This window comes from Burkholderia sp. BCC1998 (genome assembly GCF_905339875.1).
GTDB lineage: Bacteria > Pseudomonadota > Gammaproteobacteria > Burkholderiales > Burkholderiaceae > Burkholderia.
In genome coordinates this window covers 1-55,910 of the sequence record NZ_CAJPHE010000020.1, presented here as the reverse complement: position 1 = coordinate 55,910, position 55,910 = coordinate 1, and the positions used below count along the sequence as shown (strand labels likewise).

Genomic DNA, 55,910 nt, shown 5'->3' with positions numbered 1-55,910 from the left:
CGCATCGGGCGCGTCGGGCGCGGACAACAGCCGCTTGTCGCGCGCGCTCGCGAACGGTGCCGACGATGCATCGGGCGCGGCCACGGCGGGCGCCGTCGCCGCGACGGCTGCCGCAGCAGCGGCGACGACGAAATCCGCGAAGGCCGACGCCGCGAAGAGCGACAAGGTCGCCGCCCGCAGCAAGGCCGATGCGAAGGCCGATGCGAAGGCGGAGGCTCGCAAGCATCACAAGGAACAGCAGGCGGAGCTCGCGCAGGCGAAGAAGCGTCGCGAAGCGGCGACCCGTACCGCGAGCGCGAAGGCGTCCGGGAAGGACGACCCGGATGCGGACCTGCTCGCCGCGCTCGTCGCCCGTACGAAGCCGGCCGACAAGAAGGTCGCCGCGCAGAAGGGGCAGGTCGTGCCGACCAAGACGGCCGCCGCGACGGGCGGTTCGCTCGCATCGCGCGTGAAGGATTGCGCGGAGCGCGGCTTCTTCGAGGATCAGCTGTGCCGCTGGCGCGTCTGCGACGGCCACTGGGGCAAGGATCCGGCCTGCCCGACCGCCGCGCAGTCGGAGACGCGGCAGTAACCGGCATCACACCAGCCTGCACATCGCACCTGCGCCGCCCACCGGGCGGCGCGTTGTTTTTGGGACGTCTTACGCCGGACGGCAGGATGTGACAATGTCACGAAAATGCCGCATGCATCGGGCATACGTTTCCTTCCATTTCCCGGCGTGGCGCCGCAATGCGCGATGCGCGGCGCGGCGAGCGCCGCACGACCTTCGACACGATGGACCTGATCGTACAGACTTACGGCGCCGATACGTCCGGCATGGTGTGCGGATTCCGCTTCGTCCCGGGCGGATCGGGCGCGATGCTCGATGCCGATGCGGCCGCCGCATGGCTGCGCGCGTGCCGCGAGCGCGATGCGGCCGCATCGGACGATTTCGTCTGGCTGCACTTCAATCTCGCGCACGGCGCGAGCGAGCGCTGGATGCGCACGCACCTCGGATTGCCCGACAGCTTCTTCGAATTCCTCCACGAAGGGTCGCGCTCGACGCGCATCGAGCAGGAGGACGGCGCGCTGCGCGCGATCGTCAACGACGTGATGTTCAACCTCGAGCTGACGCCGTCGGAAATCGCGACGCTGTTCGTCCACGTCGAGCGGCGCATCATGGTCACCGCGCGGCTCAAGCCGCTGCGTTCGGTCGATACGCTGCGCGCCTGCGTGCGCGACGGCGAGCGGTTCCGGTCGCCGGCCGAACTGCTCGTGCACCTGCTGCGCGACCAGGCCGACCTGCTGATCCAGATCATGCGGCGCACGAGCATCGACGTCGATCGCATCGAGGATCGCTTCCTGTCGCAACGGCTCACGTCGAACCGCATCGAGCTCGGCGCGATGCGCCGCACGCTGACGCGGCTGCAGCGCATGCTGGCGCCCGAGCCCGGCTCGATTTTCCGGCTGCTCGCGAAACCGCCCGCGTGGCTGCACGCCGAAGACGTGCAGGAGCTGCGCGAATCGACCGAAGAGTTCTCGCTGGTGCTCGCCGATCTGTCGGGGCTCAACGAGCGGATCAAGCTGTTGCAGGAAGAGATCGGTTCGCGGCTCGACGAGCAGAACAACCGGACGCTGTTCACGCTGACGCTCGTGACCGTGATCGCGCTGCCGATCAACATCGTCGCGGGCTTCTTCGGGATGAACGTCGGCGGCGTGCCGTTCTCGGAGAACAAGCACGGGTTCTGGCTGATGGTGCTGCTGGTCGCGGGCTTTACCGCGCTCGCCGCTTGGTGGGCGTTTCGCCGGCGCGACGATCGCTAGGGCCCGTTATCGGCGTGAACAGGCGCCAGGCCGGCATTGGCGCGGCGCCGCACGCGGCGGCAACAAAAAACAGGCCCCGCATCCGGGGCCTGCGATAGGAGGTGAAGGGACGTGAAGGGACATGAAGCGTCGAACGCCGGCCGGCGCCGCGTATCGCGCGGCACCGGCCGGCCGGATCACGTTACTGAACCAGCGTCTTGCGCGGCTTGAACATGCCCTGGTAGCGCAGCGACGGACGTTCCTTCACCGTCGGCGCGATGCCGCCGAAGCTCGGCGTCTGGCGCAGCTTCATTGCGGCCGGCGAAGCGACCGAGCCGATCGACGTCGAGCGCGAAGCCGGCGCGAGGTTGTTCGCGACGAGCAGCGCGGCCTCGCTCTTCAGGTTCGCGAGCAGCACCGGATCGACCGAGCTGTTGACCTGCGTGAGCAGGCCGCTCCACGCGGCGTCGCTGTAGTTCACGACGTAGTAGTCGAGACCGCTCGGATCCGCGACCACGCCCGTGCAGCCGTCGATCCGCGTCTGCGTCTGCGTATCCTTCAGCGCGAGCGTCGTGCGTTTCGCGAGACCCTGGCCGTACGCGAGCGTGATCGGTACCGTCCACTGCAGGCCCGGATACGCGTTCTTGTTCGGGAACGGCTGCTGTTTCAGCGTGACGACCGTCTGGTTCTTCGTCATGTCGCACTGCGTGTCGAGCGAGATCAGCGGCACGCCCGTCTGGCGCACGTAGCTGTCGCCGATCGGGCCGACCGCCTGGCCGCTTTCCTTCGACAGCGCATCCCACAGGCGCTTCGGCGTGCCGTTGCCGAACGAGTAGTCGACCAGGTACTGCTGCAGGCCGCGGCGCAATGTCTGCTCGCCGAGATAGTTCTCGAGCGTCTTCAGCACATGGCCGCCCTTGTCGTACGTGAACGCGCTCGCGCTCAGCACGAAGTCGTTCGATGCCCAGTCGTTGAAGTTCGGCGCGACCGGGAACGCGTTCGGGCCGATGTCGCGATTGATCACGCGGTACTTGTTCTTCACCTGGTCGAGCCAGCTGAACTCGTCGGGGAAGAACTGGATCGTCGTCTTCGTCTCGAAGAACGTCGCGAACGACTCGTTGAGCCAGACGTTGTCCCACCAGTCGGCCGTGACGAGATCGCCGAACCACTGGTGCGCGACTTCGTGCGTCAGCACCTCGTTACCGTAGCGCGACATCGGCTGGCCCGGTTGCGGCAGGATGTCGTCGGCGAACTCGAGGATCGACCCCCAGTTCTCCATCCCGCCGAAGTTCAGGTCCTTCTGCTCCTTGAACGCGTCGTTCGCGGCGACCGTATCGAACTTCGTCAGCGGCAGCGGGATACCCGTGTAGCGGTAGTAGAAATCGAGCGCCTGCTTGGTGCGGTCCATCGCCGGCTTGGCCCAGTCGCTCATGCCCGGCGGCGTGAACACGCGCAGGTGCAGGCCGCCCTTGCCGCCCGGCAGCGGGCTCGAGAAGTCGTCCTCGTAGGTATCGAACAGGCCACCGCCGAAGAACAGCAGGTACGACGGCATCGGCGGCGTCTTCTCGAACTGCACGAGCTTGTAGCCGCCGCCGACGTTGGTCGACGGCTTCTCGGCCGCGTTCGACACGACGCGCCAGTTCTGCGGCACTTCGGCCGTCACTTCATAGGTCGGCCGGAAGGCCGGCTCGTCCCAGCCCGGGAACCACTGGCGCGACAGGTTGGTTTCGCCCTGCGTGAGGATCGCGCCGCTCGTCTTGCCGTCGGTGCCCTTCAGGTCGACGCGGAACACGCCTTCGGCGGCCGAGCAGCCCGGATACGGATCGTCGCCGCAGCTGCCGCCCGTCTGCGTGGCCGGATCGTCGTACGACTTGAAGTTGATGATGCCCGACCACTCCATGTGCAGCGAATAGTTGCCCGGCGCGATCGTGCCGGCGACGGGGCGCAGCTGGTAGAAGTCGCCCTTGTCCTGCGGCGTCGCGATCAGCTGGATGTTGCCCGGCTGCAGCGTGATGCGGCCGTTCGTGAACTTGATCCGGTGGCCGGCGATCACGATGTTGTTGACCGGCTTCAGCACCTTGATCTCGACGTCGGCGCGCCCGTCGAACGCGTTCAGCGCATCGTTCGGGCGGAACCACAGCCGGTAGTTGACCGGTACCACGGTGTCCGGCAGCTCGACGGGCGACACGCTCTTGTCGACGTTGGAGGCTGACGGCGGCGTGTTGGCGGCGGGCGACGAGCTCGAGTGCGGCGCGCCGGCGGCGCTGAGTGCGGAAGCCGAGCCGACGCCGCTGTCGTCGCCGCCGCACCCGGCGAGCGCGAGTGCGGCAACCAGCGGCAGGTAACGCATCTTGTGAATGTTGATCGACATGACTGAAACCTCGATTGTTGAAAGAATCGTTCAGTGCTGCGAAAACGCCGGCAAAAGAAATCCCTCGCCGTTAATCAACAGCGACGAGAAATGCCAATGACGGATTATTCGAAAAGACGGCCGGCCGACTACGTGAAGGTAATCATGGTTTACTGCCCCCTCTGTGTTTCCGGATGTCGGTTAACTGGCCGGTTCAAAATGGCCGGGCGCGGGTTGTACTGAATTGATTTCGCGCGCACGACACAGGGCCGCCCGCCCTGTGCGGGCGTGCATTCCCTTTGAACCGACGACCCACGGGGCTGGCCGTACCAGGCCGCAGGACGGAAGGACGGCGTGTCGCCGTTCCGTAAAATCGCCGTCATACGGCTTGAAGGTTTGTCGGCCTGCTCGAAGGATGCGTAAATATACTTGATGGTTTTGGGTAAAGGAAACGAAAAAATTAGAAAGTGCTTCTCTTGAATTTTTCGCGCGCCATTGAATGCTGGGAAGCATTAATTCGCTTTCTGTTTAGCCATTCGTTTCCGTAGTTTTAATCTATTAACGATCTCGGCGGCGCGCGAAAACTACGAATCAGGGCGTGGCGCGGCGCGCTCGGTACAATGCGGCGACGACCCGCCGATCGATTGCCGCAAGGAGGCCAGCCCATGCCACGAGCCCTGTTCCGTATCGCGCCGCTGCGCGCCATGCTGCTGCTGTTCGCCGCCGTCTTCGTGCTCGGCGGTTGCGCGGGCCTGACGCGCGAGCCCGTGAGCGTGACCGTCGCCGGGCTCGACCCGCTGGCCGGACAGGGCCTCGAGATGCGCTTCAGCCTGAAGCTGCGCGTGCAGAACCCGAATGACACGCCGATCGAATACGACGGCATTTCGGTCGCGCTCGACCTGAACGGCACGCCTTTCGCGAGCGGGGTCAGCGATCGCTCGGGCGTCGTGCCGCGCTTCGGCGAGGCCGTGATCGACGTGCCCGTTTCGGTGTCGGCGTTCGCCGCCGCGCGGCAGGCGTGGAACCTGCCCGGCGCGGCAGCCAGCGGCGAGTTGCCGTACGCGCTGCGCGGCCGGCTCGCCGGCGGCGTGCTCGGCACCGTGCGTTTCAGCGATGCGGGCACGTTGCGCATGCCGGCGACGCCGGGGTGGGGCGGCTAGACGATGCCTGCGCGACGCCCCGGATGCCGGACCGGACGAAGCGGCGTGATTGCAGCGCCGTCTGACGATTCCTGACGATCGTGTTTCGTGCGCCTTACGTTTTGCGCTGCAATCGCGTTTAGACTGCCTCGGTCCGGAGGGCCGGACGACTTTTTGGAGAGGGCACCATGGCAGCGAAATTCGTCATCAAGAAAGCGAACGACGGGCAGTTCCTGTTCCACCTGAAGGCCGCCAACGGCGAGATCATTCTGCGCAGCGAGCTGTACAAGACCAAGGCGTCGGCGGAAAACGGCGTCGCGTCCGTGCGCAAGAACGCGCCGGACGACGCGCGCTACGAGCGCAAGACCGCGAGCAACGGCCAGTTCATGTTCAACCTGAAGGCTGGCAATCACGAGATCATCGGCACGAGCGAGCTGTACAAGGCTGAAGCCGGCCGCGAGAACGGCATCGCGTCGGTGAAGCAGAACGCGCCGGACGCGGCGCTCGACGACCAGAGCTGACACGCCGCGAGCATCGCGCGGGTGGCGGCCAGGGCGGTCGCCCGCGCTTTGCCGCGCGGGCAAAGCGCGGTATGGTGTGGTCCGCGCGGCGCACTCCGGTAGTCCGGTAGCGCCGCCTGTCTGAAGCCAACCGTAGCCGAGCTCGCGTGACCGATTTCCCCGTTTTCCACTGGACCGACGCCGACGGCGCCGAACATGCCGTGCGCTGGCGTTCCGAAGCCGGCGTGCAGCCGCCGAAGCGCGCCGTGCCCGCCGACGACCGCGTCACCGCCGACGCGGCGTACCGCCTCGCGTGCGAGGGCACCGCACTCGTCTGGCAGGGCGATTTCCAGAATGCGCGCCAGCTCGTGCAGGCGATGGCGCGCCGCGTCGAACGCAAGCCGAAGAAGGCGAAGGCCGCGGTCGGCGTCGACGCGTTCAACCTGCACCGGCTCGCGCAATCGCAGCGCGCCCGCACGCTCGGGATGCTGCTGATCCCGCTCGACGCCGACTACACGATCCCGCTGCGCCGCGCGCCCGACGTGCGCGCCGCATGCGAGGAAGCATACGGCCCGGGCGGCGCGCCGTCGGTCGTGTCGCTGCGCGAATTGCTCGGCCTCGTCGGCGCGCACGAATGGCGCAAGAAGGGCGTGCCGATCCCGGCGCTCGGCGGCGCGCCGATCCATCCGCATTACGGCGTGTTCTCGCCGGTGCGCGGCGAATACGTCGAACTCGTCGCGCGCACGCCGCTGCCCGCGACCTCGCTCGCGTTCGACATCGGCACGGGCACCGGCGTGCTCGCGGCCGTGCTCGCGTCGCGCGGCGTCGAGCGCATCGTCGCGACCGACCAGGATCCGCGCGCGCTCGCATGCGCCCGCGAGAACGTCGCGCGGCTCGGTCATGCCGGGCGCGTCGACGTCGTCGAAGCCGACCTGTTTCCGGCCGGCCGCGCGCCGCTCGTCGTCTGCAACCCGCCGTGGGTGCCGGCCCGTCCGAGCGCGCCGATCGAATACGCGGTCTACGATCCCGACAGCCGCATGCTGCGCGGTTTCCTCGCGGGGCTTGCCGACCATCTCGAACCGGGCGGCGAGGGCTGGCTGATCCTGTCCGATTTTGCCGAGCATCTCGGCCTGCGGCCGCGCGACACGCTGCTGCAATGGATCGACGAAGCGGGCCTCGTCGTGCTCGGCCGCGAAGACATCCGCCCCGCGCACCCGAAGTCGTCCGACGCGGACGACCCGCTGCACGCCGCGCGCCGCGCCGAGGTCACGTCGCTCTGGCGGCTCGGCGCGCGAGCCTGATCGCGTATTTTCGGTAAACTGTCGCCATTCCTCACGAATTCCCGCCGCCGGGCCGTGGTCGACCGACCGTGGCCCGGCGCCGTTTCACGATGTCGAACAAGACCTACGAAATCCGTCCGGAGCAGTCCGTCGAGCTGCTGAAGGAACTGCACATCCTGACCCGCGACGGCAAGCTGAACCAGGACAGCCGCCGCAAGCTGAAGCAGGTCTATCACCTGTTCCAGTTCATCGAGCCGCTGCTCGCGAGCGTGCAGGCCGACAAGGGCGGCGTGACGCTCGTCGATCACGGCGCCGGCAAGTCGTATCTCGGCTTCATCCTGTACGACCTGTTCTTCAAGCAGCAGCCGGGGCACGGCACGCCGGCGTTCGCGTCGCACGTGTACGGGATCGAGACGCGCGAGGAACTCGTCACGCGCTCCACCGAACTCGCCGCGCGGCTCGGATTCGGCGGGATGTCGTTCCTGAACCTGTCGGTCGCCGATTCGATCACGTCGCCGAAGCTGCCCGAAACGGTCGACGTCGTCACCGCGCTGCATGCGTGCGACACGGCGACCGACGACGCGATCCGGTTCGCGCTCGCGAAGCGCGCGCAGCACATCGTGCTGGTGCCGTGCTGCCAGGCGGAGGTCGCGGGCGTGCTGCGCAAGAACAAGGGCAAGTCGCTCGCGAACGCGCTGACGGAAGTGTGGCGGCATCCGCTGCATACGCGCGAATTCGGCAGCCAGATCACCAACGTGCTGCGCTGCCTGCAGCTCGAGGCGCACGGCTACCAGGTGAGCGTGACCGAGCTGGTCGGCTGGGAGCATTCGATGAAGAACGAGCTGATCATCGCGCAGTACAAGAACCTGCCGCGCCGCAAGCCCGGCGAGCGGCTGAACGAGATCCTCGGCATGTTCGGGCTCGCCGAACTGAACGAGCGCTTCTTCGCGCCGGCGCCCGCGGCGGCGGCCGGCGAGGCCGTCGAGCAGTCCGCGGACTGAGGCGGACTGAGGCGGACTGAAGCGGACCGAGGCGGACCGAGGCGGATCGAGGCGGACTGAAGCGGACCGACGTCCGGCCCGGCTGCCGCGCGCCAGCCACCCGCCGTGCGACGCGTCAGACGTCGTCGCCCGGCCGGCGCATCCATTCACGCCAGCCGTCGTGGCCGAGGCGGCGCAGCGTTTCCTGGTTTTTCTCGTAGATCGCGGATGCGTCCGGGAACGCATCGACCGCGCGCGCGATGCTGTCCTCGCGCAGCAGGTGCAGGATCGGATACGGCGCGCGGTTCGTGTAGTTCTCGATGTCGTCGGCTTCGCTGCCTTCGAACCGGTACTCGGGATGGAAGCTCGCGATCTGCAGCACGCCGTCGAGTCGCAGTTGCCGCACGAGCCGCTCGGCGAAGAACAGCGCATCGTTGTAGTCGACGAAATCCGCGAACGCGCGCGGATAGATCACGAGCGTCGTGTCGACCTGCTGCGGATCCGCTGCTTCGAGCGCGCGCAGCTCGGTTTCGAGATCGGCGAGTGCGTCCTCGAGCGTCGTCGCTTCGCTGATCGCGTAGCGTACCTGGTCCTTCACATAGACGCTCTTCGCGAACGGGCACAGATTGAGCCCGATCACCGCGCGCGCGAGCCAGTGCCGCGTGGCGGCGAGAATGTCGTCGTGCGAGTCGGGGCGGGTATCGGTCATGGCGGAGGCGGTCGGGCGAAGCGGCAGCGAGGGCCGCATTGTAGCCGGAGCGGGCACGCCGGGGCGGGGCGTGCGCCGCCCGTCACGCGCAGGCGGCTTCGATCAGCTGCGTGGCCAGCGCGGGCGCGGTGCCGATCGGCGTTTCGCCGTGCCGGTAGGTCTGGCTGGCCGCGTAGATGCCTTCGACGATGAGCGCGAGCGCATCGGCGAGCGCTTTCGGCTGCCGGGCGCCCGCGCCTTCGCACAACTCGACGAGCCGCTTCATCAGCTGTTCCTTGTTCTGCGCGACGCGCTCGCGCGCCGGATGCGACGTATCCGGGAATTCGGCCGCGACGTTGACGAACGGACAGCCGCGATAGTCCTTCTGCGTCGCGCGTTCGGCCAGATCGACGAAATACTGGATCAATTGCGCCTTCGGCTGGCCCGGATGCTTCGCGACGCTCGAATCGAGACGCTCGAAGAAGCACGCATCCATCCGTTCCAGGTACGCGAGGATCAGCTCGTCCTTCGACGAGAACTGGCGGTACAGGCTCATCTTGTTGACGCCCGCGCGCTCCACGACCGCCTCGACGCCGACCGCGCGCACCCCTTCCTTGTAAAACAGTTCCTCCGCGGCGCGCAGCAGGTGTTCCTGCGCGGCGGCCGCGGCGATCGGCTGGCGCGTGCGGCGTGCCGGCGGCTTGTTGGCGGCCTCGATGCCCGACATGATGACCCTCGACTGCGTGGTGAATTGCTTGACATGTTACCGACTGGTCACTACGATCGCAACACACTTGTGACCGAGCGGTAACAATGCCGCCCGGATCGACAGACAAATGCCACGTATCGGCCCGGGTCAGCCGATGCAGCGTGCGGCGGAGGTGGCCCGGAGGTGAGGCGGGGCAGGCGCGCGAGCGCGGGCCCGCCAACTGGAGAGCGACAACATGAACTGGGCAGTGACACGAATCGGCGGGCGCTTCCACTACGGATGGCTCGCGGCGGCGGTGGTTTTCCTGATCCTGCTGGCGGCGGCCGGCACGCGTGCGACGCCGAGCGTGCTGATGGTGCCGCTCGAGCGCGAACTCGGCTGGAGCCGCGCGGCGATTTCGCTGGCGATTTCGGTGAACATCGCGCTGTACGGCCTGACGGGGCCGTTCGCGGCCGCGGCGATGCAGCGTTTCGGGCTGAGGCCGACGATCCTGACCGCGCTCGTGACGATGAGCGCGGGCGTCGCGCTGTCGTCGATGATGACGCAGAGCTGGCAGATGGTCGTGATCTGGGGGCTGATGGTCGGCTGCTCGACCGGCGTCGTCGCGCTGACGCTGTCCGCGACTTTCGTCACACGCTGGTTCCATGCGCGGCGCGGCCTCGTGATGGGCATCCTGACCGCGAGCACGGCCACCGGCCAGCTCGTGTTCCTGCCGATGCTCGCGGCGATCGCGCAGCGCCACGGCTGGCGGCCGGTCGTGCTGGTCGTCGCGGTGGCGGCCGCGATCGTGATTCCGCTGGTCGCGTTCCTGTTGCCCGAGCGGCCGGCCGACGTGCAGCTGCGTCCGTACGGCGAGCCGGCCGACGCGCCGGCGGCGCCCGACGCGACGAAGGAGAACCCGCTCGCGGTCGCGTTCCGCACGCTGCTGACGGCGAGCCGCTCGCGCGACTTCTGGCTGCTGTTCTTCAGCTTCTTCATCTGCGGCGCGAGCACCAACGGCTACGTCGGCACGCACCTGATCGCGATGTGCAGCGACTACGGGATGTCCGAAGTGCAGGGCGCGTCGCTGCTCGCCGCGATGGGCGTGTTCGACCTGTTCGGCACGACGCTGTCGGGCTGGCTGTCCGACCGCTACGACAACCGCGTGCTGCTGTTCTGGTACTACGGGCTGCGCGGGCTGTCGTTGATCTACCTGCCGCATGCGTTCGGCATCGACTTCTTCGGTCTGCCGCTGTTCGCGATGTTCTACGGGCTCGACTGGATCGCGACCGTGCCGCCGACCGTGCGGCTGGCCACCGACGTGTTCGGCAAGGCCGCGGCGCCGGTGGTGTTCGGCTGGATCGTCGCCGGCCACCAACTGGGCGCGGCGTTCGCGGCGCTCGGCGCGGGGCTGCTGCGCGCGAGCCTCGGCACCTATACGATCGCGTCGATGATCTCGGGCGCGCTCTGCATCGTCGGTGCGCTGATCGTGCTGCGGATCAATCGCGGCCCGTCCCGCGCGGCCGCGCAGGCCGCCTGAGCGCGGTGCGCCGGCCGGCCCGTGCGCGGGTGCGGCCGGTCAATGCAGGATCGGTGATTTGCATTGCGCGGGATGACCGGGCGCGCGACGGCTCAAGCGGTTATGCTTGCGGTTCGCCGGGCGTTCGCGCCCTTCATCGATGTCAGCGAGGAACCGCATGTCCGTCAAACCTGCTCCCACCACTGTTTCGATTCACGACCTGATCGCCGGCCGCTGGAGCCCGCGCGCGTATTCGGACGAGCCGATCAGCGCCGCCGATCTGCACGCTGTGCTCGAAGCGGCGCGCTGGGCGCCGTCCGCCTACAACGCGCAACCGTGGCGCTTCATCGTGTTCGATCGCACGCAGGACGAAGCGGCGTTCAAGCACGCATTCGCGACGCTGGTGCCGTTCAACCAGGGCTGGAACGCGCCGGCGCCGGTGCTGATCGCCGTGACCGCGCATACGCTCACGCCGAAGGGCGAGCCGGCGCCGACCGCGCTGTACGATGCGGGCGCGGCCGCGATGTCGCTGGTGCTACAGGCGCACGCGCTGGGTCTCGCCGCGCACCAGATGAGCGGCTTCGATGCGAAGGCGTTCCGCGATGCGTTCGAGATTCCGGCCGACGTCGCGATTCCGGCGATCATCTCGCTCGGCCACTACGGCAACGTCGACAAGCTCGACCCGGTGTTGCGCGAACGCGAAAAGGCGCCGCGCACGCGCCATGCGATCGGCGAGGTCGTGTATGCGGGCGCATGGAAGAAGGGTTTCGACGCCGCGGCCTGATCGCGCAAGCGGGCAGGCGTGCGTCGAGCACCTTGTCCGCACCGGTTGCCGGTGCGCCGCAAGCGGGCAGCGGGGCGCGTCGGGCACCCCGTCTGCGCCTGTCGCCGGTGTGCCGCAAGCGGGTGCCGGGGCGCGTCGAGCACTCTGTCCGAACCTGTCGGCGGTGCGCTGCAAGCGGGCGGCGGGGCGCCTCGGGCACCCCGTCCGCCCCTGTCGCCGGCATGCCGCAGGCGCGCCTGATCTCCGCCCCGGGCCGGTTGCACCGCACCGGCGGCCGCCCCCGGTTGTGATCCGGCGGGCTTCATGTTAAAAAGCCCGTCCTTTCCGTTTTCGCGCCGGCCATGCTGCGGCACCTTCCCATGACTTACTGCGCGATCGATTTCGGCACGTCCAATTCCGCCGTGGCCCTGCCCGACGGCGACGCCATGCGCCTCGCGCCCGTCGAGGGCGACCACCTGACGCTGCCCACCGCGATCTTCTTCAACAACGACGAGCAGACGGTCGAATACGGCCGGGCGGCGCTCGCGTCCTATATCGACGGTTTCGAAGGCCGCCTGATGCGCTCGATGAAGAGCATCCTCGGCTCGCCGCTCGCGGAAACGACGACGGATCTCGGCGACGGTAGTGCAATGGCGTACACGGAGATCATCGCGCGCTTCCTGACGCACCTGAAACGCAAGGCCGAAGCGCGCGCCGGCGCGCCGATCGGCCGCGCGGTGCTCGGCCGGCCGGTGTTCTTCGTCGACGACGATCCGCGCGCCGACCGTCTCGCGCAGGACCAGCTCGAAGCGGCCGCGCAGTCGGTCGGGTTCGCGGACGTGCATTTCCAGTACGAACCGATCGCGGCCGCGTTCGACTACGAGTCGCGCCAGCAGGCCGAGCGGCTCGTGCTGGTCGCCGACATCGGCGGCGGTACGTCGGACTTCTCGCTGGTGCGCGTCGGGCCGGAGCGGATGGCGCGCCTCGAGCGCAAGGACGACGTGCTCGCGCACCACGGCGTGCACGTCGCGGGCACCGACTACGACCGGCGCGTCGAGCTGGCGGCGATCCTGCCGGCGTTCGGCTACCGCGCGCTCGATCCCGAGGGACGCGAGCTGCCGAACCGGATCTACTTCGACCTGGCGACCTGGCACCTGATCAACACGGTCTACACGCCGAAGCGGCTGGGCGAGCTGAAGCTGATGAAGCACCTGTACCAGGACGTGCGGCAGTACGACCGGCTCACGCGCGTGGTCGAGCAGCGGCTCGGGCATGCGCTGATGGCGCGCGCGGAAGAAGCGAAGATCGGCGTGGCGGCGGGCGGGGAGACGATGATCGACCTGAACGACGTGGAAGAGGATCTGCAGATCGCGTTCGACGCCGAACGCCTGGTCGACGCGAGCGTCGACGACACCGCGCGCATCGTCGATGCCGCGCGCGAAACGGTGCGGCTGGCGGGCGTCGCGCCGCGCGATGTCGGCGCGCTGTATTTCACCGGCGGCTCGACCGGGCTCGCGTTCCTGTCGGGTGCGCTCGCCGGCGCATTCCCGGACGCGCAGCCGGTGTTCGGCGATCGCCTCGCGAGCGTCGCGACCGGGCTCGGCATTCACGCGCAGCGGCTGTTCGGCTGACCGGAGGCCATTCTCGATCGGCGGCGGCCGCATGGCTGCCCGCGCCGGAAAACAAAAAGCCCCGCCGAAGCGGGGCTTTTTTACACGAATTATCGCGCCGAACTTAGACCGGACGGATGTTCGCAGCTTGCAGACCCTTCGGGCCCGTCTTCACTTCGAATTCAACCTTCTGGTTTTCTTGCAGCGTCTTGAAGCCTTCGACGCGGATTTCCGAGAAGTGCGCGAACAGATCGTCGCCGCCGCCTTCCGGGGTGATGAAGCCGAAGCCCTTTGCGTCATTGAACCACTTGACGGTACCGGTTGCCATGTTACTTGTTCCTAAAAAGATAAAACGGGGCCGAGGCCCATGGGGTGCGGAAAATCAAGGAAGGGGGTAATGGGACCAACCGGAGTACCGTTGATGGGCGAACTACGAAAGAACCAATTCACTCGCCGCTTGAAATCCTGCAACGTTGTTTATACGGGTAATCGGTCGCGCGGTCAACCGGATTTCCATGCACTCAGGGTTATTGCGGAGTTAAGGTTTACAAACCTTGCAAACGATGCGACTTTTTTGTAGGGGCCGAACGATTTTGGCGCCAACTTGGAGGTGCAACCGTTAAACTACGCGCCGCGTGGACGGGTTGCCCCGATCGGGTGATCCTTCCCCCCAAAATTGCATGCGCGCTGCTGTCCGAGCCGATCCCGGACCGCGGGCCGACCATGCTTTTTGAGACATAGGAGAGGATGTGAAGAGTTCTATTCAACGGAACATCGGCCCGTTTGCACTGATGCTGACGGGGCTGGGTTCGATTATCGGTTCGGGCTGGCTGTTCGGCGCCTGGAAGGCTGCGAAGATTGCCGGTCCGGCGGCGATTTGCGCATGGATCATCGGCGCGGTCGTGATTCTCGCGATTGCGCTGACGTACGCTGAACTCGGTGCGATGTTCCCCGAGTCGGGCGGCATGGTGCGCTACGCGCGCTACTCGCACGGGTCGCTGGTGGGCTTCATCAGCGCGTGGGCGAACTGGATCGCGATCGTATCGGTGATCCCGATCGAGGCGGAAGCGTCGATCCAGTACATGAGCACGTGGCAGTATCCGTGGGCGCATGCGCTGTTCGTGAACGGCGAGCTGACGACACCCGGCCTGCTGCTGTCGGCCGTGCTGGTCGTCATCTACTTCTTGCTGAACTACTGGGGCGTCAAGGCCTTCGCACGTGCGAACACCGCGATCACGATCTTCAAGTTCCTGATCCCCGGCCTCACGATCCTCGGCCTGATGCTGTCGAGCTTCCACTCGGAAAACCTCGGCACTGCATCGAATGCAAGCTTCGCGCCGTACGGCTGGTCGGCCGTGCTGACCGCGGTCGCGACGAGCGGTATCGTGTTCGCGTTCAACGGCTTCCAGAGCCCGGTGAACCTGGCCGGCGAAGCGCGCAATCCGTCGCGCAGCGTGCCGTTCGCGGTGATCACGTCGATCCTGATCGCACTCGTGATCTACGTGCTGCTGCAGATGGCGTACATCGGTTCGGTGAATCCGGCCGACGTCGCGAAGGGCTGGTCGCAGTTCAACTTCTCGTCGCCGTTCGCCGAACTCGCGATCGCGCTGAACCTGAACTGGCTCGCGATCCTGCTGTACGTCGACGCGTTCATCAGCCCGAGCGGCACCGGTACGACCTACATGGCGACGACCACGCGCATGATCTACGCGATGGAGCGCAACAACACGATGCCGAAGATGTTCGGCAACGTGCACCCGATCTACGGTGTGCCGCGCCAGGCGATGTGGTTCAACCTGCTCGTGTCGTTCATCTTCCTGTTCTTCTTCCGCGGCTGGAGCTCGCTCGCGGCAGTGATCTCGGTCGCAACGGTGATCTCGTACCTGACCGGCCCGATCAGCCTGATGGCGCTGCGTCGCGCGGCGACCGACATCGAGCGTCCGCTGTCGATCCCGCTGATGAAGCTGATCGCACCGTTCGCGTTCGTCTGCGCGTCGCTGATCCTGTACTGGGCGAAGTGGCCGCTGACGGGCGAAATCATCCTGCTGATGATCGTCGCGCTGCCGGTGTATTTCTACTTCCAGGCGAAGTCGGGCTGGACCGGCTGGGGCGCCGACCTGAAGGCCGCATGGTGGCTGGTCGCCTACCTGCCGACGATGGCCGTGCTGTCGCTGGTCGGCAGCAAGGAGTTCGGCGGTTACGGCGTGCTGCCGTACGGCTGGGACATGCTGATCGTCGCGGCAATCTCGCTGGTGTTCTACTTCTGGGGCGTGAATACCGGTTACCGGACCCAGTATCTCGACGAGCGCGAGGCGCACGACGAGATCCTTGAAGGGGTCGGTGCCTGACGCCTGACCTGCCACCGGAATCGGCGGTGGCGGAAAGCGCAAAAAAGCCCGTCCGAGCGATGCTCGGGCGGGCTTTTTATTTGTGCTCGGCGCTTGTGTCGCCGTGTCGCGCGATTCAGGCGGCCGCGCTTGCGAACACGTAGTTCGTCATCGCGAGCACGCGTTGATACGTGCCGAGCGACTGGATGCCGAGCTGGTAGTCGTCGTCGGCTGCGCCGAGCGCGGTGAACACCGGCAGCAGGTGCTCGTCGGTCGGATGCATCAGCGCCGCGTGCGGCGCCTGCCGGCGATAGTCGAGCAGCGCGTCGACGTCGCGCGCGGCGAGCTTCGCCTCGAACCAGTCGGTGAATTCCGCGACGCGCGGGTCCGCATCCTCGGGCGCCGCGCTGAAATCGGCCGCGCGCAGGTTGTGCGTGATCTGGCCCGAGCCGATCACCATCACGCCTTCGTCGCGCAGCGGCCGCAGCGCGCGGCCGAGTGCGAAGTGATGGGCCGCGTCCGCACGCGGCTGGATCGACAGCTGCGCGACGGGCACGTCGGCTTCCGGGAACATCAGCAGCATCGGCACCCACGCGCCGTGGTCGAGGCCGTGCTCGGTCGTCGCGGTCGCGATGCCGGCCGCGTTCAGCAGCGCGGCCGCCCGCTCGGCGACCTCGGGCGCGCCCGGTGCCGGGTAGCGGATCTCGTACAGTGCGCGCGGGAAGCCGTAGAAGTCATGGATCGTTTCCGGGTGCGCGGCCACGCTCGCGACCGGCTGCTGCGTGCCCCAGTGCGCGGACAGCATCAGCACCGCGCGGGGGCGCGGCAATTCGGCGCCGAGGTGCGTGAATGCGCCGGACGGCAGCGTCGGGTCGATCGGCAGCGTCGGGGCGCCGTGTGACAGGTAAAGCGAAGGCAAGCGGTTCATGGTGGGGAGCCTGCAATAGTGGGTTGCCTGTGACTATAGGCGCGCACCGGACATTGATAAATCGGCTTGCCGGAATTTGATTGAATCGCGATGGTTGATAATTCGGCCGATTCGGGTGCGCGGGAGCAGGCGCGGGGAGGCTGGGCGCGGCTGGATCGAACCGGAAGGCGGCCGAATCGACGAAGATGCGTGGAGAACGGCGCCGAAGCGCCGCGTCGAGCGGCTTACCGTGCGGGCCGCATGCCGGCCCACGGCGTCGTCATCGGTGCGCTGAGCGCGAACAGGTCGAGCACGCGCGTGACGGTCTGGTCGACGAGTTCCTCGATCGTCTTCGGCATCGCGTAGAACGCGGGCAGCGGCGGAAACACGATGCCGCCCATTTCGGTCACGGCGGTCATGTTGCGCAGATGCGCGAGGTTGAACGGCGTTTCGCGCACCATCAGCACGAGACGGCGGCGTTCCTTCAGCGTGACGTCGGCCGCGCGCGTGATCAGGTTGTCCGACAGGCCGTGCGCGACGCTCGCGAGCGTCTTCATCGAGCACGGGGCGATCACCATCCCGTCGGTTGCGAACGAACCGGACGCGATCGTCGCGCCGACATCGCGTACCGAATGCACGACATCCGCCCGGCTTTCGACTTCGGCCTTCGACAGCTGCAATTCATGCTGGATATTGAGCCAGCCGGCGTTCGAAACCAGTAGATGCGTTTCCACGCCGCCGGCGGCGCGCAGCAATTCGAGCAGCCGCACGCCGTAGACCGCGCCGGTGGCGCCGGTGATCGCGACGATCAGCCGGCGTGGCGGCGCGCTGGGAGATGCCATCGGGAACGGGGCGTTACGCGGCGGCGAACAGTTGCTGCAGTTCGCCCGACTGGTACATCTCCATCATGATGTCCGAGCCGCCGATGAATTCGCCCTTCACGTACAGCTGCGGGATGGTCGGCCAGTTCGAGAATTCCTTGATGCCCTGGCGGATTTCGTCGTCCTCGAGCACGTTGACCGTCTTGAACTGGTCGACGCCGCAGGCTTTCAGCACCTGCACGGCGCGGCCCGAAAAGCCGCACATCGGGAATTGCGCGTTGCCCTTCATGAAGAGCACGACCTGGTTTTCGTCGACGATTTGCTTGATACGTTGTTGGGTGTCCATGACTGACCTTGCGTTGGCGGGGCGTTAGAACGAAATGATAGCGGATTTCAACCGGGCGGGCCGGCCGTCACGGGCCGGCGGCCGCCCGTGGTGCGTTCGATCGCGGCGAGATCGGCGAGCGATTCGACCGCGACGAAGCCGCGTGACACGAGCAAGGCACGCACGGCTTCGGCCTGGTCGTAGCCGTGCTCGATCCAGAGCGTGCCGCCCGGTTTCAGGTACGCGCCGGCGCCGGCGACGATCGTGCGGATCGCGCTGAGGCCGTCGGCATCGTCGGTGAGCGCGCCGCGCGGCTCGAACCGCAGGTCGCCCTGCGCGAGGTGCGGATCGTGCTGCGCGATGTATGGCGGATTGCTGACGATCGTGTCGAACGCGAGCGTCGGCTCGAGCGCGGCGTACCAGTCGCTCTGCAGCCAGTGCAGCGGGCCGCCGGGGCGGCGCGCGTCGAGCAGCTTGTGCGCGTTGCGCCGGGCGACGTCGAGCGCGGCCGATGAGCGGTCGAGCGCCCACACGCGTGCGTCGGGCCGTTCGGCGGCGATCGACACGGCGATCGCGCCGCTGCCGGTGCCGAGATCGAGCACGGCCGGATGCGGGCGACCGTCGATCGCGTCGAGCGCGGCTTCGACGAGGAGTTCGGTTTCGGGGCGCGGGATCAGCACGTCGGGCGTCACATCGAACGGCCGGCCGAAGAATTCGCGCATCCCGACGAGCTGCGCGACCGGCTCGCCCGCCACGCGGCGCGCTTCGAGCGCGCGGTAGCGCGCGATCGCGGCGGGCTCGAGCGGGGCGTCGCCGCGCGTGATCAGCTGCGTGCGGGTCCAGCCGAGCGCGTACGCGAGGAGCACGCGCGCATCGACCGGGTCGAGCGGCGACGCGCGCAGCAGATCGTCGGCGGTGGTGTCGGGCATCGCGACCTCAGTCGGTGTCGCCGAGCGACGCGAGCAGTTCGGCCTGGTGTTCGGTGACGAGCGCGCCGATCAGTTCGTCGAGATCGCCGTCCATCAGCGCCTCGAGCCGGTACAGCGTGAGGTTGATCCGGTGATCGGTCATCCGGCCCTGCGGGAAGTTGTACGTGCGGATCCGCTCCGAGCGGTCGCCCGAGCCGATCAGGCTCTTGCGCGTCGCCGCTTCCTTCGCGTGCTGCTCGTGATACTGCTTGTCCTTGATGCGCGCGGCGAGCACCTTCAGCGCACGATCCTTGTTCTTGTGCTGCGAGCGGTCGTCCTGGCACTCGACGACGATCCCGGTCGGGATGTGCGTGACGCGCACCGCCGAATCGGTCTTGTTGATGTGCTGGCCGCCCGCACCCGACGCGCGGAACGTGTCGATCCGCAGGTCGGCCGGATTGATCTCGACCTCGCCGATTTCGTCGGCTTCCGGCATCACCGCGACCGTGCAGGCGGACGTGTGGATGCGCCCCTGCGTCTCGGTCGCCGGCACGCGCTGCACGCGATGGCCGCCCGATTCGAACTTCAGCCGCGAGTAAGCGCCCTGGCCGGCGATCCGTACGATCACTTCCTTGTAGCCGCCGAGATCCGACGGGCTCTCCGACATCATCTCGACCTGCCAGCGCTGCCGTTCCGCGAAGCGCAGGTACATGCGCAGCAGGTCGCCCGCGAACAGCGCCGATTCGTCGCCGCCGGTGCCCGCGCGGATTTCGAGGAAGATGTTGCGGTCGTCGTTCGGGTCCTTCGGCAGCAGCATCTTCTGCAACTCGCCTTCGAGGCGAACCATGCGTTCCCGCGCGCTGCGAATCTCGTCTTCGGCGAAATCGCGCATCGATGCATCGGCGACCAGCTCCTGCGCGGCCGTCTCGTCGCTGCGCGACTGGCGCCACAGCGCGTACTGCTCGACGACCGGGCCGAGCTCCGCGTGTTCGCGCGTCAGCTTGCGGTACTGGTCGAGGTCGGCCGTGACGTTTTCGCGGCTCAGCAGGTCGTTCAGTTCGGCCAGCCGGATAGACAGCTGGTCGAGCTTGCGTTGCATGCTCGTCTTCATGGTGTGGAGCGACGCTCCCGGACAAAAGGGGTATTCGAAAAGGATAGGCCGGCGCGCGGCCGGCGGCAGGGGCAACCGGCCGGCGCTAGTGGCCGGACTGGTCGTTCGAGCGCGGCGCGTGCTGGTAGAAGCCGCGCATCAGGTCGATCAGCGAATCGCGGTCGGTGCCGTTCACGCGGTTGAGCGCGCTCGTCGGGCCGTGGATCAGCTTGTTGGTGAGCGCCTGCGACAGCGCTTCGAGGACGGCGGCCGGATCGTCGCCGCGCGCGAGCAGCTTCTGCGCTTTCTCGACTTCCGCGCGGCGCAGCGCGTCGGCCTGCGTATGCATGTGACGGATCACCGGCACGACGCTGCGCGTGTCGAGCCACTGCATGAAGTTCTGCACGCGGGTTTCGATGATCGTCTCGGCTTGTGCAACCGCGGCCTGGCGCGATGCGTTGCCTTCGCGCACGATCGCACCGAGATCGTCGACGGTATAGAGGAACACGTCCTTCAGCTTGCCGACTTCCGGCTCGATGTCGCGCGGCACCGCGAGGTCGACCATGAAGATCGGCCGGTGGCGGCGCGCCTTCACCGCACGTTCGACCGCGCCGAGGCCGATGATCGGCAGCGTCGACGCGGTGCACGACACGATGATGTCGAACTCGTGCATGCGGGCCGGCAGGTCCGACAACGGCATCGCGCGGCCGTTGAAACGTTCGGCGAGCCGCTGGCCGCGTTCGGCCGTGCGGTTCGCGACGACGAGCTCGCGCGGGCTCTGCGCGGCGAAGTGCGTCGCGCACAGCTCGATCATCTCGCCGGCGCCGATGAACAGCACGCGCTGATCCGACACTTTTTCGAAGATGCGCTGCGCGAGGCGGACCGCGGCGGCGGCCATCGACACCGACTGCGCGCCGATCTCGGTCGTGCCGCGCACTTCCTTCGCGACGGCGAACGTGCGCTGGAACAGCTGGTTCAGATAGGTGCCGAGCGCGCCGGCTTCCGTCGCGGTGCGTACCGCATCCTTCATCTGGCCCAGGATCTGCGTTTCGCCGAGCACCATCGAATCGAGACCCGACGCGACGCGGAATGCGTGCCGGACCGCTTCCGACTGCGGCAGCGCATAGACGTGCGGGGCGAGCTCGTCGACCGGAATCTGGTGGTACTCCGACAGCCAGCGAATCGCACCCTCGCGGGCGGCCCGATCGTCGGTCGCGCAATAGAGTTCGGTGCGGTTGCAGGTGGAGAGGATTGCCGCTTCGGGCGCATTCGGCGCCTGGGGGCCGAGGAACACGTTCTTGAACGTGACGAGAGCCGGCTTGATTTGCTCGAGCGGAAACGCCACGCGTTCGCGCAGGGCGACAGGCGCAGTGTGGTGGTTGATTCCGATCGTGAGGAGTTGCATATCGAGGGCTATCGTTTAGCCCCATATTATAGCGTTTCAGCGATTTCCTCACTTGCGGCATACCGGGCATCGGCGTGGCGCGGCCTCGAATTTGGGGGCTCGATCGGCACGCGGTCGAGCTGGTAGCCGTAGCCGTAGAGCGGCAGAAGCCGGTAGCCGCGCTCCGGAAGCAGCCGCAGCTTGCTGCGCAGCCGGGACGCATGGGTGTCGAGCGTGCGCGACTTCATGTCGCGGCGGCGGGCCCACACCGTTTCGAGGATATGGGCGCGCGACACGGGCCGCGACAGGTTCGCGAACAGCAGCTGTGCGAAGCGGAACTCCTTCGGCGTGAGCGCGACGATCGCATTGCCGAAGCGCACGAGGCTGTGGGTCGCATCGAATGCGTATTCTCCATACATTTCGCGCGAGCGATTCGGCGGCCGCCGGACACCCGCGCGCCGGCTCAGCGCGTTGACGCGTGCGAGCAGCTCGGGGCCGCTCACCGGGCGCACGAGGCAGTCGTCGGCGCCCGCGTGCAGGCACGACACGACTTCGCTTTCGCGCGCTAGCTGCATCACGGCGATGGCCGGCAGCCCGGGCAGGATCGCCTGCGCCCGCGGAATGACTACCTCGGCCGGCTGGTCGCCGGCCCAGTTGCCGATGATCAGCATGTCGCAGGTATCGCTGGCGAGCCACTCGAAGAACGCCGCGCTGGACGGAAACGCGTGGCACACATGACCGCCGGCGAACAGCAGGCGGTTCAGGAGCGCAGCATGATGCGCTTCCGGATCGATGAGAGCGATTCGCATGAGGATTTCTTCAATACGCCTGCGGGTGCGCGCTTGCCATAACGTCGGGTCGGCCCCTACACTCGAATGTTCGCGGCGCCCGGCTGGTCTCGGGTTCGATGGATGAATCGATGCTAGCCGCTGGCAACGTTCACGCCTATGGGACGAATCTGAATTTATAGAAGGCGTCGAATGAACTGGTTTGGAATCCTTGTCCTGGGAGCGGCCGTCGGGCTGTTCGGCCGGTGGCTGCATCCGATGCGGCGCACGGGCCGGCCGGCATGGTGGATCGTGGTGCTGGTCGGCATCGCAGGCGCCGCCGCCGCGCGCATGGCCGGCAATCTCTCTGGACTGTTTTACGACGGCGAAACGCTCGAATGGCCGGTCTGCACCGGTGTCGCGTTCCTCGCCGTAGCCGTGACGGTCGCCGTGTCGGCCCGTCGCTGAACGCTCTCAGGTGAAATCATGAATGCCCGTCTCCCCGAAGTCTCGTCGGTGCCGGCCCGCCTCGCGCTGCTGCGCGGCGCGATGGTCCGCGAGGACCTGGCCGCCTATCTCGTGCCGTCCGCCGATCCTCACCTGTCCGAGTACCTGCCCGAGCGCTGGCAGGCGCGACGCTGGCTGTCCGGTTTCACGGGCTCGGTCGGCACGCTGGTCGTGACCGCGGATTTCGCGGGCTTGTGGGTCGACAGCCGCTACTGGGTGCAGGCCGAGGCCGAACTCGCCGGCACGGGCGTCCAGCTGATGAAGATGACGGGCGGGCAGCAGAGCGCGCCGCACGTCGACTGGCTTGCGCAGAACGTGCCGGCCGGGGCGACGGTCGGCGTCGACGGCGCCGTGCTCGGCGTCGCGGCGGCACGCGCGCTGACCGCCGCGCTGAGCGCGCGCGGCATCGCGCTGCGCACCGATCTCGACCTGCTCGACGCGATCTGGCCGGAGCGCCCGGGGCTGCCGGGCGACGCGGTGTTCGAGCATGTGGCGCCGCAGGCCGACACGACGCGCGCGAGCAAGCTCGCCGAAGTGCGCCGCGCGATGCACGCGCAGGGCGCGCAATGGCATTTCGTGTCGACGCTCGACGATCTCGCGTGGCTGTTCAACCTGCGCGGCGCCGACGTCAACTTCAACCCCGTGTTCGTCGCGCACGCGATGATCGGGGCCGATCGCGCGACGCTGTTCGTCGCCGACGGCAAGGTGTCGCCGGCGCTGGCCGCGTCGCTCGCGCAGGACGGCGTCGAGGTCCGCGCGTACGACGCCGCGCGCGCGGCGCTCGCGGCGCTGCCGGACGGCGCGACGCTGCTGATCGATCCGCGCCGCGTGACGTTCGGCACGCTCGAGGCCGTGCCGGCCGGCGTGAAGCTGATCGAGGCCGTGAACCCGTCGACGTTCGCGAAGTCGCGCAAGACGTCCGCCGAGATCGAGCACGTGCGCGTGACGATGGAACACGACGGCGCCGCGCTCGCCGAATTCTTCGCGTGGTTCGAGCAGGCGGTGAACCGCGAGACGATCACCGAGCTGACGATCGACGAGCGGCTCACGGCCGCGCGCGCACGGCGCCCCGGCTACGTGTCGCCGAGCTTCGCGACGATCGCCGGCTTCAACGCGAACGGTGCGATGCCGCACTATCGCGCGACGCCCGAGTCGCACGCGACGATCGCCGGCGACGGCCTGCTGCTCGTCGATTCGGGCGGCCAGTACACGACCGGCACCACCGACATCACGCGCGTCGTGCCGGTCGGCACGGTCAGCGACCTGCAGCGCCGCGATTTCACGATCGTGCTGAAGTCGATGATGGCGCTGTCGCGCGCACGCTTCCCGCGCGGCATCCGCTCGCCGATGCTCGACGCGATCGCGCGCGCGCCGATGTGGGCGGCCGGGCTCGACTACGGCCACGGCACCGGTCACGGCGTCGGCTACTTCCTGAACGTGCACGAGGGCCCGCAGGTCATCTCGCACTACGCGCCAGCCGAGCCGTACACGGCGATGGAAGAGGGGATGATCACGTCGATCGAGCCGGGCGTGTACCGGCCCGGCAAATGGGGCATCCGGATCGAAAACCTGGTCGTGAATCGCGCGGGCGGGCAGACCGAATTCGGCGATTTCCTCGCGTTCGAGACGCTGACGCTGTGCCCGATCGACACGCGCTGCGTGCTGATCGAGATGCTGCATGAGGAAGAACGCGCGTGGCTGAACGCGTATCACGCGACCGTGCGCGAACGCGTCGGCCGGCACGTGAGCGGCGACGCGAAGGCGTGGCTCGACGCGCGCACGCAGCCGATCTGACGCGACGCGCAATACACGACAGATACCGGCCGCGCGACGGCCGGACCACGACGGAGAGGGCAATCGATGGCAGACACCGCAGTGATCGTGATCGACATGCAGCGCGGGCTGGTGCAGCGGGCGCGGCCCGCGTACCGGCTCGACGACGTCGTGTCGGGCATCAACCGGCTGACGGCGGCGGCACGTGCGGCAAACGCGCCCGTGTGCTTCGTGCAGCACGACGGCGATGCGGACGACGACATCGTGCCCGGCACGCCCGGCTGGGAACTGCATGATGAACTGATCGTCGGTCGCACCGACTGGCGCATCCGCAAGCAGGTGAGCGATTCGTTCCACGACACGCCGCTCGCCGCGCAGCTCGACGGCCACGGCATCCGTTCGGTGCTGATCTGCGGTTATGCGACCGAGTTCTGCGTCGATTCGGCCGCGCGCCGCGCGGCACTGCTCGGCTACCGGACGACCGTCGTGTCCGACCTGCACACGACGAACGAGCGCGCGCACCTGTCGGCCGCGCAGATCGTCGCGCATCATCACTTCGTGTGGGAAAACAATACGCTGTCGGGCAATGCGGTGACGCCGCGTCCGCTCGCCGACGTGCTCGCCACGGAGTTCGCATGACGATCAAGGCGGTGGTGTTCGATTTCGGCGGCGTGCTGATCGACTGGAGCCCCGAGTACCTGTACCGGCAACTGATTCCGGACGAAGCCGAGCGCCGCTGGTTCCTCACGCACGTGTGCGCGATGGACTGGGTGATCCGGCAGGACGGCGGGCAGACGATCGACGAAGGCACGCGCGAGCTGGTCGCGAAGTTTCCGGCGCACGAGACGCTGATTCGCGCGTTCTACGCGCGCTGGCACGAGATGATCGGCGGCGTGCTCGACGAAGGCGCCGCGCTCGTCGACCGGCTCGATGCGCAGGGGATGCCGCTCTTCGGGCTGACCAACTGGTCCGCGCAGACGTTTCCGTATGCGTGGGACAACTTCCCGGTGCTGCGGCGCTTCAAGGACATCGTCGTGTCGGGCCGCGTGAAGCTCGTGAAACCCGATCCGGCGATCTACCGCGAGATGCATGCGCGGATCGATCCGCACCTGCCGGGCATTGCGCCGCATGAGCTCGTGTTCATCGACGACAACGCGAAGAATGCCGCGGCTGCGACGGCACTCGGCTGGCATGGCATTCATCACACGAGCGCGGCCGCGACCGAGGCGCGTTTGCGCGAGCTGGGCGCGCTCGCGTAGGCGGCGCGCCGGACGCCGCAGCCGAATGCAGACAGGCGGATGAAAAAAAAGCGGGCCATGAGCCCGCTTTGTCGTTCTGCCGATCCGGAAGCGGCCGCGTTCGGCACCCGGCGTCGTGTCGCCGGATGCACGGGCTGCATCGTTCAGCGGCTGATCGGCTTGTAGCGCAGGCGCTTCGGCTTCGCGGCTTCCTCGCCGAGGCGCGCACGCTTGTCGGCTTCGTATTCCTGGTAGTTGCCGTCGAAGAACGTGACCTGCGAATCGCCTTCGAACGCGAGGATGTGCGTCGCGATCCGGTCGAGGAACCAGCGATCGTGCGAGATCACCATCACGGAGCCGGCGAATTCGAGCAACGCGTCTTCCAGCGCGCGCAGCGTTTCGACGTCGAGGTCGTTCGACGGTTCGTCGAGCAGCAGCACGTTGCCGCCGGAGATCAGCGTCTTCGCGAGGTGCAGGCGGCCGCGTTCGCCGCCCGACAGGTTGCCGACGATCTTCTGCTGGTCGCCGCCCTTGAAGTTGAAGCGGCCGATGTACGCACGCGACGGCGTTTCGTACTTGCCGACCGTCAGCACGTCGGCGCCGCCCGAGATTTCCTCGAACACCGTCTTCGAGCCGTCGAGCGCATCGCGGCTCTGGTCGACGTACGCGAGCTTCACGGTCGGGCCCATCACGACTTCACCCGAATCCGGCTGTTCCTTGCCGGTCAGCATCTTGAACAGCGTCGACTTGCCGGCGCCGTTCGGGCCGATGATGCCGACGATCGCGCCGGCCGGAATCTTGAAGTTCAGGTTGTCGATCAGCAGGCGGTCGCCAAACGACTTGCTGACGTTCTTGAACTCGATCACTTCATTGCCGAGGCGGTCGCCGACCGGAATGAAGATTTCCTGCGTTTCGTTGCGCTTCTGGTATTCCTGGCTGTTCAGCTCCTCGAAGCGCGCGATACGCGCCTTCGACTTCGCCTGGCGGCCCTTCGGGTTCTGGCGCACCCACTCCAGTTCCTTCTTGATCGCCTTCTGGCGCGCCGATTCCGACGCTTCTTCCTGCTTCAGGCGCTCTTCCTTCTGGTCGAGCCAGCTGCTGTAGTTGCCCTTCCACGGAATGCCGTGGCCGCGGTCGAGTTCGAGAATCCACTCGGCCGCGTTGTCGAGGAAGTAGCGATCGTGCGTGACGGCGACGACGGTGCCCGGGAAGCGCACCAGGAACTGCTCGAGCCAGTCGACCGATTCCGCGTCGAGGTGGTTGGTCGGTTCGTCGAGCAGCAGCATGTCCGGCTTCTCGAGCAGCAGCTTGCACAGCGCGACGCGGCGCTTTTCACCGCCCGACAGGTGCTCGATCTTCGCGTCCCACGCCGGCAGGCGCAGCGCGTCGGCGGCCACTTCGAGCTGCTGCTCGGGGCTGCCGCCGTCGCTCGACGCGAGGATCGCTTCGTATTTCGCCTGCTCGGCCGCGAGCGCGTCGAAGTCGGCGTCCGGTTCCGCATAGGCCGCGTAGATTTCCTCGAGCTTCTTGTTCGCCTGGAACAGGTCGCCGAGGCCTTCCTCGACGGCTTCGCGCACCGTCTTCGTCGGATCGAGCTGCGGTTCCTGCGGCAGGTAGCCGATGTTCAGGTTCGGCATCGGCGTCGCTTCGCCTTCGATGTCCTTGTCGACGCCCGCCATGATGCGGATCAGCGTCGACTTGCCCGAGCCGTTCAGGCCGAGCACGCCGATCTTCGCGCCGGGAAAGAACGACAGCGAGATGTCCTTCAGGATCTGGCGCTTGGGCGGCACGATCTTGCCGACCCGGTTCATCGTGAAAACGTATTGGGCCATTTGGGTGTGAAACTCAGAAAGGGTTGAGACTGCCGCGCAGCGCATCGGCATGCGTGGCGTCGGGTGATTCGGTACGGAGCGTGCCGCGCGGGGCGCGGCGGTGTCGCCGCGGATTGGCGGCGCGAGCGCGTATTGTACTTCGGCGCCGGCTGCCGCTGGCACCGCGCTGGCCATTCGGCCGACCCGCGTTCACAGCCATCCGGCGACGCCGCCGTGCCCCGAGCAGGTGCCGCGCCGATGGCGGCTGAAGCTGTACGTGCCGTCGCGGCAGCGCGCGCTCGCGCCCTCGGGCACGCGGCCCGATTTCGAATGCGCCGGTGCATGGACGGTGTCGCCGTCGCGATTGCGGTACGTGTCGTGCCGGTCGAGGTCGGCTTCGCTGCCGTAGCCGGGCGACGCGCGATAGGCGTGCGCCGCGGGCGGCAGGGCGGCGCACGCGACGAACAGCGCGGCCGACAGGGTTGCGATGCGTGTCGCGCGGCGGAGCGGGGCGGGCATGGTCTCTCTGCGGATGTCGTTGTCCGTTGCCGGTGGCTGGCGGGCCGACGGCCCGGGCCGCATGTTAGCCGATCGGCTCGAGATCGTTGCCGCCGCCCCGCGCTGCAGCGACGCTACGCCGTGCCCGTCATCGATGCCGCGCCGTCGGCCTGGGCGGCCTCGAGAATCCACCGACGGAACGCGGCGACTTTCGCGCGCTCCGCATGATGCGGCGGATAGACGAGGTAGTACGCGAAGTCGTCGAGCCACGCGACGTCGGCAAGCTGCACGAGCCGGCCGCTCGCGAGCTCGCCGCGCACCATCGCCGCCGGCAGCAGGCCGGCGCCCTGGCCGGCGAGGATCGCCTGCAGCAACAGACTGGAATCGTCGAACGCGGGGCCGCGCGGCGGTCCGAAATCGGCGATTCGCTGCGCGTCGAACCAGATGTGCCAGCCCTTGCGTTCGGCGTCGTGCAGATGCGGCCATCCGGCCAGGTCGGCGGGCGTGGCCGGCATGCCCAGCCGCGCGACGAGTTCCGGCGCCGCAAGCGCGACGATCTCCACGGTCAGCAGCCGTTCGCTGCACAGCCCGATGTAGCGGCCGAGACCGTGGCGGATCGCGACGTCGACGCCGTCGCGCGAGAAATCGGCGAGCGCATGGCTCGCGACGATCTGCAGGTCGACGTCCGGGCATGCGTCGCGGAACTGCGCGAGGCGCGGCACGAGCCATGCGGATGCGAAAAACGGCGTGACGCTCACCGTCAGCACGCCGCTGTCGGCGGCGCCCGACACGCGCTGCGACGCGTCGGCGATTTGCCGGAACGCGTTGCGCACGGGCGGCAGATAGTCGCGGCCCGCGGCGGTCAGCAGGATGCCGCGGTTCACGCGCTCGAACAGTTGCACGCCGAGATGGGTCTCGAGCGTGCGGATCAGCTGGCTCACCGCGCCGGGCGTGACCGACAGCTCTTCCGCTGCCGATTTCACCGACAGGTGGCGGGCCGCCGCCTCGAACGCGCGCAACGCGTTGAGCGGTGGCAGACGGGAACGGTTCATTGAGTTTTTCTAAAGCGAAAGGCCGACGAAATATCGTTTGAGGCAAGGCATGCGCGCGAGTACCGTTGTCGCGTCGGATCCGATTCGTCACGGCTGACTTGCGGCGGTCGATGCGACCAACATAGTTCAACTATATCCATGAGGCAATCCGGACGCCGCGCGGCGTCCGGCGGAACCTGAGAGGAGCATCGTCATGAGCGGCCCGCGCGCGTCGCGCGTTTTCTACGGCTGGTATGTGGTGGCGGCCGCGTTCGCCGTCACGTTCGTCGGCTTCGGCAGTGCGTACACGTTCAGCGCGTTCGTCGAAGCGCTGCAGCGGGATTTCGCCGCATCGCGCGGGCAGATCTCGCTCGTGTTCTCGCTGGCCGGCTTCCTGTATTTCGGCTTCGGCATCGTCAGCGGCCCGCTTGCCGATCGTTTCGGCTCACGGCGGCTCGCCGTCACCGGCATGTTGCTGACGGCGGCGGGTCTCGCGGCGGCCGGCGCCGCGCATACGCTGCTGCAGGTCTATGTCGCGTACGGGCTCGGTGTCGGTCTCGGCGTCGGCTGCGCGTATGTGCCGGCCGTCGGCGCCGTGCAGCGCTGGTTCGTGCGGCGGCGCGGCTTCGCGTCGGGGCTCGCGGTCGCGGGAATCGGCGTCGGCACGCTCGTGATGCCGCCGCTCGCCTCTGCGCTGATCGCGCACGTCGGCTGGCGCGGCGCCTATTTCACGCTTGCGGCGCTCGCCGTCGCGATCGGCGCCGGGATGTCGCTGCTGATCGAGAACGACCCGCGCGGGCGCGGGCTGTTGCCGGACGGGGAGGCCGTGCATCCCGCCGCCGGCGGAGGCTTGCCGGAAGCGGGCGGGCACACGGCAGGGACCGCGGACTCCGTGAACGCTGCTGATCGCGCGCGGGCTGCCGCATCGGCGCCCACCGGTGCGACGCTGCGCGAGGCCGTCACGTCGCGACCGTTCGCGAGCCTCTACGCGGCGTGCCTCGTGTGCTCGTTCGGCGTCTTCGTGCCGTTCGTGCACCTCGTGCCGTATGCGCTCGATCATGGCGTCGCATCGTCGACGGCCGTGCTGCTGCTCGGCGCGATCGGCGTCGGCAGCACGGCTGGGCGCTTCTTTCTCGGCGGCCTCGCCGACCGCTTCGGCCGCCGCGCATCGCTGCTCGCGATGTTCGCGGGCATGGCCGTCGCGCTCGTCGCGTGGGCCGGCGCCGGCAGCGTCGCGACGCTGGCCGCGTTCGCACTCGTGTTCGGCGTGTTCTACGGCGGCTGGGTCGCCGTGCTGCCCGCCGTCGTGATGGACTACTTCGGCGGCCGCAACGTGAGCGCGATCATCGGCGTGCTGTACACGAGCATCGCGTTCGGCACGCTGATCGGGCCGGCTGCGGCCGGTTTCATCTACGACGCGGGTGGCGGTTATCTCGTGCCGATCCTGGCCAGCGCGGCCGCCAATGCGATCGCGCTCGCGATCGTCGCCACCACCGGACGCGCGCAGATGGCCGTGCGCGCGGCCGGCCGCTAGACGCGCGTCGCCCGCTGCAAGGCACGGCGCCTTCCAGCTAGGCGCGATCTACGATTTCCGTTACGGTGGCCGGATCTCGATCATCGACGGCTGGAGGCGCATCGTGACATTCGACGAAGTGCGGCAGATCGCGCTGGCATGGCGCGGCGTCGAGGAAGGGACGTCGTACGGCACGCCCGCACTCAAGGTGAAGGGCAAGATGCTCGCTCGCCTGCGCGAGGACGGCGATACGCTCGTCGTGAAGGGCGTCGGCCCCGACGAGCGCGCGTGGCTGATCGAAGCGGAGCCCGACGTGTATTACCTGACCGACCACTATGCGGGCTGGCCGATCGTGCTGGTGCGCCTGTCGGCCGCGCATCCCGACGCCGTGAGAAACCTGCTTCTGCGCGAATGGCGCGCAATCGTGCCGGCCAAATGGCGCGACGCAGGGCCGGACGACGCCAACTGAGCCGCGCCGGCGCGGCACGCGATCCGCTTCGACGGAACGTGTTCACCATGATGCCGAGCGGGCACGCGCCGTCATCACTTGCCCGATCCGGCTGCCCGCAGGCGGACGCCGAACCGGATCATGCGTTGCATCGGTTCGCATCGATGCAACAAGTGGATCCATCGAAATTCTTCAATTGGTTCTTAGTGAAGAACCGTTTGATGCTTACACTCCTTCGCTTCGAAGGCGGCTGACCGACAGCCGACGGAAAGGGCGCACGCGATGCGCCGGCACCTCGTGCGCCGCATCGCACCCGCGGCTTCGCAGACTGCGTCGCGCACCGACCGGAACAGCTCGACCCGGCTTCCTGCCCGTATGCGCGCATGCGCGGCGGGCTGCCGGGTTCAACAACGACAACTCCCCGCCGCCTTCACGCGACACCGGTCATACCGGAACCGTTTTTTGGAGAGAGACACATGAGTGGAAGCAAGACAGGCCTCGGCACGGGTCTGAAGCAGCGGCACGTGACGATGATGTCGATTGCCGGCGTCATCGGCGCGGGCTTGTTCGTCGGCTCCGGCCACGCAATCGCGGAAGCCGGCCCGGCTTCGATCCTCGCGTATGCGATCGCGGGCGTCCTGGTCGTGCTGGTGATGCGCATGCTTGGCGAGATGGCCGTCGCGCATCCGGACAGCGGTTCGTTCTCGACCTATGCCGATCGCGCGATCGGTCACTGGGCGGGCTTCTCCATCGGCTGGCTGTACTGGTGGTTCTGGGTGCTCGTGATCCCGATCGAGGCAACCGCTGCGGCTACCATCCTCAATGCGTGGTTCCCCGGCGTCGCGACCTGGATCTTCGCGCTCGGCATCACGCTGCTGCTGACGATCACCAACCTCTTCTCGGTCAAGAACTACGGCGAATTCGAATTCTGGTTCGCGCTGATCAAGGTTGTCGCGATCGTCGTGTTCCTGTGCATCGGCGGTGCGGCGATCGTCGGCATCGTGCCCGCGCCGGCCGTATCGGGCGTGTCGAACCTCTTCGCGCACCAGGGCTTCATGCCGAACGGCGCCGGCGCGGTGCTCGCGGCGATGCTGACGACGATGTTCTCGTTCCTCGGTACCGAGATCGTGACGATCGCGGCCGCCGAGTCGGACAACCCGCAACGCCAGATCGTGCGTGCGACCAATTCCGTCATCTGGCGTATCACGCTGTTCTATCTCGGCTCGATCCTCGTCGTCGCGGCGATCGTGCCGTGGAACGATCCGCTGCTGCCGAAGCACGGCTCGTATCAGCGTGCGATGGAGCTGATCGGTATTCCGAACGCGAAGGCGATCATCGACGTGATCGTGCTCGTGTCGGTCGCGAGCTGCCTGAATTCCGCGCTGTACACCGCATCGCGGATGCTGTTCTCGCTGTCCAAGCGCAAGGACGCACCTGCGTTCCTGCACAGCACCGATTCGACCGGTACGCCGCGTGCGGCCGTGCTGGCATCGACCGCATTCGGTTTCCTGACCGTGATCGCGAACTACCTGATGCCGGAGCAGGTGTTCGGCTTCCTGCTGGCGACGTCGGGTGCGATCGCGCTGCTCGTGTATCTCGTGATCGCGATCTCGCAGCTGCGGATGCGCAGGACGCTCGAATCGGGCGGCGCCGACCTGACGCTGCGGATGTGGCTGTTCCCGTGGCTCACTTGGGCGGTGATCCTGTTCATCTGCGGCACGCTGACCGTGATGTTCGTCAGCGAGGAACACCGGATGGAAGTCGGTGCGACGGCCGTGCTCGCGCTGCTCGTGCTGTTTGCGTCTTGGCTGAACAAGCGCGGTCGCGATGCGCGAGCGGGGGCGGGGCGGCGGGTGTCGGCGATGTGATGAAGTGACGATGCGGCAGCGGGCCTGAGCGTTCGCTGTCGGTTGACGCGGGGATTCCCGTCGTGAAAGTGGCCCGATCGGCATTGGCGATCGGGCCATTTGTTTTGCACCAGCAAACGGAGGCACTTGTCGTGGAACGTGGAGCGTTCATCACCACGGCGAATCATTGACATAAGGACTCGCAAAATCGAACTCGTCTGATTTCATCGCCGACGGCAACTTCATACATTGAGCGCATCGACAACCGAAGTAAATGATGAAGTCGACTCGCGTGAGCGGTCGCGCCGGGAGAGTGGCAAATGGCGAATGAGGGCTTGAGGTTGAGTGAAGAAGGTTGAGCGGAGCTGCGTCGGCGGGAAAGCGGGCTTGTCAACCGGCGTCTGCTCGAATCGGCGCCGTTCCAGCCACAACAGAGGGCACAGTGAGAACGGCCATGATCGGTTTGCTCGTACTGGCGTCGGCGCATGCCTTTGCCGGCCCGACGCCAGCGGACGAGATAGCGGTGCGCAGAGGTTTGCCGGCCAGCGAGGTCAACGCGCTACTCAGCGACTGCGATTCGAACCAGACGAGCATGAATTTTTGCGCGTGGCGCGATCAGCTCGTCGCCGAGCGGGATTTGCAGCGGGTCGTCGACAAACAGGTGAGCGAGCGGCCGGAGCGCAAGAAGGCGCTCGGCGCGCAGATCGCACGGTGGAAGAAAGCGCGCGATGCATCATGTGAACAATCGACGCGTAACGCATGGAGCCATGGTTCGATGCGACCTGCGGCACAGGCGATCTGTGTAACGGCGGCGACGAAGGAAATGACGTAAAGGTTATCCGCGACCACTCCTCGCCAACCTTCACGAACCCGTTCGAAATGAAAAAAGCCCGCGACTTGCGGGCTTTTCCTGGTTACCGTGACACTGCACGAAACAGCGTCTGTTGACGCGTCAGACGTTGAACAGGAAGTTCATCACATCCCCGTCGTGCACGACATATTCCTTCCCTTCCGCGCGCATCTTCCCGGCTTCCTTCGCACCTTGTTCGCCCTTGTACGCGACGAAGTCGTCGAATGCGATCGTCTGCGCGCGAATGAAGCCGCGCTCGAAGTCGGTGTGAATCACGCCGGCCGCTTGCGGCGCCGTGTCGCCGATATGGATCGTCCACGCGCGCACTTCCTTCACGCCGGCGGTGAAGTAGGTCTGCAGGCCGAGCAGCTTGAAGCCCGCGCGGATCACGCGGTCGAGGCCCGGCTCTTCCATGCCCATGTCGGCGAGGAACGCTTCCTTGTCCGCATCGTCGAGATCGGCGATTTCCGCCTCGATCGCCGCGCACACCGCGACCACCGGCGAGTTCTCGCTTTCCGCATACTTGCGCACCACGTCGAGGTGCGGGTTGTTCTCGAAGCCGTCGTCCTTCACGTTCGCGACGTACATCGCCGGCTTCGCGGTGATCAGGCAGAACGGCTTGAGCAGCGCCTGCTCGTCGTCCGACAGATCGAGGCCGCGCACGGCCTTGCCCTGGTCGAGGTGCGCGCGCACCTTCTCGAGCACCGCGGCGAGCTTCACCGCTTCCTTGTCGTTGCCGGACTTCGCGGCCTTCGAGTAGCGCGTGAGCGCCTTCTCGACGGTGCCGAGGTCGGCGAGCGCGAGTTCGGTGTTGATCACTTCGATGTCGTCGATCGGGCTGACCTTGCCGGCGACGTGGATCACGTTGTCGTCCTCGAAGCAGCGCACGACGTGCGTGATCGCATCGGTTTCGCGGATGTTCGCGAGGAACTGGTTGCCGAGGCCTTCACCCTTGCTCGCGCCCGCGACGAGGCCCGCGATGTCGACGAATTCGACGACGGCCGGCACGATGCGCTCGGGGTTGATGATCTCGGCGAGCGCCTTCAGGCGCGTGTCAGGCACTTCGACGATGCCGACGTTCGGCTCGATCGTGCAGAACGGGTAGTTCTCGGCGGCGATGCCGGCCTTGGTCAGCGCATTGAACAGGGTGGACTTGCCGACGTTGGGCAAGCCGACGATGCCGCATTTGAGACTCATGGAATCCTTCGGACGGGTGGAGCGGCGCGGCCGGACAAGGCACGGCGGCGCGGGAAAATAGGGACGGCCGGCGCGCGGGGCGCGGCGGGCCGACGTTCAAAGGCGCTATTGTACCGTGCCGACGCCCCGGTTTCCGGCCTTCACCCGAACGCCCGATGCGACGGGCCGCCGCGCTGCCGGACCCGCCTGCGATTCTGCTGATTTCCCGCAAAGTCCGGCCGCGTAAGGGATTGGCCCCACGGCTATAATGCCCGCCATGACTGCCCACCACACCTTCGACGTCGCCGTGGTCGGCGGCGGGCTCGTCGGCAAGACGGCCGCGCTCGCACTGACCCAGTCCGGCTACAAGACCGCCTTGCTCGCCCAGCCGGCCACGCCGCGCCCCGCCGATCTCGCGTTCGACACCCGCATCTACGCGCTGTCGTCCAGCTCGCAGGCACTGCTGGAGCGGCTGCGGGTCTGGCAGGCGCTCGACCATGGCCGGCTCGCGCCGGTGTACGACATGCGCGTGTACGGCGACGCGCACGCGGAACTGCATTTCTCCGCGTACCAGGCCTCCGTGCCGCAACTGGCCTGGATCGCCGAATCGTCGCTGATCGAGACGTCGCTCGACGCGGCGCTGCGGTTCCAGCCGAACCTCACGTGGTTCGACGCGCGCGCGCAGGGCTTCGACGTGCGCGACGACGCAGCCGTGCTGACGCTGTCGTCGGGCAAGGTGCTCGAAGCGGACCTCGTGGTCGGCGCGGACGGCGCGCATTCGTGGGTGCGTTCTCAAATGGGGGCCAGGGTCGAGCGGCGCGATTACCGGCAGACGGGCGTCGTCGCGAACTTCAAGGCGTCGCTGCCGCACCGCGAGACGGCCTGTCAGTGGTTTCACGAAGGCGAGATCATTGCGTTGCTGCCGCTGCCGGACGGTCACGTGTCGCTCGTCTGGTCCGCGCACACCGCGCATGCGGACGAACTGCTCGCGCTCGATCCCGCGCAGCTCGCGGCGGAAGTCGAGCGCGTGTCGCACGGCCAGGTCGGCACGCTCGAATGCGTGACGCCGGCGGCCGGTTTCCCGCTCGCGCTGCAGACCGTCGACAAGCTGATCGCCCCGCGCGTCGCGCTGGTCGGCGATGCCGCGCACCTGATCCATCCGCTCGCGGGGCAGGGGATGAACCTCGGGCTGCGCGACGTCGCGGCACTCGCCGATGCGATCGCGAACAAGGAGAGCTTCCGCAACCTCGGCGATACGGTGCTGCTGCGCCGCTACGAGCGCTCGCGCCGCGAGGACATCCGCGCACTGATGGTCGCGACCGACGGGCTGCAGCGGCTGTTCGCGGTTCCGGGCTCGTTCGCGAAGGCGGTCCGCAACGCGGGCATGGCGTTCGTCGGCGCGCAACCGCTCGTGAAGCGCTGGCTCGTGTCGGCCGCGCTCGGCTGAGCGAACCTTCGCGCCCTCGGCCTGTCGGACTCGGTTCCGTTACGGCGTACACTGTGACGTGCACTCCGATTGAGCTGAAGGAACGACAGGATGAAAAAAACGATCCGCATCGCATCGCTGGCGCTGGCCGTCACGATGGCGACGCTCGGCTGTACCGCGCAGGCCGACCAGACCACCGACAAGCTGAAAGCCACGCTGCAAGCGCGTCTCGGCAACGACGCGCCGATCAAGAGCGTGTCGAAGTCGCCCGTCGCGGGCCTGTACGAAGTGAACCTCGGCACGCAGATCATCTATAGCGATGCAGCCGGCGACTACGTGCTGCTCGGCGATCTCGTCGACACCAAGACGCACAAGAACCTGACCGACGCGCGCCTGTCCGACCTCAACAAGATCGACTTCGCGAGCCTGCCGCTCGCGAACGCGATCAAGGTCGTCAAGGGCAACGGCGCCCGCAAGATCGCGGTGTTCTCCGATCCGAACTGCCCGTACTGCAAGCGCCTCGAGACGACGTTGCAGTCGGTCGACAACGTGACCGTCTACACGTTCCTGTATCCGGTGCTGTCGCCCGATTCGACCACGAAGTCGAAGGCGATCTGGTGCGCGACCGATCGCGCGAAATCCTGGGAGGGCTGGATGCTTGACCATCGCGTGCCGACCGGCGCCGGCGCCTGCGATACGACCGCGCTCGACAAGAACCTCGCGCTCGGCCGCGGGATGAACGTCACCGGCACGCCGACGATCTTCCTGCCCGACGGCCGCCGCCTGCCGGGCGCGGTGTCGGCCGACCAGCTGAACCAGGCGCTCGCGTCGAGCAAGTAACCGGCGACACGCCGGGCCGCATGGCCCGGCCAGCGAGGGGCGCCCGCGATCTCTGCCGGCGCCTCTCTTCGTTTCCGCCGCCGTATTCCGTCTGATTTCCCGTCCGATTTTCGACCGATTGCCACGATGACCCAGCCGATCCGCTATTCGATTGCCCCGAAAGATCTTGCCGCGCACCTGTTCGAAGTGACGGTGACGGTCACCGATCCCGATCCCGAAGGCCAGCGCTTCTCGCTGCCGGTATGGATTCCGGGCAGCTACCTCGTGCGCGAGTTCGCGCGCAACATCGTGACGCTCGCCGCGTTCAACGACGCGGGCCGCAAGGTGCGGATCGCGAAAACCGACAAGAACACGTGGCAGGCCGCGCCGGTGAACGGCGCGCTGACGTTGCGCTATGACGTGTACGCATGGGACCTGTCGGTCCGCTCCGCGTATCTCGACGACTCGGGCGGCTTCTTCAACGCCACGGCCGTGTTCCTGAGCGCCGCCGGCCGCGAGGATGCGCCATGCGAGGTCGACATCGCGAAACCGGCGGGCCCGGCGTTTCGCACGTGGCGCGTCGGCACGTCGTTGCCCGAGGCACGCGGGACCAGGCGCTACGGGTTCGGCGCGTATCGCGCAGCGAACTACGACGAGCTCGCCGACCATCCGGTGACGATCGGCGAATTCGCGCTGGCGACGTTCGACGCGCACGGTGTGCCGCACGACATCGTGATCGCCGGGCGCGTGACGCAGCTCGACATGGAGCGGCTGCGCACCGACCTGAAGCGCGTGTGCGAAGCGCAGATCGCGCTGTTCGAACCGAAATCGAAACAGGCGCCGATGGACCGCTACGTTTTCATGACGCTCGCGGTCAGCGACGGCTACGGCGGCCTCGAGCACCGTGCGTCGACCGCGCTGATCTGCAACCGCACCGACCTGCCGGTGAAGGGCCGGTCGGAAACGACGGAAGGCTATCGCACGTACCTCGGCCTTTGCAGCCACGAGTATTTCCATACGTGGAACGTGAAGCGCATCAAACCGGCCGCGTTCGTGCCGTACGACCTCGCGCGCGAAAACTACACGTCGCTGCTGTGGCTGTTCGAAGGCTTCACGTCGTATTACGACGACCTGATGCTGGTGCGCAGCGGACTGATGTCGCAGGACGAATATTTCGCGGCGCTCGGCCGTACCGTCGGCGGCGTGCTGCGCGGCACGGGGCGCCTGAAGCAGAGCGTCGCGGACAGCTCGTTCGACGCGTGGATCAAGTACTACCGTCAGGACGAGAACGCGACCAACGCGATCGTCAGCTATTACACGAAGGGTTCGCTCGTCGCGCTTGCGTTCGATCTCGCGATCCGGGCGCAGACGCGCAACCGCAAGTCGCTCGACGACGTGATGCGTCTGCTGTGGCAACGCTACGGCCGCGAGTTCTATCGAGGCAAGCAGGCGGGTGTCGAAGAAAACGAGGTCGAGACGCTGATCGAGGAAGCGACGGGCGTCGCGCTCGGCCGGCTGTTCGCCGACGCCGTGCACGGCACGCGCGACCTGCCGCTCGCCGACCTGCTCGCGCCGTTCGGCGTGACGCTCACGCCGGAGGTTGCAGCGGGTGCGACCGCGAAGCCGACCATCGGCGCGCGGCTGCGCGGCGGCGCGGACTGCACGCTGGCGGCGGTCTACGAAGGCGGCGGCGCGCATCGCGCGGGACTGTCGGCGGGCGACACGCTGGTCGCGCTCGACGGGCTGCGCGTCACCGGCACGAACCTCGACATGCTGCTCGCACGTTACCGGCCGGGCGACAAGGTCGAGGTGCACGTATTCCGCCGCGACGAGCTGCGGACCGCGAAACTGAAACTGGACGGGCCGGAAATCGCGCGCTACCGGCTCGCGGCCGCCGCGAAACCGGCTGCCGCGCAGAAGGCCCGCGAAGCCTGGCTGAAGGGCTGAGCATGCACGGGCGGGTTTCGGGGCGCGATCATGGATTGTTCTGTTGCTGCAACAATCCGTCGCCCTGAACCCGCTTTTTCGCGGCCATGCGGCCACGCACAATGGCGTCACTCGCGCTACCGAAGCGCAACCAAACCGGAGCCTGACATGACGACCATTCTGCAAATCAATTCCGCGGCGCGCTCGCAAGGTGCGCAATCCACGCTGCTGGCCAACGAACTGACGGCAAAGCTGCAACAATCGAACCCCGGTTCGAAGGTCGTGGTTCGCGACCTGCTGGCCGACGCGCTGCCGCACCTCGATGAATCGGTGCTCGGCGCATTCTTCACGCCGGCCGACCAGCGCAGCGCGGAACAGAATGCGATCGTCGCGAAGAGCGATGCGCTGATCGCCGAACTGCAAGCCGCCGACATCATCGTGATCGGCGCACCGATGTACAACTTCGGCGTGTCGTCGCAACTGAAGACGTATTTCGACTGGATCGCCCGCGCAGGCGTCACGTTCCGCTACACCGAGAACGGTCCGGAAGGCCTGATCAAGGGCAAGAAGGTTCACGTGGTGACGGCCCGCGGCGGCAAGTACCTGGGTACGCCGAACGACAGCCAGACGCCGTACCTGCGCTCGTTCCTCGGCTTCATCGGCCTGACCGACGTGAACTTCATCCACGCTGAAGGCCTGAACCTCGGGCCGGATGCGCAGAGCGCCGCGCTCGCCAGCGCACGCGAAGCGATCGCTGCCGTCTGAGGCCGACGCGGGTGCGCCGCACCCGCTGCGTCCGACGGATGAAAAAAACGCCGCGTCCCGAAAGGGGCGCGGCGTTTTTGCTTGATGCGGACGAAAGCGAAACGTGAAGCGCTAAACGCGCAACGCGGTTACGCAAGCGTTTCGGCCACCTCCGGCAGGCGCCAGTCGATCGGCGCGCGTCCCGCGTCGACCAGATAGTCGTTCGCGAGCGCGAAGTGGCGGCAACCGAGGAAACCGCGGTGAGCGGACAGCGGCGACGGATGCGGCGCCTCGAGCACGCAGTGCGCGCTCGCATCGAACAGCGCGCGCTTGGCCTGCGCATGCGCGCCCCACAGCATGAACACGAGGCCGCGATGGCGGTTGGCGAGTTCGCGGATCAGCGTGTCCGTGCATTGCTCCCAGCCGCGCTTCGCGTGGCTCGCGGCCGCACCGCGCTCGACCGTCAGCACGGTGTTGAGCAGCAGCACGCCCTGGCGCGCCCAGGTATCGAGGCAGCCGTGACGCGGCGTGTCGTGGCCGAAATTCGCGGCGATCTCCTTGAAGATGTTGCGCAGCGACGGCGGCGTGCGCACGGCCGGCGGCACCGAGAACGCGAGGCCGTGCGCCTGCGGCGTGCCGCGGTCGTCGCCGTGGTACGGGTCCTGGCCGAGGATCACGATCTTCACGTCGTCCGGGCTCGTCAGGCGCAGCGCGCGGAACACGTCGGTCGGGTAGACCGTCTTGCCGGCCGCGCGTTCGTCGTCGACGAAGCGGCACAGCGGCGCATACGCATCGCTGTCGGTGAAGGGTTTCAGCACGTCGCGCCAGACGGCCGGCAGCGCGTCGAATTGCGCGGCGAGGTGCGGGACATCCGCGACGACAGGGGCGGCGGGAGTGCCGGGAGCGTCGGCGGCAGCGGGCTGCGGCGCGGCGGAAACCGGCGCGGCGGCCGCGGCCTTCTTTGCGGGCTTGCGCCCGGCTGCGGCCGGCGCAGGCGCCGGGGCGGGAACATCGTCCTGCGCCGTTTCCGGCACGGGATCATCGAACAGCGACGCCTGCTGCGGCGTGCGGAGAGTCTTGCGGGTTGCCATGCGTGATGCGGGTTTATTGCGCGCGCAGCCGGTAGCCGCGTTGCGCCTTGCTGATGTTTTCGGGGGCGAGGCCCGGCAGCGCTTGCTGCAGTTCGGCGGCGAGTGTCGCGAGCGCCGCTTCCGGGCCGTCGATCAGTTCGAGTTCGATTTCGCTGATCGGTTCGCGGCGCGTATCGTGTTCCGCCTGGACGACGATCTCGCCGACGTCCACCGCGGCCTCGACGGTTGCGCCGCCGATTGCGATGCGCCACAGCGTACGCGAAAAATCCGTCCGGAACAGTGCGTGCAGCGCGGGCGCCGCATCGCGCAGCGCGCCGGCAGCCTCTGGCACGTCGCACGCGGTGACCAGCGCATCGATTTCGAGCGCATCGCCGGCGACGGGCAATTCCCATTCATGGCGGCGATGCAGGCCGGCTTCCGCGCTGCCGACCGTCTTGAAGGTCTGCAGCCAGCCGTGCGGCGTGCGGCGCACGCGCACCGCGCTCTTCGAGCGCGCCAGCGCGAGGTCGGGCGTGTCGTAGTAGACGTTCGCCAGCGCGATCACGTTACCGGTTTCGCCGGTCAGCGTCTCGAAAAAGCGCCGCGCCGCATCGGCCTGGCCGGCCGGCAGTGCGAGCTTGATTTCCTTTTCGATCGCCATCAGAAGAACATCCGCGCCAGTTCCTCGCCCGGCTGGTCGGCGCGCATGAACGCTTCGCCGACGAGGAACGCGTTCACGTTCGCCGCGCGCATCGTGTCGACGTCGGTGCGCGACAGGATGCCCGACTCGGTCACGACCATGCGGTCCGGCGGAATCATGTCGAGCATGTCGAGCGTGGTCTGGATCGTCGTCTCGAACGTGCGCAGGTTGCGGTTGTTGATGCCGAGCAGCGGCGTCTTCAGCGTCAGCGCCTGTTCCATCTCGTCGCGGTCGTGAACTTCGACCAGCACCGCGAGGCCGAGCGAGTGCGCGTACGCCTCGAGGTCCTGCATCAGCGGCGTGTCGAGCGCGGCCGCGATCAGCAGGATCGCGTCGGCACCCATCGCGCGCGCCTCGAGGATCTGGTACGCGTCGACGATGAAGTCCTTGCGCAGCACCGGCAGCGTGCACGCCGCACGCGCTTCCTCGAGATAGCGGACGCTGCCCTGGAAGAACTGCTCGTCGGTCAGCACCGACAGGCACGCCGCGCCGTGGGCCGCATACGAGCGCGCGATGTCGGCCGGCACGAAATGCTCGCGCAGCACGCCCTTCGACGGGCTCGCCTTCTTCACTTCGGCGATTACCGCCGCCTGGCCCGCTGCCTGCTTCGCGCGCAGTGCACCGACGAAGTCGCGCAGGTCGCGCGCCGATGCGTCCAGTTTCAGTGCCTCGAGCGGCGTGCTGCGCATGGCCGCCGCGACTTCTTCGCGCTTGACGGCGATGATTCGGTCGAGAATGTCGCTCATGTGGGTTCCTGCTTGATTCGTAAAGGGAGTCAGCGCTTGAACTGCTGCGTGAAGCGCACGAGTTCGTCGACCTTCGCGCGTGCCTTGCCGCTCGCGATCGCTTCGCGGGCGAGCTGGATGCCGTCGGCGATCGATTCGGCGATATTGGCTGCATAGAGCGCGGTGCCCGCGTTCAGCGTGACGATCTCGCGTGCGACACCCGGCTGGTTGTCCAGCGCGCCGAGCAGCATCGTGCGCGATTCCTCGGCATTTTCCACCTTCAGCGTGCGGTTCGATACCATCTGCAGGCCGAAGTCCTCCGGATGGATCTCGTATTCGTGCACCTTGCCGTCGCGCAATTCGCCGACGAGCGTCGCGGCGCCCAGCGATACTTCATCCATCCCGTCCTTGCCGTACACGACCAGCACGTGCTGCGCGCCGAGGCGCTGCATCACGCGCACCTGGATGCCGACGAGGTCGGGGTGGAACACGCCCATCAGCTGGTTCGGTGCGCCGGCCGGATTGGTCAGCGGGCCGAGAATGTTGAAGATCGTCCGCACGCCGAGCTCGCGGCGCACGGCCGCGATGTTCTTCATCGCCGGATGATGGTTCGGCGCGAACATGAAGCCCATGCCGGTTTCGGCGATCGATGCGGCAACCTGGTCGGGCTGCAGGTCGATGTTCACGCCGAGCGCCTCGAGCACGTCGGCGCTGCCGGACTTGCTCGACACGCCGCGGTTGCCGTGCTTCGCGACCTTCGCGCCGGCCGCCGCCGTGATGAACATCGACGCGGTCGAGATGTTGAACGTGTGCGCGCCGTCGCCGCCCGTGCCGACGATGTCGACGAAGTTCGAGTTGTCCTGCACTTCGACGTGGTTCGCGAATTCGCGCATCACGGTCGCGGCGGCGGCGATCTCGCCGATCGTCTCCTTCTTCACGCGCAGCCCGGTGATGATCGCGGCCGCCATCACGGGCGACATGTCGCCGCGCATGATGAGCCGCATCAGGTGCAGCATTTCGTCGTGGAAGATCTCGCGGTGCTCGATCGTGCGTTGCAGCGCTTCCTGCGGGGTAATCGTCATCGTGCGTCTCCCGTCAGGCTGCCGGCGCGGCCGCGCGGGCCGCTGCGCGATTCTGCTTCAGGAAATTCTCGAGCAGCGCGTGGCCGTGCTCGGAGAGGATCGATTCCGGGTGGAACTGCACGCCTTCGATCGGCAGCGTCTTGTGGCGCACACCCATGATCTCGCCGTCGTCGGTCCACGCGGACACCTCGAGGCAGTCGGGCAGCGATTCGCGTTCGATCGCGAGCGAGTGGTAGCGCGTGACGTCGAAATGCTTCGGCAGGTCGGCGAACACGCCGCGGCAGTCGGTTTCGATCCGGCTCACCTTGCCGTGCATGATGGTCTTCGCGCGCACGACGCGGCCGCCGAATGCTTCGCCGATCGCCTGGTGGCCGAGGCAGACGCCGAGGATCGGCTTCTTGCCCGCGAATTCGCGCAGCACGTCGAGCGTGATGCCCGCGTGCTGCGGATTGCTCGGGCCGGGCGACAGGCAGATGGCGGCGGGATTCAGGCGCGCGATGTCGTCGAGCGTGATTTCGTCGTTGCGATAGGTGTGCACGTCCTCGCCCAGTTCGCCGAAGTACTGGACCAGGTTGTAGGTGAACGAATCGTAGTTGTCGATCATGAGCAGCATGGTCAGTCTCCGGTCAGAAGTCGCTATCGAGGCCGTCCTGGACCTGTTCGGCCGCACGCAGCACCGCGCGCGCCTTGTTCTCGGTCTCTTGCCATTCGGATTCGGGCACCGAGTCCGCGACGACGCCGGCTGCCGCTTGCACATACAGGTTGCCGTTGTGGATCAGGCCCGTGCGGATCGCGATCGCGAGATCCATCTCGCCCGAGAACGACAGGTAGCCGACGGCGCCGCCGTACAGCCCGCGCTTGATCGGCTCGAGCTCGTCGATCAGTTCCATCGCGCGCACCTTCGGCGCGCCGGACAGCGTGCCGGCCGGGAACGTCGCGCGCAGCACGTCGTAGTTCGTCATGCCGGGCTTCAGCTTGCCTTCGACCGAGCTGACGATGTGCTGCACGTGCGAGTACTTTTCGATCACCATCTTGTCGGTCACCTGCACCGAGCCGATTTCCGCGATGCGGCCGACGTCGTTGCGCGCGAGGTCGATCAGCATCACGTGCTCGGCGATTTCCTTCGGATCGTTCAGCAGTTCGGTCGCGAGTTCCGCATCGCGCTCGGGCGTGTTGCCGCGCGGACGCGTGCCGGCGAGCGGACGGATCGTGACGATCTGGTCTTCGCCGCGCTTTTCCTGGCGCACCAGGATTTCCGGCGACGCGCCGACCACGTGGAAATCGCCGAAGTTGTAGTAGTACATGTACGGCGACGGATTCAGCGAACGCAGCGCGCGATACAGCGACAGCGGATTGTCGCGATACGGCTTCGTCAGACGCTGGCCGACCTGGATCTGCATCAGTTCGCCGGCCGCGATGTATTCCTTCGCCTGGCGCACGGCGGCCAGATAGTCTTCCTTCTTGAACTCGCGGAACGTCTCGGTGCGCACACTCGCCGACGTGACGGGCGGCTGCACGGTCGTGCGCAGGCGCTGCTTCAGCTCCCGCAGGCGCTGCTTGGCCTTCGTATAGGCTTCCGGCTGGGCCGGGTCCGCATAGATGATCAGATAGAGCTTGCCGGCGAGGTTGTCGATCACCGCGACTTCTTCGGTGAGCAGCAGCTGGATGTCGGGCAGGCCGAGATCGTCGCGCGGCGCGGTGTTCGCGAGCTTCTTCTCGATGTAGCGCACCGCGTCGTAACCGAAATAGCCGGCGAGGCCACCGCAGAAGCGCGGCAGGCCCGGGCGCTGCGCCACCTTGAAGCGCGCCTGGAACGACTCGATGAATTCGAACGGGTCGCCGTCGTGCGTCTCGACGACCTGGCCGTCGCGCACCACTTCGGACACGCCGTTGCGGGTGCGCACCAGCGTGCGGGCGGGCAGGCCGATGAACGAATAGCGGCCGAAGCGTTCGCCGCCGACCACCGACTCGAGCAGGAACGAGTTGGCGCCCGCGCGTTCAGGCTGGGCCAGCTTCAGGTAGAGGGACAGCGGCGTTTCGAGGTCGGCGAGCGCTTCCGCGATCAGCGGGATGCGGTTGTAGCCTTCGTTCGCAAGCGATTGGAATTCGAGTTCGGTCATGTTCCGGTCCTGTTCGGGACGAGCGGCGGCGTGCGCCAGGGATCACTTGACGCTGCGCGGGCTGCCGTCGGCGAAAGGGCGGTCGATCGAGAAGTGCCTGTTGCCGGCCGGCACGCCGGGCGTGAACGTCGCGAGCCTGCGGCCGGTCCTGAACGCAAGCGTTCGGACGCGGTAGAACTCGAGGTGGTGCGACGATCGGCGCGCGGCTGCGCAGCGAGATAAAAAACGGCGCTGAAGACGTGCCTCAGCGTACCTCATCGAAGAGGTTAGCGCGACCAGCGACGCCAGGGCCAGGCTCCCCGGTCGATGCTGCTCAGACTCCGTTTTTTATTCAGAAACATGCGGATGGAAGAAATAATCAGAGGGTTGGCCGGCCGGCGTTGTGCGCGGTGATCGCGCGGGCTGCGACCAGCAACGAATCGACTATACCATCCGAATTTATCGTTTGTATAGCTTTGCCGTGGTTGTAGCCGTAGGGCACCGTGAGCGTCGCCATCCCGGCCGCGCGGCCCGCCAGCGCGTCGTTTTCCGAGTCGCCGATCGCGACCGCCGCGTCCGGCGCGACGCCGAGCGCTTCGCACGCCGTCAGCATCGGCAGCGGATCGGGCTTCTTGCGCGCGACGCTGTCGCCGCCGAGCACGATGCCGAAGCGATCGATCAGCCCGTATTGCTCGAGCAGCTCGACCGCGAAGCGGTGCGGCTTGTTCGTCACGCATGCGAGCCGGATGCCGGCCGTGCGCAACGCATCGAGGCCGGTTGCGACGTCCGGATAGAGACGCGTGTGGCGGCCGTTGATCTTCGCGTACTCGGTCTGGTAGATCGCGAGCGCGTCGTCGAAGCGCGCGTGCGCTTCGTCGGGCGTGAAGCGCGGCTTCAGCACGCTCTGGATCAGATGCTCGGAGCCCTTGCCGACGTAGCCGATCACCTCGTCGCGCGACGTGGCCGGCGCGCCGAGCTGCGCGAGCATTCCGTTCAGCCCGGCCGTGAAATCGTCGGCCGTGTCGACCATCGTGCCGTCGAGGTCGATCAGCGCCGCGTCGATGCGCGGCGTCGCGAAACGGACCGCGCCGTCGGCTGCGGCCCCGGCCAGCGAGGAATCGGCCACGGCGTCAGCTCCGCGCGACGGTGGCGAGCGCGGCACGCATCTCGTCGATCACCGTGCGGTAATCGGGCTTGCCGAAGATCGCCGAACCCGCGACGAAGGTGTCCGCGCCGGCCGCCGCGATTTCCGCGATGTTGTCGGCCTTCACGCCGCCGTCGACCTCGAGCAGGATCTCGCGGCCGGTGCGCTCGGTGTACGCGTCGATGCGGGCGCGCGCTTCGGGCAGCTTGTTCAGCGTTTCCGGAATGAACGACTGGCCGCCGAAGCCCGGGTTCACCGACATCAGCAGCACGAAGTCGAGGCGGTCCATCACGTGGTCGAGATAGTTCAACGGCGTGGCCGGGTTGAACACGAGGCCGGCCTTGCAGCCGTGATCGCGGATCAGCGACAGCGTACGATCGATGTGGTCCGAGCCTTCCGGGTGGAAGCTGATCAGGTTCGCGCCGGCTTTCGCGAAATCGGGCACGATCCGGTCGACCGGGCGCACCATCAGGTGCACGTCGATCGGCACCTGCACGTGCGGGCGGATCGCCTCGCAGACGAGCGGGCCGATCGTGAGGTTCGGCACATAATGGTTGTCCATCACGTCGAAGTGAATCCAGTCGGCGCCGGCGGCGACCACGTTGCGGACTTCTTCGCCGAGCCGTGCAAAGTCGGCCGACAGGATGCTGGGAGCGATGCGGAATTGAGTCATGACAGGGGAGCGGGGACGCAGCGGCGCAAAACCGTCATTCTACCGTCCGGCGACCCGGTGCGCGGCGACGGGCCGTGCGGATGCGGCCCGATTCCGCATAGAATGCCGAACCAGTGCGGCGCGCCCGCGGCCCTGCCGCTCGAGTCGGCGCGGCGGTTACCTACAGCGGAAACACCATGAGTCAGTATCAGTTCACCGTTTCGGTGAAAACCAGCTACTTGCCGGAACAATCCGACCCCGATCGGCGTCAATACGCATTCGCGTACACGCTGACCATCCGCAATACCGGGCAGGTCGCGGCGCAGCTGATCGCGCGTCACTGGATCATCACGGACAGCGAAAACCACGTGCAGGAAGTGAAGGGGCTCGGCGTCGTCGGGCACCAGCCGCTGCTGCAGCCGGGCGAACAGTTCGAATACACGAGCTGGGCCGTGATCGCGACGCCGGTCGGCACGATGCGCGGCGCGTACTTTTGCGTGGCGGAGGACGGCGAGCGGTTCGACGCGCCGGTCGACGAGTTTGCGCTGCACATGCCGCGCACGCTGCATTGAGCGTGCGGGGGCTGGTCAGCGCGGCTGGCGGTCGTTGCCGCGGGCGTGCTTCTTCCTGCCCGACGACGTCCACACGACGATGAAGATCAGCAGGGCAAGCGCTACGAAGGCTTCGAGCGCGAAGATGAGCATCGGATATTGGTCGAGAAAATCTGACATGGCGGTTTCCATCAAGAACGGACATTGTATGTGGTTTGGGCCGCGGGCGGCCGGCTGGGTTGCGGCGGTCGCGACGGCGGCGCTGCTTGCCGCGTGCGGCGGCGCGCCGACGCGCACGTCGACGCTCAAGCCGCCGACCGGTGCGGCGATCGTGCCGGGGCAGGTCGCCGCGAAGCGGCTGACGCCGGTCGCATGGCAACAGGTGCCGGGGTGGCAGGACGATTCGCTGATCGGCGCGACGGCCGCGCTGCGGCAGAACTGCGCGCGGCTTGCGCGGCAGCCGGCGTGGCAGCGCGCCTGCGCGGCCGCCGATCGCCTCGACGAACTCGACGTCAGCAGCGCGCGTACCTTCTTCGAAACGTATTTCACGCCGTTTCAGCTGGCGAACACCGACGGCACGCTCGACGGGCTCGTGACCGGCTATTACGAGCCGCTGCTGCATGGCTCCCGCGTGCGTCGCGGTCCTTACCAGTACGCGCTGTACCGCTGGCCGGCCGGCTATCGCGCCGGTGCCGCGCTGCCCGCTCGCGCGCAGCTCGAGCGCGCCGGCATCCTGAACGGCAACGAACTCGTGTGGGTCGACGATCCGATCGAGGCGTTCTTCCTGCAGGTGCAGGGCTCGGGACGCGTGCTGCTCGACGACGGTTCGGTGATGCGGGTGGGTTTCGGCGGCACCAACAACCAGCCGTATCGCTCGATCGGCAAGTGGCTGCTCGATCGCGGCGAGCTGACGCCCGCCCAGGCGACGATGCAGGGCATCAAGGCGTGGGCGAAGGCGAACCCGACTCGCGTGGATGCGTTGCTCGACACGAATCCGCGATTCGTGTTCTTCCGCGACATGCCGACGAAGGAAGATGCACCGCACGGCGGCGCGGACGGCCCGATCGGTGCGCTCGGCGTGCCGCTCACGGCGGAGCGTTCGATCGCGGTCGATCCGTCGTCGATCCCGCTCGGCACGCCGGTGTTCCTGCAGACCACGCGCCCGCTGACGAATACGCCGATGAACCGGCTCGTGTTCGCGCAGGACACGGGTTCCGCGATCAAGGGCGGCGTGCGGGCCGACTATTTCTGGGGGCTCGGCGACGACGCCGGCGACCAGGCCGGACGGATGAAGCAGATCGGCCGGATGTGGCTGCTGTTCCCGAATTCGTGATCCGCGGTGACGCCGGCACGCACGTGTAGCCGGCGCATCGAGACGAGGCAGCCCGACCGGTTTTGGCCGGTCGGGCTGTTTTTTCGCGGGCCGCGCATGATCGCTGTTCCGGAGCGCCGTCGTGCCGTAGCCGGTATCAGCCCTTGCGTTTGTCGATCACGCGTCGCGCCTTGCCGACCGAGCGCTCGATTCCGTTGACGGGCAGCACGTTGATCACGGCCGTCACGCCGATCAGCGACTTGATGTCGTGTGCGAGCGCCTGCCTGGCCGCATGGATCGCCGCCGTGTCGGGGGCGGTTTCGGGACACGGCTCGACGTTGAGCGTCAGCACGTCGAGCGGACCTTCCTTCGTCAGCACGATCTGATAGTGCGGTGCCAGCGCGCGCTGCTTCAGCAGCTGTTCCTCGATCTGCGTCGGGAAGACGTTGACGCCCCGTACGATCATCATGTCGTCCGAGCGCCCGGTGATCTTTTCCATCCGGCGCATCGTGCGCGCGGTGCCGGGCAGCAGGCGCGTGAGGTCGCGCGTGCGGTAGCGGATGATCGGCAGCGCTTCCTTCGTCAGCGACGTGAAGACCAGCTCGCCGAGTTCACCGTCCGGCAGCACTTCGCCGGTTTCGGGGTCGATGATTTCCGGGTAGAAGTAGTCTTCCCAGATGGTCGGGCCGTCCTTGGTCTCGACGCATTCCGACGCGACGCCCGGGCCCATCACCTCGGACAGCCCGTAAATGTCGACTGCGTCGATCCCCATCCGCTGCTCGATGGCCACGCGCATGTCGTTGGTCCACGGTTCCGCGCCGAAGATGCCGATGCGCAGCGAACTCTGCGCGGGATCGAGGCCCTGGCGCTCGATCTCGTCGGCGATCGACAGCATGTAGCTCGGCGTCACCATGATGATGTCGGGCCGGAAATCCTGGATCAGCTGCACCTGCTTCTCGGTCTGGCCGCCGCCGAACGGGATGACGGTGAGCCCCGCGCGTTCGGCGCCGTAGTGTGCGCCGAGCCCGCCGGTGAACAGACCGTAGCCGTAGCTGACATGAACCTTGTCGCCGCGCCGCGCGCCGGCTGCGCGGATCGAGCGCGCGACGAGATTCGCCCACGTATCGATGTCGCGTGCCGTATAGCCGACGACGGTCGGCTTGCCGGTCGTGCCCGACGACGCGTGAATGCGCGAGATCTGGTCCTGAGGCACCGCGAACATGCCGAACGGGTAGCTGTCGCGCAGGTCGCTCTTGGTCGTGAACGGGAAGCGCGACAGATCCGTGAGTGTCTTCAGGTCGTCGGGATGCACGCCCGCTTCGTCGAATTTGCGGCGATAGACGGGGGAGTGCTCATACGCATGCCGGAGCGACCATTTCAGGCGTTCGAGCTGTAATGCGGTCAGCTCGTCGCGTGAAGCGGTCTCGATCGGCTCGAGCGGTAGCGGGGTAGTCATGCCTGTCTCCAGTGATTGTTATGAGCGAGCCGTGGACGTCAGCGGTCTTCCGGGAGGACCGTGCCCTTGATCTGGGCCGATTTGCCGCGAAACATCGCGACCGTTTCGCCTGTCTGGTTCGTGACGCGGATGTCGTAGACGCCATGCCGGCCGCTGCGTGTCTGCTCGATCGCCTCGGCCGTCAGCAGGTCGTTGCCGTAGACGGGGCGTAGGTATTCGATCGAGCAGCCCGCGGCAACGGTATTCAGGTTGTACGAGTTGCACGCGAACGCGAACGTCGAATCGGCGAGCGTGAAGATGATGCCGCCGTGGCAGGTCTGGTGCCCGTTCAGGAATTCCGGCCGTACGCGCATCTGCAGGCGTGCGTAGCCGGCGCGCACTTCGGCGATTTCCATGCCGAACGCGCGGCTGCAGGCGTCCGCGTCGTACATGGCCCGTGCCGCCGCACGGGCGAGCGCATCGGGGTCGAGCGTGTCGGTGGAGGTGGTCATGTCAACGTCCCTCGAACCGCGGCGCGCGCTTCTCGATGAACGCCTTCACGCCTTCCGCGTAGTCGTACGACTGGCCGAGCTTGCGCTGCAGGTCACGCTCGAGGTCGAGCTGCTGGTCGAGCGTATTCGTGACGCTGTCGCGCATCGACTGCTTGATCGACGCGATCGCGAGCGTCGGTTGCTGCGCGAGCTGGTTGGCGACCTGACGGGCCGACGCGGCGAGCGCATCGTCGTCGACCGCGCGCCAGATCAAGCCCCATTGTTCGGCCTGTTCGGCGCCGAGCTTGTCGCCGGTCAGGGCGAGCCCCAGCGCGCGTGCCATGCCGACGCGTTGCGGCAGGAACCATGTGCCGCCCGAATCGGGCACGAGCCCGATCTTGACGAAGGCCTGGATGAAACTGCTCGAGCGCGCGGCGAACACGATGTCGCAGGCGAGCGCGAGATTTGCGCCGGCGCCGGCCGCCGTGCCGTTGACGGCGGCGATAACCGGAATCGGCATGCGTTGCAGGCGGCGGATCAGTGGATTGAAATGCTCGTCGATCAGCGTGCCGAGGTCGGTGGACGCGCCCGGCGTGAAGTCGAGGTCGGCCAGGTCCTGGCCTGCGCAGAAGCCGCGCCCCGCACCCGTCAGGATCAGCGCACGCGCGCCGGCCGTCTCGACTTCATCGAGTGCCGACTGCAGTTCGCGGTGCATTGCCCGCGTGAAGCTGTTCAGCTTGTCCGGACGGTTGAGGGTGATCGTGGCCACGCGGGCAGCCTGATCGATATCCAGCTGGATCGCCTGATATGACATGCAGTGTCTCCTTCATGACTTCGTTATAGGCGCGCGGTGCGTCGGTTACACGCGTTCGATGGCGATCGCGATGCCCTGGCCGACGCCGATGCACATCGTACAGAGCGCAAAGCGGCCGCCCGTACGCTCGAGTTGATGAAGTGCCGTGGTCACGAGCCGGGCGCCCGATGCGCCGAGCGGGTGGCCGAGCGCGATCGCGCCGCCGTTCGGGTTCACGCGCGGATCGTCGTCGGCGACGCCGAGCATGCGCAGCACCGCGAGACCCTGCGACGCGAATGCCTCGTTCAGCTCGATCACGTCGAACTGATCGATCGTCATCCCGAGCTGGCGCAACAGTTTCTGCGTGGCCGGCGCCGGGCCGATGCCCATCACGCGCGGCTCGACGCCGGCGGTCGCCATGCCGACGACGCGCGCACGGCGGCGCAGCCCGTATTGATCGGCGGCTTCCGCGTTGGCGAGCAGCAGTGCGCATGCGCCGTCGTTGACGCCCGACGCGTTGCCGGCCGTCACCGAGCCGTCCGGGCGCACGACGCCCTTCAGCTTCGCGAGCGCTTCGAGCGACGTTTCGCGCGGATGCTCGTCGACGGATACGACGAGCGCGTCGCCTTTCTTCTGCGGAATCGTCACCGGGACGATTTCCTCGGCGAGCGTGCCGTCCCGCTGCGCGCGCGCAGCTTTCTGCTGGCTGCGCAGCGCGAACAGGTCCTGGTCGGCGCGGCTGATGTCGTAGTCGACCGCGACGTTCTCGGCCGTCTCCGGCATCGAATCGACGCCGTATTGCTGTTTCATCAGCGGATTGACGAAGCGCCAGCCGATCGTCGTGTCGAAAATGGCGGCCTGGCGCGCGAACGCGCTGGCGGCCTTGCCCATCACGAACGGCGCGCGCGTCATGCTTTCGACGCCGCCCGCGATCATCAAGCGTGCCTCGCCCGCCTTGATCGCGCGCGCGGCGGTGCCGACGGCGTCCATGCCCGAGCCGCACAGCCGGTTCAGCGTCGTGCCCGGCACGGCGGTCGGCAGGCCCGCGAGCAGCGCGGACATGCGCGCGACGTTGCGGTTGTCCTCGCCGGCCTGGTTCGCGCAGCCGTAGATCACGTCGTCGATTGCCGCCCAGTCGACGTTGCGGTTGCGTTCGATCAGCGCCTTGAGCGGCACCGCGCCGAGATCGTCGGCACGAACGTCTTTCAGGGCGCCGCCGTAGCGGCCGATGGGGGTGCGAATCGCGTCGCAGATGTAGGCGTCGGTCATGGGTGTGTCGATGTGCAACGAACCCGCCGGTTGACGGATTCGTTCATGGTAGAGAACGTGACGGCGTTTGCACGTCGGCCATTCGGGTTATGCCGTCTGGCCGGCTTCCGCGGGCACTGCCTTCGGCGCAACATGGACGCGGCTTTGCACCACGCGGAACCGGTTGGCGACGAACGCCGGGTCGGCCAGCGCCGCGTTGGCGGCCGGGTTCGCGCCGGTGCCGTGGAAGTCGGAGAAGGCGGCCGACTGGTTGACGAACACGCCGCCCGTCAGGTTGATCGACAGCGCGACGCCGCCACGCACCGCCGCATCGTGCGCAGCGTCGAGGACCTTGTCGTCGGTACTGTAGACGGACAGCGTCAATGCGCCATGTTCCGCGGCGATTTCGCCGGCGAGATCGAGCGACTGCGCGGTCGAGTCGGTCGCGATCACGAACGAGATCGGGCCGAACCATTCCTGCGTGAACTTCGCGCGGTCGGCCACGTCGAGTTGCAGCACGAGCGGTGTGCGCACGCGAGCGTCGGCGAACGCCGGGTGCTGGAGCGTCTGGCTGTCGGCGAGCACGCGGCCGAGCTTGCGCGCGTCGTCGATGCGCGCGGTCACGCCGTCGTTCTGGATCGCGCCGATCAGTTCGACCGAGCGCGCCGGGTCGCCGGTCAGCTTCTGCACGGAGACGGCGATGGCCTGCGCGACTTCGTCGAAGCTCGCATGACCGTCTGCCGTCCGGATGCCGTCGCGCGGCACATAGATGTTCTGCGGTGCCGTGCACATCTGGCCGGAGTACAGCGCCAGCGAGAACGCGATGTTCTTGGCTGCAGCCTTCAGGTCGTCGGTCGAGTCGATCACGATCTGGTTGACGCCTGCCTTCTCGGTATACACCTGTGCCTGGTGGGCATTGCGTTCGAGCCACGTGCCGTTTTGCGTGCTGCCCGTGAAGTCGATCAGCTTGATTTCAGGACGCAGCGCGAGGTCCTGCACGAGGGCGCCGTCGTTCGGCTCGGTCGCGAGGAGCGTGACGACGTTCGGATCGAAGCCGGCTTCGCGCAGCACGTCGCGGGCGATGCGGACCGTGATCGCGAGCGGCAGGATCGCGCCCGGATGGGGTTTGACGATCACCGTGTTGCCGGTCGCCAGGTCGGCGAACAGGCCCGGATAGCCGTTCCAGGTCGGGAACGTGCAGCAGCCGAGCACGAGGCCGGTACCGCGCGGGACGATCGTATAGCGCTTGTGCATCGCGAGCGGCGGGTTCTTGCCTTGCGGCTTCTCCCAGTGCGCATCGGCGGGGATGCGCCGCAACTCGTCCCATGCATAGGCGACCGCTTCGAGTGCTCGATCCTGCGCGTGCGGGCCGCCGGCCTGGAACGCCATCATGAACGCCTGGCCCGTCGTGTGCATCACGCTGTAGGCAATCTCGAAGCTCGCGCGATTCAGTCGCGCGAGGATTTCCAGGCTGACGCCGATCCAGGCGCTCGGGCCGGCTTCGCGCCATGCACGCTGGGCCGCGGCGGCTGCGGCAATCAGTTCGTCGGGCGTCGATTTCGGGTAGCGGATGCCCAGCGCGACCCCGTACGGCGACTGCTCCGCGCCGACGGTTCCGCCGGACGCCGGCTGGTCGAGCACGAACGTGTTGCCGAGGTGTGCCTTGAACGCCGCTTCGCCATCGGCGTTCGCGCTTTCCCCGTACACTTTGGGACTCGGCATTTCCGCGAACGGGCTCCAGTACCCGCGGCTCTCGATGGCGGCGAGGGCGTGTTTCAGCGTGTCTTCGTGCTTCGTGAACAGTGCATGGGTCATGACGGCGGCCTGATGGACGTTGAGAAGGGTTGGATCGATTAATTAACCGACCGGTTGGTCGGAGAATGGTAGCATCAAACTATTCGCATGTGCGAGGCGTTTCTCATTTCATTGATCGAGGAGAAATAGATGTCTTACGAGAACATCCTGGTGGAGACCCGGGGGCGAGTCGGGCTGGTCACGCTGAATCGTCCGAAGGCGCTGAATGCGCTGAACGATGCATTGATGGATGAATTGGGCGCTGCGCTGAAAGCGTTCGACGCGGACGACGAGATCGGCGCAATCGTCGTGACGGGGAGCGAGAAGGCGTTCGCGGCCGGGGCCGACATCGGCATGATGGCGACCTATTCCTATATGGATGTTTACCGCGGCGACTACATCACCCGTAACTGGGAGACTGTCCGCGAGATCCGCAAGCCGATCATCGCTGCCGTGGCGGGCTTCGCGCTCGGCGGTGGCTGCGAACTCGCGATGATGTGCGACATCATCTTCGCGGCGGAAACGGCCAAGTTCGGTCAACCCGAGATCAAGCTGGGCGTGATGCCTGGCGCAGGCGGTACGCAGCGCCTGCCGCGCGCGGTCTCGAAGGCGAAGGCCATGGACATGTGCCTGACCGCACGTTTCATGGATGCAGCCGAGGCGGAGCGGGCCGGGCTGGTGTCGCGTGTGCTGCCTGCCGACAAACTGCTCGACGAGGCGATTGCGGCTGCGACGACGATCGCCGAGTTTTCGCTGCCGGCGGTCATGATGGTCAAGGAGTCGGTGAACCGTGCGTACGAGACGACGCTGGCCGAGGGCGTCCATTTCGAGCGTCGACTGTTCCATTCGTTGTTCGCTACCGAAGATCAGAAGGAAGGGATGGCGGCATTCGTCGAGAAGCGGAAACCGGTATTCAAGAACCGTTGATTCGCCGGCGGCCGGGTGGAGCTTGGCGAGCGACGGGTGTCGGTCGCCGCCATGATCGCCTGGTGCAACGAACCCCAAGCCCCCGTGCGCGGCATCGCACGAGGGCTTTTCAAAATATTTTCACAAAGGGGGTTGCGCAGACGAGGGCAGGTGCTTAGAATCACGCCTCTTTCGCGCTAACGGAAACACGGCGCGGGAGAAGAAGGGAAGCGGTGCTGTCGGGCGGGTCGTAGCGGCCTCGGCGGTGCAGGAAGTTGAACCCCAGTCGTCGCAACGAAGCAGTTAAAAAGTTGTTGACGAACTGAAAAAGACGGTTCATAATTTCGCTTCTCTGCTGCTGAAAACGCAGCGCTGCTGAGAAAACCTCCGGGTCCTCGCAGAAATGCTCTTTAAAAATTAACAGCCGATAAGTGTGGGCGCTTGATGGAAGCGAGCTGATCTTCGGATCAGAT

The 55,910-nt window shown here is 67.1% G+C and carries 55 protein-coding genes (1 of these 55 running past the window's edge); 26 read left to right on the top strand and 29 right to left on the bottom strand.

All coding sequences use genetic code 11. From position 1 onward, the window contains the following. A protein-coding gene (locus U5A56_RS28190; RefSeq protein ID WP_321925719.1) for a phage tail protein crosses the window boundary here: on the top strand, positions 1-571 show its 3' portion. 395 nt of this gene lie to the left of the window's left edge; only the last 571 of its 966 coding nucleotides appear in the window; its start codon lies beyond the left edge, outside the window; the stop codon is at positions 569-571. Between the two features lie 203 nt (positions 572-774). Next, positions 775-1,803 (top strand): transporter, encoded by a 1,029-nt coding sequence (locus U5A56_RS28185; protein ID WP_044845996.1) that lies wholly within the window; start codon positions 775-777, stop codon positions 1,801-1,803. Between the two features lie 181 nt (positions 1,804-1,984). Here U5A56_RS28185 and U5A56_RS28180 read toward each other — a convergent pair whose 3' ends face one another. Then, positions 1,985-4,153, bottom strand: coding sequence for a M1 family metallopeptidase (locus U5A56_RS28180; RefSeq protein ID WP_321925717.1), 2,169 nt, complete (start codon positions 4,151-4,153; stop codon positions 1,985-1,987). Between the two features lie 644 nt (positions 4,154-4,797). Between U5A56_RS28180 and U5A56_RS28175 the strand changes: the two genes are divergently transcribed. From U5A56_RS28175 to U5A56_RS28160, 4 genes are all read left to right on the top strand, one after another. Next, positions 4,798-5,292, top strand: a complete 495-nt coding sequence (locus U5A56_RS28175) for an LEA type 2 family protein (RefSeq protein WP_321925715.1) — start codon at positions 4,798-4,800, stop codon at positions 5,290-5,292. Between the two features lie 167 nt (positions 5,293-5,459). Beyond that, entirely contained in the window at positions 5,460-5,792 is a 333-nt protein-coding gene (locus tag U5A56_RS28170; protein ID WP_044845911.1) for a YegP family protein, read from the top strand. 146 nt (positions 5,793-5,938) lie between these two features. After that, positions 5,939-7,072 (top strand): methyltransferase, encoded by a 1,134-nt coding sequence (locus U5A56_RS28165; RefSeq protein ID WP_044845910.1) that lies wholly within the window; start codon positions 5,939-5,941, stop codon positions 7,070-7,072. Between the two features lie 89 nt (positions 7,073-7,161). Further along, a complete protein-coding gene (locus U5A56_RS28160) occupies positions 7,162-8,052 on the top strand; it encodes a class I SAM-dependent methyltransferase (protein ID WP_044845909.1) in 891 nt (296 codons plus the stop codon). A 115-nt stretch (positions 8,053-8,167) separates the two neighbouring features. Here the strand turns inward: U5A56_RS28160 and U5A56_RS28155 are convergent, their stop codons facing one another. After that, on the bottom strand, positions 8,168-8,740 hold the full coding sequence (locus tag U5A56_RS28155) for a DUF1415 domain-containing protein (protein WP_044845908.1): 573 nt from the start codon (positions 8,738-8,740) through the stop codon (positions 8,168-8,170). 82 nt (positions 8,741-8,822) lie between these two features. Further along, a complete protein-coding gene (locus U5A56_RS28150) occupies positions 8,823-9,446 on the bottom strand; it encodes a TetR/AcrR family transcriptional regulator (protein WP_257775232.1) in 624 nt (207 codons plus the stop codon). 217 nt (positions 9,447-9,663) lie between these two features. On the opposite strand from U5A56_RS28150, the gene U5A56_RS28145 reads away from it, so the two are divergent. The 3 genes from U5A56_RS28145 to U5A56_RS28135 all read left to right on the top strand — a co-directional run bounded on the left by U5A56_RS28145 (position 9,664) and on the right by U5A56_RS28135 (position 13,320). Next, positions 9,664-10,947 carry an MFS transporter gene (locus U5A56_RS28145; RefSeq protein ID WP_044845906.1) on the top strand — a complete coding sequence of 428 codons (1,284 nt, stop codon included), beginning with the start codon at positions 9,664-9,666 and terminating at the stop codon, positions 10,945-10,947. Positions 10,948-11,104: 157 nt separating this feature from the next. Beyond that, positions 11,105-11,710, top strand: a complete 606-nt coding sequence (locus U5A56_RS28140; protein WP_044845905.1) for a nitroreductase family protein — start codon at positions 11,105-11,107, stop codon at positions 11,708-11,710. A 359-nt stretch (positions 11,711-12,069) separates the two neighbouring features. After that, the gene (locus U5A56_RS28135; protein ID WP_321925711.1) at positions 12,070-13,320 is read left to right on the top strand and encodes an Hsp70 family protein; all 1,251 of its coding nucleotides are present in this window, start codon (positions 12,070-12,072) and stop codon (positions 13,318-13,320) included. 103 nt (positions 13,321-13,423) lie between these two features. Here the strand turns inward: U5A56_RS28135 and U5A56_RS28130 are convergent, their stop codons facing one another. Further along, entirely contained in the window at positions 13,424-13,627 is a 204-nt protein-coding gene (locus tag U5A56_RS28130; protein ID WP_006477070.1) for a cold-shock protein, read from the bottom strand. A 421-nt stretch (positions 13,628-14,048) separates the two neighbouring features. Here U5A56_RS28130 and U5A56_RS28125 point away from each other — a divergent pair, with 421 nt between their 5' ends. After that, the gene (locus U5A56_RS28125) at positions 14,049-15,647 is read left to right on the top strand and encodes an APC family permease (RefSeq protein ID WP_044845903.1); all 1,599 of its coding nucleotides are present in this window, start codon (positions 14,049-14,051) and stop codon (positions 15,645-15,647) included. Positions 15,648-15,762: 115 nt separating this feature from the next. On the opposite strand, the gene U5A56_RS28120 is transcribed toward U5A56_RS28125, so the two are convergent. The 7 genes from U5A56_RS28120 to U5A56_RS28090 form a co-directional block, all read right to left on the bottom strand. Continuing rightward, positions 15,763-16,554 carry a DODA-type extradiol aromatic ring-opening family dioxygenase gene (locus U5A56_RS28120; RefSeq protein ID WP_059607887.1) on the bottom strand — a complete coding sequence of 264 codons (792 nt, stop codon included), beginning with the start codon at positions 16,552-16,554 and terminating at the stop codon, positions 15,763-15,765. A gap of 224 nt (positions 16,555-16,778) precedes the next feature. Then, positions 16,779-17,375 carry a UbiX family flavin prenyltransferase gene (locus U5A56_RS28115; protein WP_321810682.1) on the bottom strand — a complete coding sequence of 199 codons (597 nt, stop codon included), beginning with the start codon at positions 17,373-17,375 and terminating at the stop codon, positions 16,779-16,781. 13 nt (positions 17,376-17,388) lie between these two features. After that, a complete protein-coding gene (grxD, locus tag U5A56_RS28110; RefSeq protein ID WP_011883132.1) occupies positions 17,389-17,700 on the bottom strand; it encodes a Grx4 family monothiol glutaredoxin in 312 nt (103 codons plus the stop codon). Positions 17,701-17,747: 47 nt separating this feature from the next. After that, positions 17,748-18,608, bottom strand: a complete 861-nt coding sequence (prmC, locus tag U5A56_RS28105; protein WP_321925708.1) for a peptide chain release factor N(5)-glutamine methyltransferase — start codon at positions 18,606-18,608, stop codon at positions 17,748-17,750. Between the two features lie 7 nt (positions 18,609-18,615). Further along, positions 18,616-19,698, bottom strand: a complete 1,083-nt coding sequence (prfA, locus tag U5A56_RS28100) for a peptide chain release factor 1 (protein WP_044845899.1) — start codon at positions 19,696-19,698, stop codon at positions 18,616-18,618. Between the two features lie 85 nt (positions 19,699-19,783). Next, positions 19,784-21,082, bottom strand: a complete 1,299-nt coding sequence (gene hemA, locus U5A56_RS28095) for a glutamyl-tRNA reductase (RefSeq protein ID WP_044845898.1) — start codon at positions 21,080-21,082, stop codon at positions 19,784-19,786. A gap of 26 nt (positions 21,083-21,108) precedes the next feature. Next, complete coding sequence (locus U5A56_RS28090) at positions 21,109-21,870, bottom strand: response regulator transcription factor (RefSeq protein WP_321925706.1); 762 nt, start codon at positions 21,868-21,870, stop codon at positions 21,109-21,111. Positions 21,871-22,041: 171 nt separating this feature from the next. Between U5A56_RS28090 and U5A56_RS28085 the strand changes: the two genes are divergently transcribed. From U5A56_RS28085 to U5A56_RS28070, 4 genes are all read left to right on the top strand, one after another. Then, positions 22,042-22,296: a hypothetical protein gene (locus U5A56_RS28085; protein WP_044845896.1), complete on the top strand. Its 255-nt coding sequence runs from the start codon at positions 22,042-22,044 to the stop codon at positions 22,294-22,296. 18 nt (positions 22,297-22,314) lie between these two features. Then, complete coding sequence (locus U5A56_RS28080) at positions 22,315-24,129, top strand: aminopeptidase P family protein (RefSeq protein ID WP_321801783.1); 1,815 nt, start codon at positions 22,315-22,317, stop codon at positions 24,127-24,129. Between the two features lie 66 nt (positions 24,130-24,195). Further along, positions 24,196-24,747 carry a cysteine hydrolase family protein gene (locus U5A56_RS28075; protein ID WP_321925703.1) on the top strand — a complete coding sequence of 184 codons (552 nt, stop codon included), beginning with the start codon at positions 24,196-24,198 and terminating at the stop codon, positions 24,745-24,747. Beyond that, positions 24,744-25,367, top strand: coding sequence for an HAD-IA family hydrolase (locus U5A56_RS28070; protein ID WP_321925701.1), 624 nt, complete (start codon positions 24,744-24,746; stop codon positions 25,365-25,367). The genes U5A56_RS28075 and U5A56_RS28070 overlap by 4 nt, the downstream gene beginning before the upstream one ends. A gap of 143 nt (positions 25,368-25,510) precedes the next feature. Here the strand turns inward: U5A56_RS28070 and ettA are convergent, their stop codons facing one another. The 3 genes from ettA to gcvA form a co-directional block, all read right to left on the bottom strand. After that, positions 25,511-27,178, bottom strand: coding sequence for an energy-dependent translational throttle protein EttA (ettA, locus tag U5A56_RS28065; RefSeq protein ID WP_044845892.1), 1,668 nt, complete (start codon positions 27,176-27,178; stop codon positions 25,511-25,513). A 189-nt stretch (positions 27,179-27,367) separates the two neighbouring features. Next, complete coding sequence (locus U5A56_RS28060; protein WP_321925699.1) at positions 27,368-27,676, bottom strand: DUF3761 domain-containing protein; 309 nt, start codon at positions 27,674-27,676, stop codon at positions 27,368-27,370. Positions 27,677-27,789: 113 nt separating this feature from the next. Continuing rightward, entirely contained in the window at positions 27,790-28,707 is a 918-nt protein-coding gene (gcvA, locus tag U5A56_RS28055; RefSeq protein WP_124522185.1) for a transcriptional regulator GcvA, read from the bottom strand. A gap of 193 nt (positions 28,708-28,900) precedes the next feature. Between gcvA and U5A56_RS28050 the strand changes: the two genes are divergently transcribed. The 5 genes from U5A56_RS28050 (at position 28,901) to U5A56_RS28030 (ending at position 33,326) form a co-directional block, all read left to right on the top strand. Then, positions 28,901-30,220, top strand: coding sequence for an MFS transporter (locus U5A56_RS28050; protein WP_321925698.1), 1,320 nt, complete (start codon positions 28,901-28,903; stop codon positions 30,218-30,220). A 103-nt stretch (positions 30,221-30,323) separates the two neighbouring features. Next, complete coding sequence (locus U5A56_RS28045) at positions 30,324-30,668, top strand: MmcQ/YjbR family DNA-binding protein (RefSeq protein ID WP_124571705.1); 345 nt, start codon at positions 30,324-30,326, stop codon at positions 30,666-30,668. 38 nt (positions 30,669-30,706) lie between these two features. After that, positions 30,707-30,901 carry a hypothetical protein gene (locus U5A56_RS28040; protein WP_124571704.1) on the top strand — a complete coding sequence of 65 codons (195 nt, stop codon included), beginning with the start codon at positions 30,707-30,709 and terminating at the stop codon, positions 30,899-30,901. A gap of 222 nt (positions 30,902-31,123) precedes the next feature. Beyond that, entirely contained in the window at positions 31,124-32,515 is a 1,392-nt protein-coding gene (gabP, locus tag U5A56_RS28035; RefSeq protein ID WP_044845887.1) for a GABA permease, read from the top strand. Positions 32,516-32,948: 433 nt separating this feature from the next. Continuing rightward, complete coding sequence (locus tag U5A56_RS28030; RefSeq protein ID WP_321925695.1) at positions 32,949-33,326, top strand: lysozyme inhibitor LprI family protein; 378 nt, start codon at positions 32,949-32,951, stop codon at positions 33,324-33,326. Positions 33,327-33,446: 120 nt separating this feature from the next. Here the strand turns inward: U5A56_RS28030 and ychF are convergent, their stop codons facing one another. Beyond that, the gene (gene ychF, locus U5A56_RS28025) at positions 33,447-34,541 is read right to left on the bottom strand and encodes a redox-regulated ATPase YchF (RefSeq protein WP_044845885.1); all 1,095 of its coding nucleotides are present in this window, start codon (positions 34,539-34,541) and stop codon (positions 33,447-33,449) included. A gap of 247 nt (positions 34,542-34,788) precedes the next feature. Here ychF and U5A56_RS28020 point away from each other — a divergent pair, with 247 nt between their 5' ends. From U5A56_RS28020 to U5A56_RS28005, 4 genes are all read left to right on the top strand, one after another. Continuing rightward, positions 34,789-35,967, top strand: a complete 1,179-nt coding sequence (locus tag U5A56_RS28020; RefSeq protein WP_124487905.1) for a UbiH/UbiF family hydroxylase — start codon at positions 34,789-34,791, stop codon at positions 35,965-35,967. A 90-nt stretch (positions 35,968-36,057) separates the two neighbouring features. After that, the gene (locus tag U5A56_RS28015) at positions 36,058-36,786 is read left to right on the top strand and encodes a DsbC family protein (protein WP_044845883.1); all 729 of its coding nucleotides are present in this window, start codon (positions 36,058-36,060) and stop codon (positions 36,784-36,786) included. A gap of 126 nt (positions 36,787-36,912) precedes the next feature. Next, positions 36,913-38,712 carry a M61 family metallopeptidase gene (locus tag U5A56_RS28010; protein WP_321925692.1) on the top strand — a complete coding sequence of 600 codons (1,800 nt, stop codon included), beginning with the start codon at positions 36,913-36,915 and terminating at the stop codon, positions 38,710-38,712. Between the two features lie 147 nt (positions 38,713-38,859). Further along, positions 38,860-39,456 carry an FMN-dependent NADH-azoreductase gene (locus tag U5A56_RS28005; protein ID WP_044845881.1) on the top strand — a complete coding sequence of 199 codons (597 nt, stop codon included), beginning with the start codon at positions 38,860-38,862 and terminating at the stop codon, positions 39,454-39,456. A gap of 128 nt (positions 39,457-39,584) precedes the next feature. On the opposite strand, the gene U5A56_RS28000 is transcribed toward U5A56_RS28005, so the two are convergent. From U5A56_RS28000 to rpe, 8 genes are all read right to left on the bottom strand, one after another. Then, positions 39,585-40,526: a uracil-DNA glycosylase gene (locus tag U5A56_RS28000; RefSeq protein WP_321925689.1), complete on the bottom strand. Its 942-nt coding sequence runs from the start codon at positions 40,524-40,526 to the stop codon at positions 39,585-39,587. 13 nt (positions 40,527-40,539) lie between these two features. Then, complete coding sequence (locus U5A56_RS27995; RefSeq protein ID WP_044845879.1) at positions 40,540-41,166, bottom strand: CYTH domain-containing protein; 627 nt, start codon at positions 41,164-41,166, stop codon at positions 40,540-40,542. Continuing rightward, positions 41,166-41,951 (bottom strand): indole-3-glycerol phosphate synthase TrpC, encoded by a 786-nt coding sequence (trpC, locus tag U5A56_RS27990; RefSeq protein ID WP_044845878.1) that lies wholly within the window; start codon positions 41,949-41,951, stop codon positions 41,166-41,168. Before trpC ends, U5A56_RS27995 begins: the two co-directional genes overlap by 1 nt. Before the next feature lie 29 nt (positions 41,952-41,980). Beyond that, positions 41,981-43,012, bottom strand: coding sequence for an anthranilate phosphoribosyltransferase (gene trpD, locus U5A56_RS27985; protein ID WP_039318793.1), 1,032 nt, complete (start codon positions 43,010-43,012; stop codon positions 41,981-41,983). Between the two features lie 13 nt (positions 43,013-43,025). Further along, positions 43,026-43,625, bottom strand: coding sequence for an aminodeoxychorismate/anthranilate synthase component II (locus tag U5A56_RS27980; protein ID WP_321810673.1), 600 nt, complete (start codon positions 43,623-43,625; stop codon positions 43,026-43,028). Positions 43,626-43,638: 13 nt separating this feature from the next. Beyond that, positions 43,639-45,132, bottom strand: a complete 1,494-nt coding sequence (gene trpE, locus U5A56_RS27975; RefSeq protein ID WP_059449739.1) for an anthranilate synthase component I — start codon at positions 45,130-45,132, stop codon at positions 43,639-43,641. Between the two features lie 358 nt (positions 45,133-45,490). Further along, entirely contained in the window at positions 45,491-46,237 is a 747-nt protein-coding gene (locus tag U5A56_RS27970; RefSeq protein ID WP_321925686.1) for a phosphoglycolate phosphatase, read from the bottom strand. 4 nt (positions 46,238-46,241) lie between these two features. Continuing rightward, positions 46,242-46,928, bottom strand: coding sequence for a ribulose-phosphate 3-epimerase (gene rpe / locus U5A56_RS27965; protein ID WP_321925684.1), 687 nt, complete (start codon positions 46,926-46,928; stop codon positions 46,242-46,244). A 176-nt stretch (positions 46,929-47,104) separates the two neighbouring features. Between rpe and apaG the strand changes: the two genes are divergently transcribed. Both apaG and U5A56_RS27950 read left to right on the top strand, forming a co-directional pair. Beyond that, positions 47,105-47,479 carry a Co2+/Mg2+ efflux protein ApaG gene (gene apaG / locus U5A56_RS27960; RefSeq protein WP_057924835.1) on the top strand — a complete coding sequence of 125 codons (375 nt, stop codon included), beginning with the start codon at positions 47,105-47,107 and terminating at the stop codon, positions 47,477-47,479. 79 nt (positions 47,480-47,558) lie between these two features. Then, a complete protein-coding gene (locus tag U5A56_RS27950; protein WP_044845993.1) occupies positions 47,559-48,791 on the top strand; it encodes a murein transglycosylase A in 1,233 nt (410 codons plus the stop codon). Between the two features lie 136 nt (positions 48,792-48,927). Here U5A56_RS27950 and paaK read toward each other — a convergent pair whose 3' ends face one another. The 5 genes from paaK to paaN all read right to left on the bottom strand — a co-directional run bounded on the left by paaK (position 48,928) and on the right by paaN (position 54,552). Continuing rightward, positions 48,928-50,226, bottom strand: a complete 1,299-nt coding sequence (paaK, locus tag U5A56_RS27945) for a phenylacetate--CoA ligase PaaK (protein WP_044845874.1) — start codon at positions 50,224-50,226, stop codon at positions 48,928-48,930. Positions 50,227-50,264: 38 nt separating this feature from the next. Then, positions 50,265-50,717 (bottom strand): hydroxyphenylacetyl-CoA thioesterase PaaI, encoded by a 453-nt coding sequence (paaI, locus tag U5A56_RS27940; RefSeq protein ID WP_044845873.1) that lies wholly within the window; start codon positions 50,715-50,717, stop codon positions 50,265-50,267. A gap of 1 nt (position 50,718) precedes the next feature. Next, on the bottom strand, positions 50,719-51,510 hold the full coding sequence (gene paaG, locus U5A56_RS27935) for a 2-(1,2-epoxy-1,2-dihydrophenyl)acetyl-CoA isomerase PaaG (RefSeq protein ID WP_321807863.1): 792 nt from the start codon (positions 51,508-51,510) through the stop codon (positions 50,719-50,721). A gap of 45 nt (positions 51,511-51,555) precedes the next feature. Continuing rightward, positions 51,556-52,758, bottom strand: a complete 1,203-nt coding sequence (gene pcaF / locus U5A56_RS27930) for a 3-oxoadipyl-CoA thiolase (RefSeq protein ID WP_321925681.1) — start codon at positions 52,756-52,758, stop codon at positions 51,556-51,558. An 87-nt stretch (positions 52,759-52,845) separates the two neighbouring features. Further along, entirely contained in the window at positions 52,846-54,552 is a 1,707-nt protein-coding gene (gene paaN, locus U5A56_RS27925; RefSeq protein WP_044845870.1) for a phenylacetic acid degradation protein PaaN, read from the bottom strand. Positions 54,553-54,681: 129 nt separating this feature from the next. Here paaN and U5A56_RS27920 point away from each other — a divergent pair, with 129 nt between their 5' ends. Continuing rightward, on the top strand, positions 54,682-55,458 hold the full coding sequence (locus tag U5A56_RS27920) for an enoyl-CoA hydratase (RefSeq protein WP_044845869.1): 777 nt from the start codon (positions 54,682-54,684) through the stop codon (positions 55,456-55,458). Between the two features lie 160 nt (positions 55,459-55,618). Here the strand turns inward: U5A56_RS27920 and U5A56_RS27915 are convergent. After that, positions 55,619-55,910 (bottom strand): hypothetical protein (locus U5A56_RS27915; protein ID WP_321925679.1); only part of this gene is annotated, 292 nt, incomplete at its 5' end.

Bases quoted from the DNA above. Each gene is read 5' to 3' on its own strand.
- U5A56_RS28010 (WP_321925692.1), top strand. From the start codon at position 36,913: ATGACCCAGCCGATCCGCTATTCGATTGCCCCGAAAGATCTTGCCGCG.
- U5A56_RS28085 (WP_044845896.1), top strand. From the start codon at position 22,042: ATGAACTGGTTTGGAATCCTTGTCCTGGGAGCGGCCGTCGGGCTGTTC.
- U5A56_RS28160 (WP_044845909.1), top strand. From the start codon at position 7,162: ATGTCGAACAAGACCTACGAAATCCGTCCGGAGCAGTCCGTCGAGCTG.
- U5A56_RS28005 (WP_044845881.1), top strand. From the start codon at position 38,860: ATGACGACCATTCTGCAAATCAATTCCGCGGCGCGCTCGCAAGGTGCG.
- U5A56_RS28130 (WP_006477070.1), bottom strand. From the start codon at position 13,627: ATGGCAACCGGTACCGTCAAGTGGTTCAATGACGCAAAGGGCTTCGGC.
- U5A56_RS27995 (WP_044845879.1), bottom strand. From the start codon at position 41,166: ATGGCGATCGAAAAGGAAATCAAGCTCGCACTGCCGGCCGGCCAGGCC.
- paaG (WP_321807863.1), bottom strand. From the start codon at position 51,510: ATGTCATATCAGGCGATCCAGCTGGATATCGATCAGGCTGCCCGCGTG.
- ychF (WP_044845885.1), bottom strand. From the start codon at position 34,541: ATGAGTCTCAAATGCGGCATCGTCGGCTTGCCCAACGTCGGCAAGTCC.
- pcaF (WP_321925681.1), bottom strand. From the start codon at position 52,758: ATGACCGACGCCTACATCTGCGACGCGATTCGCACCCCCATCGGCCGC.
- U5A56_RS28050 (WP_321925698.1), top strand. From the start codon at position 28,901: ATGAGCGGCCCGCGCGCGTCGCGCGTTTTCTACGGCTGGTATGTGGTG.
- paaI (WP_044845873.1), bottom strand. From the start codon at position 50,717: ATGACCACCTCCACCGACACGCTCGACCCCGATGCGCTCGCCCGTGCG.
- rpe (WP_321925684.1), bottom strand. From the start codon at position 46,928: ATGACTCAATTCCGCATCGCTCCCAGCATCCTGTCGGCCGACTTTGCA.
- U5A56_RS28060 (WP_321925699.1), bottom strand. From the start codon at position 27,676: ATGCCCGCCCCGCTCCGCCGCGCGACACGCATCGCAACCCTGTCGGCC.
- U5A56_RS28030 (WP_321925695.1), top strand. From the start codon at position 32,949: ATGATCGGTTTGCTCGTACTGGCGTCGGCGCATGCCTTTGCCGGCCCG.
- U5A56_RS28075 (WP_321925703.1), top strand. From the start codon at position 24,196: ATGGCAGACACCGCAGTGATCGTGATCGACATGCAGCGCGGGCTGGTG.
- prmC (WP_321925708.1), bottom strand. From the start codon at position 18,608: ATGCCCGACACCACCGCCGACGATCTGCTGCGCGCGTCGCCGCTCGAC.
- U5A56_RS28115 (WP_321810682.1), bottom strand. From the start codon at position 17,375: ATGGCATCTCCCAGCGCGCCGCCACGCCGGCTGATCGTCGCGATCACC.
- U5A56_RS28070 (WP_321925701.1), top strand. From the start codon at position 24,744: ATGACGATCAAGGCGGTGGTGTTCGATTTCGGCGGCGTGCTGATCGAC.
- grxD (WP_011883132.1), bottom strand. From the start codon at position 17,700: ATGGACACCCAACAACGTATCAAGCAAATCGTCGACGAAAACCAGGTC.
- prfA (WP_044845899.1), bottom strand. From the start codon at position 19,698: ATGAAGACGAGCATGCAACGCAAGCTCGACCAGCTGTCTATCCGGCTG.
- U5A56_RS28120 (WP_059607887.1), bottom strand. From the start codon at position 16,554: ATGAACCGCTTGCCTTCGCTTTACCTGTCACACGGCGCCCCGACGCTG.
- U5A56_RS28145 (WP_044845906.1), top strand. From the start codon at position 9,664: ATGAACTGGGCAGTGACACGAATCGGCGGGCGCTTCCACTACGGATGG.
- U5A56_RS28180 (WP_321925717.1), bottom strand. From the start codon at position 4,153: ATGTCGATCAACATTCACAAGATGCGTTACCTGCCGCTGGTTGCCGCA.
- U5A56_RS27920 (WP_044845869.1), top strand. From the start codon at position 54,682: ATGTCTTACGAGAACATCCTGGTGGAGACCCGGGGGCGAGTCGGGCTG.
- U5A56_RS28140 (WP_044845905.1), top strand. From the start codon at position 11,105: ATGTCCGTCAAACCTGCTCCCACCACTGTTTCGATTCACGACCTGATC.
- U5A56_RS28080 (WP_321801783.1), top strand. From the start codon at position 22,315: ATGAATGCCCGTCTCCCCGAAGTCTCGTCGGTGCCGGCCCGCCTCGCG.
- U5A56_RS28015 (WP_044845883.1), top strand. From the start codon at position 36,058: ATGAAAAAAACGATCCGCATCGCATCGCTGGCGCTGGCCGTCACGATG.
- trpE (WP_059449739.1), bottom strand. From the start codon at position 45,132: ATGACCGAACTCGAATTCCAATCGCTTGCGAACGAAGGCTACAACCGC.
- ettA (WP_044845892.1), bottom strand. From the start codon at position 27,178: ATGGCCCAATACGTTTTCACGATGAACCGGGTCGGCAAGATCGTGCCG.
- trpD (WP_039318793.1), bottom strand. From the start codon at position 43,012: ATGACGATTACCCCGCAGGAAGCGCTGCAACGCACGATCGAGCACCGC.
- trpC (WP_044845878.1), bottom strand. From the start codon at position 41,951: ATGAGCGACATTCTCGACCGAATCATCGCCGTCAAGCGCGAAGAAGTC.
- U5A56_RS28170 (WP_044845911.1), top strand. From the start codon at position 5,460: ATGGCAGCGAAATTCGTCATCAAGAAAGCGAACGACGGGCAGTTCCTG.
- paaN (WP_044845870.1), bottom strand. From the start codon at position 54,552: ATGACCCATGCACTGTTCACGAAGCACGAAGACACGCTGAAACACGCC.
- gcvA (WP_124522185.1), bottom strand. From the start codon at position 28,707: ATGAACCGTTCCCGTCTGCCACCGCTCAACGCGTTGCGCGCGTTCGAG.
- U5A56_RS28090 (WP_321925706.1), bottom strand. From the start codon at position 21,870: ATGCGAATCGCTCTCATCGATCCGGAAGCGCATCATGCTGCGCTCCTG.
- apaG (WP_057924835.1), top strand. From the start codon at position 47,105: ATGAGTCAGTATCAGTTCACCGTTTCGGTGAAAACCAGCTACTTGCCG.
- U5A56_RS28185 (WP_044845996.1), top strand. From the start codon at position 775: ATGGACCTGATCGTACAGACTTACGGCGCCGATACGTCCGGCATGGTG.
- gabP (WP_044845887.1), top strand. From the start codon at position 31,124: ATGAGTGGAAGCAAGACAGGCCTCGGCACGGGTCTGAAGCAGCGGCAC.
- U5A56_RS28000 (WP_321925689.1), bottom strand. From the start codon at position 40,526: ATGGCAACCCGCAAGACTCTCCGCACGCCGCAGCAGGCGTCGCTGTTC.
- hemA (WP_044845898.1), bottom strand. From the start codon at position 21,082: ATGCAACTCCTCACGATCGGAATCAACCACCACACTGCGCCTGTCGCC.
- U5A56_RS28020 (WP_124487905.1), top strand. From the start codon at position 34,789: ATGCCCGCCATGACTGCCCACCACACCTTCGACGTCGCCGTGGTCGGC.
- U5A56_RS28155 (WP_044845908.1), bottom strand. From the start codon at position 8,740: ATGACCGATACCCGCCCCGACTCGCACGACGACATTCTCGCCGCCACG.
- U5A56_RS28175 (WP_321925715.1), top strand. From the start codon at position 4,798: ATGCCACGAGCCCTGTTCCGTATCGCGCCGCTGCGCGCCATGCTGCTG.
- U5A56_RS28150 (WP_257775232.1), bottom strand. From the start codon at position 9,446: ATGTCGGGCATCGAGGCCGCCAACAAGCCGCCGGCACGCCGCACGCGC.
- U5A56_RS27980 (WP_321810673.1), bottom strand. From the start codon at position 43,625: ATGCTGCTCATGATCGACAACTACGATTCGTTCACCTACAACCTGGTC.
- U5A56_RS27950 (WP_044845993.1), top strand. From the start codon at position 47,559: ATGAAGATCAGCAGGGCAAGCGCTACGAAGGCTTCGAGCGCGAAGATG.
- paaK (WP_044845874.1), bottom strand. From the start codon at position 50,226: ATGACTACCCCGCTACCGCTCGAGCCGATCGAGACCGCTTCACGCGAC.
- U5A56_RS28135 (WP_321925711.1), top strand. From the start codon at position 12,070: ATGACTTACTGCGCGATCGATTTCGGCACGTCCAATTCCGCCGTGGCC.